Source organism: Tepidibacillus infernus, from assembly GCF_048898065.1.
In the GTDB taxonomy this organism is placed as follows: domain Bacteria; phylum Bacillota; class Bacilli; order Tepidibacillales; family Tepidibacillaceae; genus Tepidibacillus_B; species Tepidibacillus_B infernus.
Window position 1 is genome coordinate 164,484 of the sequence record NZ_JBLWFI010000002.1, and the last position, 52,305, is coordinate 216,788.

A 52,305-nucleotide genomic window follows, 5' to 3' on the forward strand; every position below is an offset into this window, starting at 1 on the left:
GGTTTGACGAACGATCTAGCACATAAATAAAAGCATGATTCCTGTCACTCCAGTATTTAAATGTATATATTTACCAAATGGACAGAATCACCTTTTCTTTAGGTTTTGTCCTTTTGGCTCTAATTCACGAAAATATATTTACTGAAAATTCCGACTATATTTATGCAACGCTAGTGACAGGAAATATTAAATATAATGCTGAAGATCGTTCAGCAAACCAATGTCTAGTCATCATGGATAAGGATGGCACCATTCGAAAATATGAGAATAACCCAGTGATTAAAGGTATTCCTGAAGGATATACGGGTCATGTTAGAGATCCAAAAGTCTTTAAAAAGAATGAACGTTATTATATGTTATTAGGTGCTCAACGAAAGGATCTGACTGGTACGATTATTGTCTTTGAATCAGTTAATGCCCTTGATTGGACATTTAAGGGAGAGCTAGATGTTCAATTAGAGATGCAAGAATTTGGCTACATGTGGGAATGCCCTGATTATTTTGAACTCAATGGAAAAGATATTTTAGTCTTTTCTCCACAAGGGATCAAACCACAAGGGAATGATTACAAAAACGTCTATAATGTGGTCTATACAGTAGGAGAATTGGATATCGATCATCTTACCTATAAAGTGGCACATCTTCAGAAATTAGAAAAGGGCTTTGATTTCTATGCACCGCAAAGCTTTTTGGATGAAAATCAGAAGAGATTACTTATCGCTTGGGCAGGCTCGGGAGAGATTTCTTATCCTACTGATGAAGAATCATGGGCACATTGCTTAACGATTCCAAGAGAATTGGTACTAAAAGGGAATAAGCTCTATCAGAAACCTGCGGAACAACTGAAGACATTACGAACCACTTCCATTTCTGGAAAAGGAGTTCTACAAGATCAAACATTAGATATTAAAAACCAAACCGATGTGTATGAACTAGAAATCAATTTCAAAGAGATTGAAGCAAGTCAATTTGGGATTGAATTATGTCATTCGGAAAAAGAAGGACTGATTTTGCAGTTTGATCGAGAAAACGAAGTGGTGAATTTAAACCGTGAGAAGTTCGAATACGCCTTTGGTGGAGAATTCGGATTTGTAAGAAGTGAAGCATTACAAATCGATAAAGAGATGAAGGAACTCTTTGTCGATCGAAGCATCGTTGAAATTTTTATCAATGATGGGGAAGTTGTGTTTACGACAAGAGTTTTTCCGTTAAAGGAATCAAGAGGTATTAAGCTATTTGCTAACCAAAAACTAGCTTATCATTATACAAAATATCAATTATCTAATGGGATCGAAGTATAAGTTTTTGGATTAACCCTGCTATTATAGCGGGGTTTTTATGTTGATAGATAAATATCTTTTTAATTAGAAAATAGTTAATATTAAAATTTATGGTATAATTATCCTAATAATTTTACTTTCATAAATAGTGAATCTAGAAAAATTGGCAATAGTAAGGGGGAGAATTGTAAAGATGAAAAAGGTTCTTGGGTTGGATATAGGGATTTCATCAGTTGGTTGGGGCATTATTGATCAGGATACTGGAGAGATTATTGATGCTGGAGTACGATTATTTGAAGAAGCAACACGAAATGCAAACGAAGAACGTCGTGGATTTCGTGGATCACGCCGTATTAAAAGAAGGAGAGTTCACCGTTTAGAAAGAGCAAAACAATTATTTGAAGAACATCTTTTACCTCTTTCTGGTATTGGAAATATTGATCCATATAAGGCTAGATATCGTGCTATTTACGAATCAGTTTCTAAGGAGGAATTAGTTGCTGCGTTATATCATTTAGTAAAAAAAAGGGGAACCATTCTTGATTCACCGGAGGAAGAAAAAAGTAGTGGAAATGAATATTCTACAAAAGAACAATTAGCAAGAAATAAAAAATTACTAGAGAATAGGTATATTTGTGAGGTACAACTAGAACGATTAGCAGATAAGAATGAAAAAATGAGAAACCATGAAAATCGGTTTCGTACGGAGGATTATGTTAAAGAAGCACGTGCAATCTTAACAAAACAGAAACAGGTATATCCAGAAATAACTGAGGATTTCATAACTCAATTTATAGATCTCGTAGAAAAAAGAAGACAATATTATGAAGGGCCTGGATCAAAAATATCTCCAACACCATATGGACCATATTTCCTTGATAAAGATGGGAATTTAGTTGAAGTCTCTATGATTAACAAAATGCGTGGTAAATGTACATATTTCCCAGATGAATTACGTATTGCAAAAATGTCCTTTACTGCAGATCTTTTTAATCTATTAAGTGGTGATTTAAACAAGTTGCAAATTAACGGGGAATACCTAACTTATGAGGATAAGAAATATCTAGTTGATCATTTTATTAAGGAAGGGAAAAATATCACCTTAACTCAGATTTTAAAATACAAAGGTGTTCCAGAAGATGCAGATGTCATAGGGTATCGTAAAGATATGAAAACGGACAAGCCCACCTTTACTGAATTTAAAGGATACAAAGAATTAAGGAAAATTGTAAAGGATAACAAATTACCAGCGGATATACTAGATGACATAGACTTATTGGATTCGATTGTGGAGATACTTACTGCTGAAAAATCATATCAACGTCGTGAGGAACAGTTGAGGAATATATTACTATCAAAATATAATGAAAAGACTACAACTAGAATCATAGATGCTCTAAAGGAAAGTACAAAATTTATTGGTTACCATGCCCTTTCAAAAAAGGCAATGATATCTATCATGGATGAATTATGGCAGACAAATAAAAATCAGATGCAGTTATTTACTGAGAAAGGATTTGAACAAAAACGCTTAGCCCATCTAAGAAATCAAAGAAAAATAACTTTTGATGATACTGCAATTTTAAGTACTGTTGCAAAACGTGCCCACCGAGAAGCAATAAAAATAGTCAATGAGGTACGTGAAAAATATGGTGAACTAGATGCAATCGTTGTAGAAACCGCCCGTGAAAAAAATAGTGAAGAAAAAAGAAAACAATATGCCGATTTCCAAAGACAAATTGGAAAACATGAAAAAGAGATGGCTAGATTACTAGGAGTAAAGTCATTAGCCGATCTTCACTTGAATAGTAAACAACATTTGGCTTTAAAATTATGGGAATCACAAGATGGAAAGTGTATTTATTCAGGGAAAAGTATTTCTGTTCATGATATCGTTTCTGATTCATCGTTATTTGAAATTGACCATATTCTTCCATTGTCATTATCATTTGATGATAGTCAAGCAAACAAAGTACTATGTTACCGCAGTGAGAATCAGAAGAAAGGGCAAAGAACTCCCTATCAATATTTTGCTTCAGGTAGAGCTTCTCGAACTTTTGATCAGTTTAAGGTAGAAGTATTAAATCTATATAATAGTAAAAAAATCTCAAGCAAGAAAAAGGATTTATTACTTGAATTACGGGATATTGAACATAATGAAGAATTGCAGAAGGAATTCATTAATCGAAATTTGGTGGATACTCAGTATGCGATGCGCAGCTTTTCAATGACTTTACGCACTTTTTTTAAAGAGCATGATATTGATACAAAAATCCTTTCTATACGAGGATCATTTACGGCGGCGCTACGTAGGAGAGCACATCTAAATAAGGATCGTGATGAAAGCTATGCTCATCATGCCATTGATGCTCTTATCGTTGCTGCGATTGGGCGAATGCCTATTTTTGATTTCTTTAAGGAATTTAGCATGAATGAACAGGGGGTAGTTTTCGACAGAGAAACTGGTGAAGTTATGGATGAAGACCAATTTTTCAATCATAAATATATCACCTTTTTACGATCATTAAATAATTTTGAATCAAAGATCAAATATTCTCACAAGGTAGATCGTAAAGCGAATCGATCGATGTCGAATCAAACCATTTACGGAACTCGCGAAAAAGATGGAGAAGTCTATTACCTTGGGAAGACTTCGAATATTTATAATTTGGACAAAAACGGTGTAACACCATTGTTAAAACGCATTGAAAAAAATCCTGATAGTTTTCTTATTGCACAACATAATCCTGAGTTATTTGAGCTGATTCAAAGAATTATCAAGGAATATTCAAATGCAGATAATCCATTTAAGGCTTATTATGAAGAGCATGGATATATTATGAAAGATGGAAAAGTACCTGTAAAGACATTAAGGTATCACGATAAAAAATTGGGCATTCACATGAACATTACCGATAAGTATCCAAATGCTAAGCATGATGTCGTCTTACTTAGTGTGAAATCTTCACGAGTAGATATTTACAAAAATCAGGAAGGAAAATATAAATACTTGGGAGTTCCTTATTATTGGTTTAAACAACAAGGGGACCAGTACATTCTTGATATGGAGAAATATAACGAGGAAAAAATGAAAGATTATAAAAAAATTGATGATAGTTACGAATTTCAATTTAGCTTATATAAGAACGACCGATTCTCCTTCGAGAAGAATGGCGAATACTTTGAAAGGATTTTTAGAGGGGATAATAACCCACGCCAAAATATAATTGAAGTAGATTATGTTTATAAGAAAAAGGAAGATCGAAAAGAGGGATTATTAAGTCCATCAACATTAAATAATATTTGTAAATATAATATAGATGTTTTGGGAAATACTTATAAAATAGAAAAGGAAAAATTCAAAATCTATTTACAAAAATAGTAATATGGGTTAAGATAATGATAGTGATAGAGACGTCTATCACTCTATACCGAAAACTGGGTAGAACCTATCAAAACAAGGGTTCATCCCGAGCTCAGCCCCATATAATGGGGCTTTTTCCTTTTTTTATAGACTTTTTTTTTAGTAAGGAGAGGAAACTGTTGAGTTGGAGGATTGTTTATATATCCGAAGCGGAAGAAATGAAATTGTACTTAGATAATTTAAAAGTTATTAAAGGAGATCAAGAAGTAATGATCCCTCTATCCGATATTCATACAATCATAGTCGATAATAATAGGACTGTTGTAACTGGAAGATTAATGAATAAATTGACAGAGTATCATATTCTAACGGTATTTTGCGACGAATCTCATCAACCTAATGTATTTTCTTTGGGGTTGTATAGTCATTATCGAGTGTATGGAGTCTTATATCAGCAGATGAATTGGGATGAACAGATAAGAGGGGAAATGTGGCAAAAGATAGTAAAGATAAAAATTGATAACCAACGTTCAGTTCTTGAATATTTGGAAAAAGATAGTGAAGTTATTAAAAGGATGAGGCAATTAGCAAAAGAAGTATATTTTGAAGATGAAACAAACCGTGAAGGAATTGCCGCTCGTCTTTATTTTAATGAGTTATTTGGAGAAAACTTTCGGAGAGAAAGAGGGGCAGTTGACACCTATAATGCAGCTTTAAATTATGGATATATTGTTTTAAGGTCTACATTTGCTAGAACAACGGTAGCTTATGGTTTACATCCGGCCTTCGGTATTGGACATCGGAATCAGTTTAACGCCTTCAATCTTGTAGATGACCTTATGGAGGCATTTAGACCGATTATTGATTTATGGGTTGCAATGGCTTTTAAAGATTCAGAATTTTTGGATTTAGAGAAGAAACAACAATTAATTCGTCGCTTAAGTTCTAAAATTAATATCGGGGGACAAAGACAAACCGTTTTAAATGCCATTGATTTATTTATTCAATCGTTTATCAAAGCGATGAATAATAAAGATTTAGATTTATTAGTGTATCCTACAGATGCCATCGCCATATAGAGTAATGAGATTACTTCTATTTTTTGATCTCCCGATGAATACAAAGGAAGAAAGGCGAATCTATACGAAATTCAGAAAGCATCTCATAAATAATGGTTTTACCATGTTACAATTTTCAGTATATGCCAAGATTTTCCCCAATCGGACAAGCCTATTTCAATATATTCCAGGATTGAAAAGAAGTGTTCCTTCAAAGGGCTCTATTCGAATCATGGCTGTCACAGAAAAACAATATGAGAAAATGTTAATTTTGGTAGGAGGCAAAACGATACAGGAAGAAATGATTACAGAGGATCCGATGGTGATAGCGTGAAAAATAAGCTTAAATTTGGTAAAAAAGGGCGCAGCAAACTAAGGTCTTTAAAGACCTAAAAAAAATCAAGCTTTGGTTTTAAGCTACAGAAATGTCAGAAGCCTTTATTATACCTTGGGCAATTAGGAGTTTTATTGCCTGATTAATAGCTTTCTCTTTCTGCTTGTCCTGCATTTCTTGTGGCATATCAATTTTATACAAGTCGCTTGGATTCCACACTTCGCCAGTAACAAACATATTGTATATGGCGGTGAGTATCATCCTTGCAATAGCGATTATGGCTCTTTTTTTGCCTCTCCTTTTAGAAATGCGTTCGTACTTGATTTTGTAGTAAGGAGACTTATCCGATTTCACGGCTGCATGGGCAACTTGTACCAATGCAGGTTTGAGGTATACACCGGCACGTGTAATACGGACAGATTTCTTCTTACCAGCAGATTCATTATTGCCAGGTGTTAGTCCCGCCCAGCAGCACAAACGCTTGGAGTTGGCAAATTGAGACATATCTGTACCAATCTCGGAGATAATGGTGATTGCAGATGCTCTATTAACTCCGGGAATGGTACATAAAAGGTTAATGGCACTTTCATAAGGTTCGACCAACTTATCCAGTTTTTCGTCCAGTTCAGCAATCGAATTGGTTACGAAGTCGAGGTGAGAACGAACCATGATCATACGTTCTTTTTGTTCCTGAGTCATTTGGTATCCTTCAATAGATTCAACCACGTTATCTGCTTTTTTTTTCAAAGATTTATGAAGAAGAGAAGTACAGTATTCCGGGTCAAAGGTATCAGAGGAAATCAGATAGTCCGTGATGGAAGTGGCAGATTTGCCAAACATGTCGGAAACGACAGCATCAAGGGCTACATTACAGACTGTGAAAGCGTTTTGAAAACGGTTCTTTTCACTGCTTCTACAAGAAACAAGTTTAGAACGGTAGCGAGTGTATTCACGAAGAATACGGACTGGTTTATTAGGGATATAGCTTCCTGGTACTAAACCAAGGCGGAAAAGGTCAGCAATCCACTTAGAATCTTTTTTATCATCCTTATTTCCTTTTACAGCCTTCACCCATTTGGGGTTAGCAACAGTCATACGGATGGTATCTTCCAAAAGATTGTAGACAGGAACCCAATATTTCCCGGTCGATTCCATGCACATATCATAGCAGTTGTTATCAATCAGCCACTGCTTGAATTGAAGAATGGAATTGTTAAAAGTAGAAAATCTCTTTTTTGAATAATGAGGGGTAATCCCCTGTGAAGTAATAATTGTGGCGACGAGAAAAGTCTTATGCACATCGACACCGCAACAGATAGGATAAACAACTTTCATGGCACAGCCTCCTTTCATAATTGGAGGAAGAAGACATTGACTGAACCATCACACATTTAACAAAGAGCTAAAACAATGATTAGCGTGCGGTCTTATAGAACCACTTATTTGTGCTTGAAAGATGATTCTTACACTGGTTATTATACTGTTTTGAACTGAGAAGTAATCTACGACTCACCTCGCCGTGCTTTGTAGTATATCTTCTCCTTAAGTTAATCATAGCAAAGTGGTGAAAGCCGCACACCATTTTTCATTACTATTTGTGCCGCCAGCGCTAGCGGCGGAATGGAGGTTATTATGATTATATGGAATATTATAAGTGAAGAATTGGAATGTGAAGTGGAAGTAGGACCAATTACAGTTTTAAAAGGGTCACATGAACTTTGGTTTAAACTGGTTCGACTCATAGATGATTACTTTACAAATAAAAATACAGAAGTTCAGATTTATGAGGATACTCAATTACTTTACAAGAAGGATTGGGAGTGTTTATTTATTCCTTATGATGCTCATCTCCAGTTCGACAAGATCAATTCAAAGTCACCATTAAAAATACTATTAGATGAAATGAGTGAAGAACTGTCCTATTCACCTGTTTATCTTGAATTATTAAGCATATGGGATGAACTACGTGATGAATTAGATTTAGTGAATACGAAAATTGAAAAATATGGCTTAACTTTGAAAATGGAATCGTTTGGTATAGATCATCTAAAAGATTTTCTATTGTTTACCGCAACGAAAAACATAATGACTCCTATTGAGTATAAAACTATGCTATTAAACCTGTTTGCGGACAAACTAAATGATAAGAAAAGATTAATTATCATTGAACTTCCAGAGTTGTATGCAAATAATACTCAATTCACGGAATTTATTAATATAGTTGAACAATTGTCTAAAATGGGCATTCAATTTTTGATTGTAACTCAGAAAAATTTAAGTGGGAATCATAACTATGTGTTTGACGAGAAAATAATTAATGAAGCATTGTTGGAAAACATGAAGAGAAAAGTATTTAGTGAAGTTCCATTCATTTGTGAAAATGACCTTTATGAGGAAGCAAAGGATCATTTATTAAAAGTTGTGGATAACTTTGTTTTTCAGAATAGAAAACTGGGGTTATCAACAATTCAAAATGAGGCAATTATCGTTCTTCTATATGTCATGATAAACCATTTAAATATTAGGATTCCCCTTGATATGAGTGGGATTTCGCCAAATTTACAGGCGTTTGTAAAATCTTATTAGCTTCAAAAAATTCACTATGATATAATCAAATCGAAGGTTTTGGTACTCTCTCAGTTTTCGGTATAGAGAAACACTCGGCGTTTTTCGGGTCGTCGGCAGGTAGTTTTGGTACTCTCTCAGTTTTCGGTATAGAGAAACAATCTATCAGTTATAGTAAGGACCCCTTTAGTTTTGGTACTCTCTCAGTTTTCGGTATAGAGAAACTCGTTGTGTTAAGTGATGGAGAAGATAAATTGTTTTGGTACTCTCTCAGTTTTCGGTATAGAGAAACTTTTACCTCCTTTAATTGTGATTCTCGATTGTTTTGGTACTCTCTCAGTTTTCGGTATAGAGAAACGGCACGCCGAACAACCGATACAACGTGATCGTTTTGGTACTCTCTCAGTTTTCGGTATAGAGAAACTATAGAGATGATCCAAAAATTAGCTTATGTGTTTTGGTACTCTCTCAGTTTTCGGTATAGAGAAACTTTGGGCTATGAGTGAGCGGGGTGGGTTGCGTTTTGGTACTCTCTCAGTTTTCGGTATAGAGAAACTATGAGGAGCTTCCGCCACCGTTGCGACCGGTTTTGGTACTCTCTCAGTTTTCGGTATAGAGAAACTCAATTTCTTTTTCAACCTCAACGTCCTGGGTTTTGGTACTCTCTCAGTTTTCGGTATAGAGAAACATGATAAGATATACATCGATTACGACAGAGGTTTTGGTACTCTCTCAGTTTTCGGTATAGAGAAACATACTACAGCAGAAAATTAACCGCATGATCGTTTTGGTACTCTCTCAGTTTTCGGTATAGAGAAACCTACTTCTCCGGCAGTTTCGCATTCCATTGTTTTGGTACTCTCTCAGTTTTCGGTATAGAGAAACGGATTGTTCGATAAGGTTGCCCGTAAAGCAGTTTTGGTACTCTCTCAGTTTTCGGTATAGAGAAACCTAATGTTTTGGATAATGCTGAACGTTGCGGTTTTGGTACTCTCTCAGTTTTCGGTATAGAGAAACTACACTAAAAGGCGAGTTGGTTAATCTACAGTTTTGGTACTCTCTCAGTTTTCGGTATAGAGAAACAGTGGAGCAATTAGAACAACGCTATACAACGTTTTGGTACTCTCTCAGTTTTCGGTATAGAGAAACTCAAATATGCGGATGATAGAGTTATTTTAGGTTTTGGTACTCTCTCAGTTTTCGGTATAGAGAAACTTAAAATACTGTCAAGTAAGGAGATGTTGGGTTTTGGTACTCTCTCAGTTTTCGGTATAGAGAAACATCCTCAATATGCAATATTGTCTAGGCCTGGTTTTGGTACTCTCTCAGTTTTCGGTATAGAGAAACCGCGTCACAGTGAACGGATTCAGCCCATAGTTTTGGTACTCTCTCAGTTTTCGGTATGTTGTTAAAATATACGGATGCGTACAAGCTAAACTTAAAAACACATATTGATATTTCCATAAAGAGGGTCACGAGTTCACTATGCATGTCTTGAACTGTTTTCGGGTACAAAAGAAAGGTAAAAATTAACGATCTTTTACACCAGAAGAATAAAAGAAATGCTCAAGAAAGCAATTATTCAAAAAACGAGGAGATAGCTATTGAAATAAGAAATGTTACGGGATATAGAAGGCTTGTACAATGAATTTAAAGTATTAGGATAGAATCATTTCCTATTATGGAGTTGGTGGCAGTCTACATAATGCTTTTGTAAAATTAATAAAGGAGATAGAAATTGGGGATTATATATTAAGAGATATTAAAATGGATTTTGGATTAATTGATACAAAAGGTATGATAAATGGTCTAATAGGTCTGGATATACTAATAGATATGGGTGCTATAATAGATTTAAAAAATTTAACTATACAACTCAGGGAAACCGTACTTGATACAGATAGATTTTACTTAGAAAAGGTTGTCGAACTGTTAGTGGAACAATGCGATTGGGATAAATAATCTGCTGTTTTCATTCTCCGAGCAACTCCCATAGCTAAAAGAATAAACACAAAGGTAGCAATAATAACACCCTTCCAACCAAAGGGTTGCCAAATATAGCCTAAAAGAGTACTACCAATACTTGCCCCTAAATAATAGGATAAGAGATACAAGGCTGAAGCACTTGCTTTAGCTTTTTTTGCGTGATGACTTACCCAACTACTTGAGGCTGCATGAGTAAAGAAAAAGCCAAAAACAAGAACGACAAGACCAATTAAGATCAGAGGTAATTGTGGGAAAAGCATAAGCACAAGCCCAATAAAGATGATCACTAAACCAAGAAAGATCCGAACAGGAATCGTCAGCTTTCCTTCCAATTTTCCTGAATAGGTTGAGCTAAATGTCCCTGCAAGATAAGAGATAAACAAAAATCCAATGACTGTTGTTGAAAGAAAATAAGGAGCCTGACTTAAATAAAATCCAATATAGTTAAAAACACCCATAAAAATAAAATAAATAATACCAGCTATATAATAAGCTTGGCGAAGAATTGGATTTTGCCAATGGGAAATAAGTTCTTTCATTGCCTCATTGATTAAAAAGGGCTTTCGTTGAAAATGATTAGAATCGGGGAGAAATATTAGAAATAATATAAAACTAATGAGACCTATCATACCCATAACTAGATAAGAATATCTCCATCCCCAAAGGTCAGCGATAAACCCACTGATTATTCTTCCGCCCATTCCTCCAATCGTATTGCCACTGATATAAATACCAATTACTGCACTAATACTTAGATGGTCAAATTCCTCGCCAATATAAGCATAAGCAATGGCAGGTAAACTGGCCAAAAAGATTCCCTGCACCGCACGTAGGAATAATAACATGAAAAAGTTAGGTGCGAAGAAAATAAGAATGGATAAAATAGAAGATGCTATTAATCCGAAAGACATGATATTTTTACGCCCCATAGCATCAGAAATCGGTCCAAATACTAAAAGGAAAACACTTAGTGTTAAAATTGTAAGCGAAATAGATAAGCTAGCTGTTGCAGGTGACACACCGAATTCTCTAGAAAATAAAGGGAGAAGTGGTTGTGACATATGAAGATTTGAAAAAATAAGAAAGGCACCTATACTTAATGCAAAAGTTGCCTTCCAGAAACCAGGGGCTCCCATCTGTAAATACTGCTGTCTATCCATGATCCGTTCAACTCCTTATAGTATTATTATAGAAGGAATCAAGTAAAAGATAAACAAAACATTTGAATATTATAATAAACTAAATTAACCCCTGCTAATGTTAATATCGTTCATTGTTCTCTACTCCTATTACCATCCTTGTTATTTCCTCTTGTTTTTCATTTTTAATAATTCCCTTAAATAGAAGAGTAAAGGCGGAATTGAAAACTTCATGAAAGGGGATCTTGTGCGTATTAAGGAATTGTGGATGGATGATCTGTTCGATAATGGCAAATAGCATTTTCGAAATCACTTTGGTGTTGATCTCTTCCCGAATATATTCTTCCTTTTCGTTCTCTAATAAGTTTGCAATTTGATTTAGAAGATCATGCCGAAAGCCATCAATCGTCTGCCAAACCTCCGGATAAAGGGATGGCAACTCTTCAATGATTGAAGGACTAATGGGAAAGAAAGGAGTTTCTTCTTCGTTTAAAGAGTAGTTGGTTTGTGGCCTTATCATTTTCTTAAACTGTTGGAAAATTCGAAGCAAAATGACCATCGGTGGCACTTTTTCCCGAAGTCCTTTTTCAAATATTCCAAAAAAGACCTGACGATTAGACATAAAAATTTGTAAAAGTAAATCTTCTTTGTTTCTAAAATACTTATAGAAGGTTTTTTTTGAAATTTTTAATTCCTGACAGATTTGTTCAATGGCCGTATTTTTTATTCCTTGTTGAATAAAAAATTCCCATGCTTTGATTTTAATCTTTTTTGAATAATCCAAATCATACCCCCCTATCTCTTATCTATTTTATTCGATTTTCTTACGGAATTTAAGGATTGCAACAGTACAAATGAAAATGGCAAAAATAGATAGAATAAGCGTTTCTTTCCAAAGATATTCCAATCCAATCCCCTTTAAAAAAATACCACGAAGGATCTCTAGAAAATAAGTTAAAGGGATCACACCGCCAATCCATTGGATCACTACAGGCATTGTTTCTCGAGGGAAAATAAAACCAGATAGCAATACACTAGGTAAAATAAATGCAAAAGAAATTTGCATAGCTTGTAATTGGGTTTTGGAAATGGTTGAGATTAGCATACCAATCGCTAAGGTTGTGGTCAAAAATAGTAAGCTTAATCCGATCAAAAGTAGAACACTTCCTTTGACAGGAACACCGAACCAATAGACCCCTGTTGCTAAGACGATGCTAAAGGAGAAAATCCCAATCCCTACATAGGGAAGTAGCTTGCCGATAATTAGCTCTAAAGGACGAATTGGCGTTACGACCAATTGTTCCATGGTCCCTCGTTCCTTTTCTCTGACTAGAGAAAAAGCGGTTAGAATGGCTATGACATTTTGCATGATCAGGCCAATTAAGGCAGGGATGTTAAAAATCAGGCTTTCCATATTGGGATTATATAAAACTCTTGGAAGTAATTCGATTGGTTGATTGATCCTTAAACCACCCTGTTTTTCCAAAAAGCTTTGTTGAATTACAAGGTCTTTATACTGTATAACCAGTTGAGCATTACTTAAAGCGGTTCTTGCTGCATTAGGCTCTGAACCATCAATCAACATCTGAACCTTTGCTGTTTGTTTTTGGTCAAGGGAATGACTGTAATCAGGTGGTATTACTAAACCGGCTCTAATCTTTCCTTGATCCATTAGATCTTGTAATTCTTTATAGCTATTCACATTCCAATTGATATCGTAATAGGTCGTATTGACAAGTTCTTGAATCAGCTGTCTACTTTGCTGACTTTTATCTTGATCCCATACAGCAGTGGAGATATGATCTACATCTGTGTTGACTGCATAACCAAATAATAAGAGCATGAAGAGCGGCATCATGATAGCAATAACTAAGCTTGGTGGATCCCTTCGGATTTGTAACATTTCTTTTTTTATAATTGCCATAAATCTAGAAAAGCTAAATCGTTTAAGATTCATTTGTTGCATGGTTCACCACTCCATTCTGCTGAGCCTTGTTGACAAGTTGAATAAATAAATCGTCTAAGCTTTCTAAGCCAGCTTGTTTCTTTAATTCACTGGGTTTGCCATGAACCAATAAATGGCCAAAATAGATAAATCCGATATAATCACAAGTTTCTGCCTCATCCATGTAATGGGTACTAACAAGAATCGTAATTCCTTGGTTGGCCAATTGGTGAATGACATCCCAGAAGATTCTTCTTGATACGGGGTCAACACCAGCAGTGGGTTCATCGAGAATCAGAACATCAGGTTGATGTAGCATTGCACAAGCGAGGGCTAATCGTTGTTTCCAGCCACCAGATAATGAACCAGCTAATTGTTTTTCTCTCCCTGTCAAACCAGCCATTTCGATTAATTCAGTCTTTCTTTTTTTTGCCGTTTCTCCATAGATTCCATAAATACCAGCATAAAAATCAAGGTTTTCAATGACTGTTAATTCTTCATAAAGACTAAATTTTTGTGACATATATCCAATCCGATGCTTAATCCGTTCCGTGTCCTTAATGATATCATAGCCAAGAACCGTTCCATGTCCAGATGTTGGGGTAATTAGTCCGCATAGCATTCGAATAGTTGTTGATTTTCCAGAGCCGTTTGGACCAAGAAAGCCATAGATCGAACCTTTAGGAATTTCCATACTGACTTGATTGACAGCAGTTAAGGAACCAAACTTTTTGGTAAGTTGGGTACAAGAAATGGCAATTTCCATTATAGATCCTCCTCTGACTGGAAGGTAATATCTGCAGGCATTCCTGGTTTTAATTGATCAAACCCATTGGTCGTTTCAATCGTTACAGCGAAAACCATTTTCGTCCGTTCATCAGGTGTTTGCACATTTTTAGGAGTGAATTCAGCTTTATCTGAGATATGGACGATTTTTCCTTCATAGGATTGGTCAGGAAATGCATCAACCTTGATTGCAACCTTTTGCCCAATTTTGACTTGATTGAGATTGGTTTCAGGTACATAGACCTTAATATTTAATTTTTTTGGATTTAAAAGGGTAAATATTTGCGAGTTAGGCTTTAGGATTTCTCCTTGAGAAACATTTTTTCTTAAAACGATTCCATCAATTGGAGAATTAATCGTGGCCTTTTCCAGTTGAATGAGAACTTGTTCTTTTTTGGCGATAGCTTGCTGCCAAAGTTGGTATAAACGCGAAACCGTGTAAGATGATGCTCCTTCTTGTTGTAAGCTTAACTTAGCTTCAGCAATTTTCTTCTTAGCTTCAACAGCTTGAAGCTGAACCTGTAAAGCTTCTTTATCCTTTTGCTCAGCTAAATATTGAGCTTTGATTGAAATAAGTTGATCATTTAAGGTATTAACCTTCGCTTCCGCCTGATTGACGATCTCCTGTTGGGCTTTAAGCTGGTCTTCAGATATCGCTCCTTGTTGAAAAAGGGAGGTTTTTTTTTGTAATTGTTCTTTTTGATAGGCAAGTGTTTTTTGGGCAGCAGCTAAGGAATGGGAGGTTTGTTGGATCTGGGATTCATTTATTTTTAAGAGATCGTCTGCTTTTTTGGTTTGGATCTTGAGCTGTTCCATTTCTGAATCGATCTGTTCTAAGTTGGCAAGAGTTTGTTTAATTTCTTGGTCCCTTGCACCTGCTTTTGCTTCATCCAAAGAGGCCTTTGCTGCCGCGACTCCTGCTTCTGCCTCCTTTAATTGTGCTTTTAAAATGCGATCATCAATTGTAGCTAAAGTTTGATCTTTTTTAACACTTGTTCCCTCATCAACTGATAATGTCTTGATCTGCCCACCTAGTTCTGCTAATACAGGAATTTCTTCGCCTTCAATAGTACCTGAGTAGATATTTTGATTAGTGGAGCAACCTACTAATAATAACAATGAAACAAATAGAAAGCTTAGGAATATCCGAACATTCTTTTTTCCCATGGTTCTTCCTCCTCGAATTGTAACATTTGACGTACATTTTTCTTTCTATCTTTAATTTACGCAATGGAAACGAATATGTCAATAATCGTTTCCAAGAAAATAATAGAAAAGAAGCACGTTATTGAGAAGGAGGATTCTGTTATAAGATATTTAAGGTTATATATAGCGGGAAATAACTCGTTATGAATAATGTTATGTTTTTTTATCTTCTTTTAATTTCCAAAAAAAGCACTGCTTTTTAGGCAGTGCTTAGAGAAATTATTTACCCAAGAATGCATTTAGCATCCACAGATGTTTTTCTAGACTTTTGGTTATACCAATTAACATGTCTGCAGTAGCATCATCCTTTAGATTGTCTGCGATTTCGATCGCTTGCTTTACTTCTTGAATGATTGTACTAAAATCATTAGCGATATTTTGCACCATTTGCTGCGCAGTTTCATTACCCGATGCTTCAGTAATAGAACTCTGTTGTAAAAAATCCTTCATCATTGCAAGCGGTTTTTCCTTTAATGTCAACAACCGCTCCGCAAGTTCATCAATGTAAGTTGCCACTTCAGTGTAGAATTCCTCGAACTTGGTATGTAATTCGTAAAAGTGATCACCTTTTACGAACCAATGATAATGGTGCAGTTTCACATATAAAACACTAAAATTGGCAATTTGCTTGTTTAAGCTGTCAGTTAAAGTGACAGGAGTAGCTGTCGTTTGAGACATTGATTTTACCAACCTTTCTAGAAAAAATGAGTTGTACATTAATAACATTCCCAAACCCGGATACTTTTATGTTTTACTTCCCCAACTTGGATTTTTCTTTTAATCACATACGATTAAGACGGTTGACTAATTTACCAAATAACTTCACTAGCAGCCATTGTTTCTCTTTTGATCTTTCTTATCGAATCGAGTTATGGTTTTTTATCCTATTTTTACGGCAGTCTTTTTTTAAAGATTAAGAAAGTATAACTTTCTTCCATTTGTCATTTAGGGGTTTGTATATTCCATAAGCTGCGACATAGCGTGACTAGCAGCTTTAGCTGTGTAGCACGACTTGTACACTTTGTGTGCCTTCAGAAGTGCCCTTCTCTCCGTAATCTTTATTCATAGAAGGGCACGGATGACGGAGCGCGATGGAATATACAAACCTTTTCTTATAGAGAAAAAAGAAGATCTCTGATATAATCCTTACAAAAATATACGAGGAGAGGAGTAAGGACATGCTAAAACTAATTAAAAATGGTAAAGTTTATGCACCAGATTATCTTGAACAGAAGGATATCTTACTTATTGGTGATAAGATTGGTTATATTGCAGAACAGATAGATGAACCTAAGAATTTTGTAGATATTGAAGTGATTGATGCAAGTGGTAAATTAGTTGTTCCAGGTTTTATTGATTCCCATGTACATATTCTTGGTGGAGGTGGTGAAGGAGGGTTTAAAACAAGAACCCCTGAAATTCAACTCACAGATTTGACAAGAGGGGGCGTAACCACTGTTGTTGGTTGTTTAGGGACCGATGGTACTACTCGAAGCATGGCAGGATTATTAGCCAAAGCAAGGGGATTAGAAGAAGAAGGGATCACCACTTTTATCTATACAGGAAACTATGCAGTTCCTGTTCGAACGATAACAGGGAATATTCAGGATGATATCATCATGATTGATAAAGTGATTGGAGTTGGAGAAATCGCCATTTCTGATCATCGGTCTGCCCAACCTACTGTTCAAGAGATTACAAGAATTGCTGCAGAGGCAAGAGTAGGGGGAATCTTGTCAGGAAAAGCAGGGATCGTTAATATCCACGTTGGTAGTGGTTCTAGAAAAGTGGATTTTCTTCTGGATATTGCAGAAAATACGGAGATTCCAATTAAACAATTTGTGCCCACTCATATGAATAGAAATCAGGAATTATTTGAGCAAGCCATCTACTATGCGAAAAAGGGAGGAATTGTGGATTTTACCACAAGCTCAGTCAAAAAAGGCACTGATCATGGCGAGGTCAAATCTAGCAAAGCGTTAAAAAAAATGCTAGACGAAAACATTGCCATCAATCAAATTACTTTTACCTCAGACGGGCAGGGAAGCCTCCCAGAGTTTGATGGAAATGGGAATTATCTAGGACTGGGAGTAGGAAAGGTCATTTCCTTATATCAAGAAGTGAGGGATGCAGTTTTAGATGAAGGAGTCGCAATAGAAACTGCTATTCGAGTCATTACTTCTAACCCTGCAGATCTTTTAAAATTAAACGGAAAGGGTTATATTAAAGCACAATATGATGCTGATCTAGTATTGCTCAATCAAGATGATTTACAAATCGATACAGTCATCGCAAAAGGCCAAACCATGATCTTACATGGAGATATTTTAGTAAAAGGTACATTTGAAAAATAAAGATTTTAAGGATCCCTGCAAAAGTAATCGGAATAAGCTTCGAAGAAAGTTCGTCACTTTTGTGGGTAAGTTTTTTAAAAACGTATATATGGAGCTTGCCTACAGACACTTGGAATACTACGTTTTAATGCTCCGATCGTTTTGATTCCTCTCTCTTCTAATTGCTCCAAAAAGAACTGGAATAATAGTGCTGTCATTTTTGCATCTCCTAGGGCAGAATGACGATCAATGATTGGGATCTGATACTTTTCTAAGATGACATCAAAGTGATGAGAAGTCCAATCAGGATGTAGGTGATAGGATAGCATCATCGTGTCAATAATCGGATGTAGAAGGCGAGTATTTGCTCCTCTTTTTAATGCAACATCTAGAAAATGCAGATCGAAGTCAGCACAATGGGCGACTAAATACGTATTTTCAGCAAATCGTAAAAAATCAAGAGCAGCTTCGAGAATCTTAGGTTTGTCTTGTAACTCATGATTGTAAATCCCTGTTAACTCTTCAATTTCCTTTGGTACTTCACGTTCTGGGTTTACAAGACAATGAAAGAATTCCTTGATCTCGCCTTCTTTTAGTTTAACAGCGCCAATGGAGATGATTTTATCACCCGCGTAAGGAAAGAAACCAGTGGTTTCTGTATCAAATACGACAAACTCAATCGTTTTTAATTCATCATCAAGGTCGATAATTCGTTTTGTACTTGAGGCTAATCTTCTGATTTCAGCAATGAGATCCTTATCATAGACTTTAGTATCAAACATTTCGCTTGTTTTTCTTCTTCTTTGTAAAAAGCCCACCCTATCATCTCCTTTACAGAAACTAGTTCAAATAAGGGTTAATATCCTCTTAAGTGGGATCCTGGCATCGCACAATGACGGGTCGCTTTGATTTGTAACCAGCGGGCTGTCATCAACGCCTTTTTTAACCTTAAACGTTCCCTTTTTGAAAGTGAATTAGGTTGAATATAATGACTCACTTCCTCACCATTCTTCATCTGTTCTATATTTCTTTTAATCCGAAAAAGCATGATATCATCTAAGGCTTGAGCTATTTCTGCATGTTCATCATTGGTAAATATATCCATTTCATAAAGCTTATCTAGGCGTTCCCATGAATTTAATTCACTAATTTTAAATTTGAGTGCTAATAATCGTAAACTATTAACAATATGAATTAATCCACCATATTTTAGGTCAATGAGACCATGATGTTCACTCTTTTTTGTTTGAAAACGACCAAAGCGATTGATCGCCAATTCAATCGCTGTTTCATCCTCAGCCAAAAAATGTAGAAAAATCGCAGGAATGATGTTTTCCGTGAATAAATATTCCCTTATGGAATCAGCTAGGTGCTTATCTCCGTATATAGGGCGAAAATCAATAAAGATCGTAAAGCGACGGATTAAGTCAGGTGTATTTTTATTTATCCATAGTTGAATCGAATGTTTCCATCCAGATAAGCTGTTTCTCCATTCCTGGTTTGAAGCCATCACACCACCTGTACATTTAGGGAATCCACATTGATATAATCCCTCAACTACTTTTTCGGCTAGTTTTGTAAAATAAGTATCTACTTTAGCTTGGTCTTGTTTAGGCACATCTGCATAAATCAACGCATTATCCTGATCGGTTTGCAGAGTTTGTTCCTTCCTTCCTTCACTCCCTAAACTAAGCCAACAATAAGCGACAGGAGGATAGCCATATCCTTCTTTGTTCATTTCGAATTCAGCGTTCTGGATTAGCTTTTGTGTCATTCGGTCATTGAATTCTGAAACAATCGCACATAGCTCTTTTGCTGTGACATGTTCTTCTAACATATTTTGGATCATGGTGTCCACTTTTTTCTTTACATTGACTATTTCTCTAATGCTATTGGCTTGGTCAAGTTCTTTGATTAGGCTAAAGGTATGATCTGATAAAGATTGGATTAAGTTTTTCATTGTGATCATACCAATGGTCATACCATTGTTAATAATTGGAATATGTTTAATATTATGCTTAATCATTAAATGTAACGCATCAAAATAGAGGGATTGGGGTTCAATACTGATGAGTGGGGATGTCATGATTTTTTCAGCTGTCAGCAGTATTTTGTCACTAGATGGATCTTTCCGTTCATTTGTAAAAGCTTTAATTAAATCCTTTTCAGTGATGATGCCAATAGGCTCATTTAGTTGATTGACGACAATGACTGAGCCGATTTGGTTTTTTAAAATTTTTTCTGATACTTCAATGATCGTTTCATTTAAGTGGCTTGTAATGATAGGAAAGGTCATGAGTTCAACCACTTTTTTCCGATAAGGATTTTTCGAAAGCTTTGGTTGCCCAGAGGTTTCTTTTCCGATTTGAAGATAAAGCTCTCTTAATCGTAAAGTAATCAGCTTTGCGACTTCCTCAGTAAAAGGAGGATGCTCTGCCATCATTTTATCAAAAAAAGAAATAGGGATGAGTAGAAAGCGCGTATGATTCACAGCCCTGATCGTATAGGTAAAACCATCCCCTGACATGGCATGAATCAGTCCGATTACATCGCCTCTTCTATATATTTTTAGAGTGATTTCTTCCTTTGCATCATTTAACAATATATTTTTGGCAATTCCTTCAACCAAAACAAAAATATGCTGAATGTCCTTCTCATTTTGCTGTACAACAACTTGATCATCTGAATAGGTTTTTAGCAATGAGATTTCAATGAGTTCTTTCAATTTTTCTATAGGTAGCAAGTGGAAGGGAGGGGTTTTACTTAGCAGTGGAAATAAATCAAGTTCCATCTTATCAACCTCCAAATCCCATTAGATCAAGTTCATCCTAAAGTAAATCTTTGAACGATTTTTTCTAATGTAGATTTTGCTTTTTTTGTTTTAAGAAGATTTTCTTGTTTCATCATAAGGCCTCCGGAAATAGTTACTTTTATGGATTATATATATGTTTTAATTCGTCATAAATGAAATAAATTCCTTTAATATAACGAAAAATTTACTTATTTCCTTTTACATAATCCACATTAAACAAGAATAGCCGCATTAACAAAATAAGAGAAGGGATAAGAAGAGTGAGTCCGGCTATAAATCCAATAACCAAGTAAGTTCCCATCGTTTGGTTAACGATCCCATCATAAATCGTTAGATATGGGTACAACAGATAGGGAAGATGGGAAGCACCATAACCGAAAAAGGCAAAAGCGAATTGTAGCATCACCATTAAAAAGGCGATTCCAAACCTTTCTTTGCGGTATAACAAGTAGATAGCAGTTAAAAAAGCAAGTAAACCCAAGAGAAATGCCCAAGCATACCCATATAGCTGGTTAAAATGCCATGCACTTTCTCTTTGTAAGAAAAAGATCATCACAAAGCTGCTAATCATCATTGGTACACTAGAAAAAAGGGCTATTTTCCTTAATACTTCTCTAGCCTCTAGATCTTCTGCCTTGTTTGCGTAGTAGGAAAGAAAGGCTGAACTGATAAACAATACACTAAAGACAGCTAATAAAGCAACAGACCAAGTTAAGGGGCTAGACAATAATGCAGACATATTTAAGGAAATCGTATCCCCTAATTCTGTGATAAAACCACCTTCAGAAATCACAAGCACAGTGGAAAGAGACGCAGGAATCAATAATCCTGTTACCCCATAACTGAATAGAAATAATTGATTGTCCCTTGCGCCATAATTGGCAAAGGCGTAAAAGGATCCGCGAATAGCTAACAAGATTGTGGCAATACTAGCTGGAATAAGTAAAACTGTGCCATAGAAATAGGCAGTGTCAGGGAAAAAACCGACTAATCCTACAAAGAAAAAGACTAAAAAAACATTCGTTACTTCCCAGACAGGTGATAAATAACGGTTAATCACCCCATTGATCAGATGGTCTTTTTTACGCAACTTTCCGTAATAAGAGAAAAAGCCAGCGCCAAAATCAATTGAACCTATGATCATATATCCATATAAAAAGATCCAAAGAACCGTAATTCCAAGTAACTCTAAAGACATCTTCATTCCTCCCTTATTACTGCATAGTTTAAACTTTCTTCCCCTTGTTATTTAGTGTTTCTTACATTATTTTTAATTCAAAGAAATACACGGACGATGGAGCGCATTGGAATATACAAACATTTTTACAGGATAATTCCTCGTTTTTCTAATTCAATCTCAGGTGTGTTCTTTTTGAATAGACGTGTAAGGATATATACAGTAAGGGTACCAAGGATGACATATAGCAAAGCAAAAACAATTAATAATGTTCCAACATTAGTAGCTGTGGTTACTCCTTCAGCTGTTTTCATATACCCTCGTAAAATCCATGGTTGGCGACCAACCTCCGCAAAGATCCATCCTACTTCAATTGCAACAATCGATAAGGGTCCACCTAGTATAATGAGTGCCATCAGCCATTTCTTCCACATAAGCTGAGGTTTCCATTTCCAAAAGAAAAGGAATAGACCAGAAACAAGGGTCAAATAGACTCCTATCATCACCATTAGGTCAAAAAGATAGTGGACATAAAGTGGTGGCCATAAATCTCTGGGGAACTCATTTAATCCAACAACCTCGGCATTTGGATTACCATGAGCCAGAATACTAAGAGCCATCGGTAACTTAATTGCATTTTTAATTTGCAGATCATCGGTTAAAAACCCACCGACTATAAGCTCTGCCTGTTTTCTGGTTTCAAAATGCCACTCAGCCGCAGCTAATTTTTCCGGTTGGTAATCAGCAAGGAATTTACCTGATAGATCACCTATTAAAGCAGTAGCAATTGCAAAGATAAAGCTGACAATCAAGGTTAATTTCAGCGCTTTTTTATAATATTCATGGTTCCGCCCTTTCAAAAGATAGTAAGCGGTAATCGCTGCTAAAACAAAGGCAGAAGTTAAGTAGGCAGAAGATAGGACATGTGCAACCTTTGTTGGTGTGGCAGGGTTAAACATCGCTTTTAATGGTTCAATATCAGTAATCACACCATTTTGCATTGTAAATCCTTCTGGTGTATTCATAAACGCATTGACCATCGTAATAAATGTTGCTGATAAAGATGAACCAAGGACAACTGGAATAATCAATAGCCAATGATAAATCGGCTTTTTAAAGCGATCCCAGGTATAGAGGTAAATCCCCAGAAAAATCGCTTCTAAGAAAAATGCAAATGTTTCAAGAAATAATGGTAAACTAATCACTTGACCAGCGATTTTCATAAAACTTGGCCACAATAAGGATAATTGCATTCCTATAATCGTACCAGTGACGACGCCAACGGCAACAGTAATCACAAATCCTCTTGCCCAACGACGAGCAAGTAATATATAGTGGACATCATTTCGTTTGATTCCAAGCCATTCAGAAAGCATAATCATAATAGGGACACCAACACCAATGGTGGCGTAAATAATATGAAACCCTAGAGTGAGTCCAGTTAAGATTCGACTCAACATGAGCGTATCCATCATAAAACCATCCTTTACTAACATTCTAATTTTAGATATATTATACTCTATTTTCGCTATTTTAATGTTGTTAAAAGTATAATGAAATATAAGCTATCTAGATAAAATAAAAATATAAAAAAGGAGAAAAATGGATGAAAAGGAAATTCAAAATAACGATTGAATATGACGGAAGTAGATATAAGGGGTGGCAAAGGCTTGCAAACACAGAGAACACGCTCCAACAAAAAATTGAAACGTTACTTTCTCGGATTACGGGTGAAACGATAGAAATACACGGTTCTGGGCGGACTGATGCAGGGGTTCACGCATATGGTCAAGTCGCTCATTTTGAAACCCATGCAGATCTAAATTTAGACAAATTTCTTTTTACTTGTAATGAAATGCTGCCACAAGATATTGTATTTAAAGATATTGAAGAAGTACCGATGGATTTCCACGCTAGGTTCAGTGCTAAAGGCAAAAAATATGTATATCGAGTTTGGAATAGTCCAATCCCTTCTGCTATTGAGAGAAAATACACCTTTCATGTTGCTGATTCATTAAATATTGAAGCGATCAAAAAGGCGGCAAGTTTTCTAATAGGTGAACATGATTTTCAATCGTTTACGGCTATGAAATCAAAAAAGAAGTTAACCGTTAGAAGAATTTATTCCATAGAGATAACGAAAAAGGAAGAATTGATTGAATTTTACTATCATGGAGAAGGATTTCTATATAAGATGGTTCGAATTATGACGGGGACATTAATTGAAGTGGGTTTAGGAAAAAGACAACCAGAGGAGGTACTTGAGATTCTAGAACAAAAGAAAAGAATTTATGCGGGAGAAACAGTACCAAGTCAGGGATTATTTTTGCTTCATGTTGAGTATTGAAAAAATAAAAAGGAGTGATGATTGGTCACTCCTTAAAATACAACCCTTTTTTTAGAATTACTGACTTAGTTGTGATTTTACTTGTTGTATATCAGCCGCAGAAGCTGGCTGTGCTGGTTGATAATACCCTTTTTGTTGAGCTAGATTAGCAAGTTGATATTGGAATTGCTCATCGCCATTACGAATTTGTTGTAGCGTTTGCCGCAAGTTGGCGTTAGAGGTCTCAGCAATGACATGAGCGTAATTACCTAGGCTACCTTTTAATTGGTTCAATACATCATTTACGATTTCTTTTTCTTGCATATTTTTTCACCCTTTCTATTGTAAGAATGACATGAGTTTTTGTTTTGTATTTTGAGCAGATTGGGCAGATTGTTGTAGCATTTGTTTTACTTGAGGGTCAGTTGCTTGATTCGCATAATCTTGTAGTTTTTTTGCTCCAAGATCATGGGCACTAATTAGCTCTCTTAAGCTTTGTAATTCCATTTGTGTTAGTTGCTCCTGCATGTGAATAGCTCCTTTCATTTTAAGTACAATTGTAATGTTCCCAAAAGAGTGTTTTTTTTATGCATATAAAATTCGTTGATTTCCACATTTTTTCATTTAGTGTTAGAATAAAGTAAGTACCTATTTATATTGCCGCTTTTCTAAATATTTCAAAAACAAGGGGGAATTCAAATGAGTTCATTTTTTATTGAGAAGATTTCATTTCAAGATCCTAAAGAAGTTGAAACAAAACTAGAAACTTTGTTAAAAAAGGAAATCCATTCTACCCGCGATTTAGAAAACTGGTTACGTGAGGAAAGCCAATTATTTGATGAGATTGATGAAATTTTGACTGGCCACTATATTGAATTTCAAGGGCATAATGATGATGAAGAAATTAGACAGCGATTTGAACATGACCAAAACGTGATTACACCTATCATTAAAAAGTATGAAGCATTGCTAGACAAACGCTTTTATGATAATCCATATCGGGAACAGTTAGATACAGAGAAGTATAGTGAACTGATTAAGCGAAGAGTCAATTCTATCGAAATTTTCCGTGAAGAAAACATTCCTTTAGAGGTACAGGAACAAAATTTAAGTACAGAATATTACAAAGTGACAGGTAACATGACAGTAGAGTGGGAAGGAGAAGCAAAAACCCTTCAGCAAATGTCAATTTATTTAAAGGATCCTGATCGTTCAATACGAGAAAAGGCGTGGAAATTAGTCCAAGCTAGAAGATTAGAGGATAAGGACAAGTTAGATGAGATCATGGATCAATTAGTGAAAATACGCCACCAAATTGCTTTAAATGCTGGCTTTGAGAATTATCGCGATTACATGTTCAAGAAATACGAAAGATTCTCCTATACGCCTGAGGATACATATCAATTTCACGAAGCTGTACAAAAATATGTCGTACCTTTAAAAGATGAGATTGAAAAAGAACATCAAAAAGAGCTTGGATTAAAAGATTATCGGCCATGGGATTTAACAGCAGTCAAAGAAGGTGATCAGCCATTAAAGCCATTCACAACGACCGACGAATTAGTTGATGGTGTGACACGCATCTTTAGACGCACAGATTCTAATTTTGCTAAGATGTTAGAAGATATGAACGATCATCATACATTGGATTTAGACAGCCGGAAAGCAAAATCACCTGGTGGTTTTTGTGCTCCATTATCTGTTTCTAATCGTTCCTTTATTTTTATGAATGCATCAGGAACACATGATGATATGACAACCCTTGTTCATGAAGGTGGTCATTCAGTCCACAACTTATTTAAATCCCAATTAGATTTAAGAATCTATAAAAGTACGCCAATGGAATCGGCGGAATTTGCCAGTATGGGCATGGAATTGCTTTCGATGGATAAATGGGATGAATTCTACAAGAATGACGAAGATCTTAAAAAAGCAAAAAGAGAACAACTAGAAGGAATCATTAAATTTCTACCATGGGCAATGACAATCGATAAGTTTCAACACTGGATCTATTTAAACCCTGAGCATTCCGCAGAAGAAAGAAATGATCAGTTTAAAGAGATCGCTTTATCCTTAAGTCAACATTATGAGGATTGGTCAGGCTATGAAGAAGAGTTAAGACATCGTTGGAAAGCACAACTACACATCTACGAGGTTCCTTTCTATTATATCGAATATGCAATTGCCCAATTGGGTGCGGTACAAATATGGAAACAATATAAAGAGAACCCTGAGCAGGCTTTAGCAAATTATAAAAAGGCACTATCTTTAGGTAGCTCAAGGCCTTTGCCAGAGATCTATGAAGCAGCTGGCATCAAGTTTGATTTTTCAGAAGCAATGATTAAAGAATTAATGGAATTTGTGAGAGAAGAGTTAAACCAATTAGGAACTCATAACTAAAAAAGTTTATTCTGGAAATGACCTAGCTCTATATCGGAAAGGATATAGAGCTTATTGGATATAATACAACATGATAACAGGACGGGAGGTGAAATCATTTGTTTGATCCAACGATCTATGAAAATATTAAAGTGGTTCTTGAAGGGGAAATATATGACCTTGATTTAGGGCAAAAAATTATCGTGATTGATCGAAATGATTTGATCGATTTAGCTAGAATGTCTAGAACTTTTCAAATACAGTTTAAAATTGTGGGTTCAGAACAAGAAAAAAGTGCTAAAATACAACTTAAAGCCAATACGGAAGATTTGTCTAAGGAAATTTTAGAATGGGAAGATGAGTCAAAACCAGGCTGTGAAATAAAAATTGAATTTTCAATCCCTATCTCCAATCCTAAAGTGGATTGTGAAAAGATAGAGATGACCATCAATCAAATCTGGGAAGGTAGACCAGAGATCACACAAACCATCACTTACGATTTTAAAAAAGAAGATAAACCTTTATATTATGACCATATCCAGTTGAATTTTGGTCGAAAAATTGATGAAGATAACATTGAAGATATCCATGAATTAGTGAACTATACCTATATGACACTACAAGAGCTATAAGAACTAGTAAATACAAGAGAACAATGGGAAGGAGATCAGGAAAATGACAATCACACTAAGAGGGCATCATTTACTATGTATTCATGGGTTTCAAGGCATGGGTTATAGTGAATCCTTTGTCGAGAAAATGAAAGAAGTTACTCACCTCATCCGAGATGATTCTACGAACCCTCTCTTACCCATTAAGGTGATACAAGAACTTGACGATGTTTGCTCCACTTGCCCTCATCATGGAGGAACCATATGCTTGGCAGATAAAAATTCTGATGCACATGTAAAGGAAATTGATCAAAAAGTGATAGCAAAACTAGGATTGATTCCTAATCAAATCTATACAAAGCAAGAACTTCTTATGAAAACACAGAAAATGATTGAACCAGCAGATTTAAGTCAAATCTGTAAAGGTTGCTCATGGTTAGAATATGGGGTATGCCAAGAAGGAATCCAACGGTTAAATACAAAAAAATTACCCCTTTTTTCCTAAATCTATTAGATTTGGGACTAATGGCGCAGTTTATAATAATGTTCAATTTGTGATAATTATATTATATACTGAAAAAAATATCAGTTTTTGTCGAAGGGGTTAAATAATGGGATTCCTGATCAATTATTTATTTATTTCATTACCAGAATTTTATGGTATGCTTCTGTTAGGAACTGTTCTTTTTGGGTTTTCCTTTTCAAAGATAAAATATAAAATTCTATTCATGGCGATCATCTCTGCCTTTATTTCTGATTTGATGTGGCAATTAGAATCTTTTGCAGATTTTAGAATCATCATCACAATCATTATTAATACTATACTTTATAAGTTATTCATACATAAGAATTGGAAATTTGCTTTTGGTATGACCCTTACCAGCATTCTTTCTATTTTAATTTCTGAAATAATTGTATTAGTTGTGATTACGCAATTTATTTCCTACCAACAAATCCTAGGAAGCTTTTGGCTCAAATTACTAGTTACATTTACTTATATGTTGCCTTTAATCATTAGTAGTTATTTTATCGAAAAAAAACATTGGTCTGTAACAAAAGGATTCAAAAAACTATTTATTAACAAAAATATTGCTTATTGGATCTCTAGTTTAACCCTAATTCTTCTTCAATTGTTTTTTATCATTTATCTAAACTATTCGTTTTATATGAATAGCCAATTTTTACTAAAAAAAATAATTCTAAATATTCATGGATTACCTCTTTTTAGTTTAGGGCTTGTTATTGTGAATATTTTACTTATTGTTTCTGTCATTCAATTGAAAAACATTTATATGCAAAAAGAGATCATTCAAACTGAGAGTGACTATAATCAACACTTAGAAAACGTATTAAAGAAGTTGCGAATGGAACGTCATGATTTTATCAATGAGATTCAAACGATTCATGGCATGATTCAAGCGAAAATGTATGATCATTTACAAGAATATGTTCATGATCTTGTTCAGCATGTTCGTGCGTCCAATCGGCGTATTAAAATTAAAAATATCCCAGTGAGCGCTTTATTACATACAAAGATTGAATTGATGGAAGAAAAAAAAGTAGAGTATAGAGAAATAGTAGAAACGGATGATACATTTCCTTCCATCAAAGGCTATGATTTAGTAAAAATAATCAGTAATATACTAGATAATGCATTAAGAGCTGTAACTGAAAGTCATACAAGAAATCCTTTTATTGAAATATATTGGGGCAAAAAGGATTCGACAGCAATCATTCAGATTTCAAATAATGGGCCAAAAATTGAAAAAAAAATAGTTGATTTATTATTCGAAGAAGGATATACTACTAAAAAAGAAAAGGAAAATAGTGGATTTGGTCTTAGTATTGTTAAATCTATCGTACAAAAATATAAAGGAACAATTAGAGTTGAATCTAGCAAAAATTTGACGACTTTTATTATAGAATTGCCTCTTTAAAAGGGGGAGAAACTATAATGGTTACAAAAATATCTTATTGGTTAGCCAAAAAATTAGCTGAGAAGGCTGAGAGAGACGATGTAGATTACATTCGGTATGGGATCGAAGTGACATTGACTGGTTTGGTAAAAGTTATTGTTCTATTTTCGATCTCTCTCCTTTTTGGTGTTTTTAAGGAAATGGTTACGATTTCATTATTCTTTGCATTATTGCGAATCATTTCTGGCGGCGTTCATATGTCAACCTATTTGCGTTGTTTAACCACTTCGATGCTTCTCTTCTTTATTCCAGCCTACGTATTGCAGCAGATTGCAATTGAAATATCCCCATTCTATTTGCTATTACCAATATATATTTTTTCAGTGATCGTTACCTTCATCTACGTCCCAGTTTCTGCAGCAAATCGTCCGATCCCAAGAGAAAAGCATCATTTTTTTAAATGGGCAAGCTTTGTATTTTTATCCATTTGGTTCATAGGGAATATTTTAATCGATATATTTTACACCTCATTTCATGTGATCTCATTCTTTTCGGCTATTGGAATTTTTCTACAATCAATTACTTTAACTCCTTTTGGAATTCAACTTTTCCACAACATAGATGATTTCTTTATAAGAAGAAAAATTGTGGGAGGTGAAAATCAATGAAAAAGGTATTTAAAGCTCTTGCTTCATTGTTTTCTTTACTTGCTTTAATGGAAGTCTCAACAGCTAGTGTAATCTTGGTTTACCAACCAGAATTACCTAAGAAAAATTAAATCCGCCACAGCATAGATAAAACCAACTAAAAAAGATGGGACATAAACCCATCTTTTTTCTTTATTGGAAGAGAAAGTTTTACTTACATTCTTTTCCTTGTCATTTGGGGTTTGTATATTCCATAAGCTGCGACATAGCGTGACTAGCAGCTTTAGCTGTGTAGCACGACTTGTACACTTTGTGTGCCTTCAGAAGTGCCCTTCTCTCCGTAATCTTTATTCATAGAAGGGCACGGATGATGGAGCGCGATGGAATATACAAACTTATTTTATAGATATAAACTTGATTTTCATGTAAAATAAAAGGAAGAATATTTACCTATGGGGGTATCTAGATGTCTACACCAATCTATAATAAGAAAAAACAATTGAAATATATTAAAGGAAGATTGCAACTTCTTTCTTATATGGTAGATCAATTTAATCCTGAGGATGTAGAACTAAAGGATTTTGAATCAATTGAAGCAGAATTAAAGAAATTGATCGTTAAAACAAAAATATTTCACTATCGAAATGAACATCAGGTACAAAACGAAAAGGAGTAACCCTTTTTGGAGTTACTCCTTCGGTATTTTGTTACTGGCTTTATTTTTTTGAAATTCTATTACTTTGATTATACAGATGCTTTTTTAAAGCTCTTAACATACCAATTCCTTAAGTAAGGAATAACCCAGCGGTCTAAACCTATTTTACCTGCATTGAATCCAGCAACAATGACAAAGATACTTACAAGTACCATTTGTGGGTTATGGCTAACAGTGCCACTAAACAAGAAAGCAAAGTTCATCATCATACCAAAGAAAACAGCGGCGGTTGTAAGACATCCAAGTATAAGTCCTAATCCTACCAAAAATTCACCTAATGGAATCATAAAGTTAAAAAATCCTACATTAGGGAGTGCAAAGTTTTCAACAAAGCCTCCCCACCACTGGGATACTGATGGGTGTTCACCACCCATTTTTTTTAATGCTCCTTGTAGGAATCCCTCTGCACTAAATGGTTCTGAACCCGTAAGTTTTTCCCAACCAGCTGTCATCCAATTCCAACCTAAGTAAAGTCTTAAAAGCAGTAGTCCGTAGGCAGCATAAATATTTTCTCGCAAAAAACGTACCATCAAAACTCCTCCTTTTGCTTTATTATTAAAGAAGATAAAGTAAGATGTTCATCTTACATATGAAGGAAAAGTAATTGGATTGTGTTTTCCTTCCGATATATATATAAGAAGTACTTTTCGTTTTTAGCACATTTCTAGGTTTTCTTTCATAAATTTTTCACATAAAATGTGAACAAGTGATTAAACTTTGTAATCATTTTGAGGTGATTAGATGTATAATCTTTGTCCATAATAAAGAAAGAATAGTTTTTTTATGATGAAGGAGGCTAAAGGATGAATAATCAAACGAAAATTGTTGTTGTTGGAAGCGGAGCAGTTGGATCCACTTTTGCCTATACGGTACTTTTAAGAGGACTTGCGGACGAATTAGTGATCATCGACAAAAATCAGGATAAGGCTGAAGGTGATGCATTAGACCTTAACCATGGCTTACTGTTAGCACAACCAATGAAAATAACTGCAGGTGATTACCCTGACTGCAAAGATGCTGATATTATTGTGATCACCGCTGGAGCAGCACAAAAACCAGGTGAGACAAGATTAGATTTAATGCAGAGAAATGTATCTATATATCACCAAATCTTAACTGAAATCTTAAAATACAATTCGGAAGCGATTTTTCTTATTGCCACAAATCCAGTCGATATTCTTACCTATATCACCATTAAATTAACTCATTTACCAAAGGAAAGAGTTATCGGGTCAGGAACGTTACTAGATAGTGCTCGTTTTCGTTATTTGATATCTGAAAAAATGAATATTGATCCAAGGAGTATTCATGGTATGATAATTGGAGAGCATGGAGATACAGAATTGGCTGCTTGGAGTTTATTAAATATAGCAGGAATGACGCAAGAGCAAGTAAAAGAACAATCCAGGTATTATTTATCCTCAGCAGAAAAAGAAGAGATTTATTTACAAACCAAAAACGCTGCCTATCAAATTATTGAGAAAAAAGGTTCAACCTATTATGCCATCGCTCTATCTTTGGCAAGAATTTGTGAAGCAATTTTACATGATCAAATGTCAATACTACCTGTTTCTGCCTATTTGGATAATTATAAAGGGATTAGTGATGTTTGTTTGGGAATTCCAAGTATTATAGGAAAAAATGGAATTGAAGAGGTTCTTGATCTTCCTCTTACAAAGGAAGAAGAAGAAAAACTTCAACATTCAGCGAATCAATTAGGGAACTTTATTCACCAAATACAATTGCCTAAGATTTAGTATGATATACAACCCTTAAATAAAGGGGATTACGGGAAAAGGAGAATATCGATGTCAATTAATCTTTTTACAGATAGTAGCTGTGATTTACCAGAACAAATCATTAAAAAATACAATATCCATGTCATTCCATTACATATCTCCTTTCAAAATGATCACTTTCTTGATCGTGTTAATTTGAGTGTTAATGAATTTTATCAAAAAATGAAGGGACAAGAAGAGTTACCTAAAACGGCTGCACCTTCTCCCCAGGATTTTCTTGATCAATTTGAAAAAGTAATGAGACCAGGCGATCAAGGAATTGTAATCACATTATCCTCACAATTAAGTAGTACTTATCAAAGTGCTAAGATGGCTGTTGACACCTATAAGGAAGAATATCCTCATGTAGAGATGATCGCTCTTGATGCAAAAAATGCATCGATTGGATTAGGTGTAATTCTCATGCAAGCTGCTGAACTAATAAAAGAAAGTTTTCACTTTGAAGAGCTTATTACTAAAATCAAACATGTGATTGACCATTCACATATCCTGATTTTCTTAGATACGTTGGAAAATGTGATCAAAGGCGGTCGTTTGGATCGAGTCAGAGGCAAAATAGCCTCGGTATTATCCGTCAAATTAATTATGAAAAATAGTTTTGAAGGTTCAATTGACGTGATTGAAAAAGTTAGAGGATCTAAAAATACAGTGAAACGTTTGATTGATTTAATTGAAGAGTATGGGGTTAATTTAGAACAAAAGATCTTAGGAATCGCTCATTCCAATTGCGAAGAAAAGGCACTACAAATAAAAGAGATGGTTGAGAAGCGGTATAAAACTGCCCAAATTATTTTAACTGAAATTGGTCCATCTATTGGTACTTATGCTGGTGAAGGCGGTATACTAGTTGCTTTTTAAAGGTGGGTTTATCTATTATTAAACGGTCGTAACTTGGTTACGATCTTTTTTTCATTACAAATTGATTCTTAAGTTTGGTTATCTTATAGTTCTTATTAAAACCGTAAAGAATATGAAAGATATGGTTATTTAGAATGGGGTGGTTTTATGAAAAAGTTTCGAATCGATGTAGGTGCTGGAATCGATTTAGTTGGAGATGTTCATGGATGCTATGAAGAATTAATAGAAGGAATGAAAAAGTTAGGTTATCATAAGAATAAAAAGGGAATATATTTCCATCCTAAAAATAGAAAGCTGTTATTCCTAGGAGATATGATGAGTCGGGGCTCTTACTCCTTAAAGGTGATGCGCCTTGTGATGGATATGGTGAATGAAACACAAGCTTATGCTATTGATGGCAACCATAATTGGAAGGTTGCTCGTTATTTAATGGGGCGAAATGTAAAAATGGTCCATGGCGATGAGAAGTTTGTCTCTGAACTAGAACAATTTGAAAAAGAAGAGGGGAAAGAAAAATTAGATAAATTAAAAGAAGAGATGAAGCAGTTCCTACTTGCATGCCCATCCCATTATATCCTTACGAAGGAAGGGAAGGATGTAGCAGTAGCAGTGCATGCTGGAATTCGCGATCAAGATATTGGGAAAGATTCAGAACAAGTACGCTCCTTCACTCGTTATGGGGATACAGCCGGTATAGATGAAAAAGGGAGACCGATCAGAAAGGATTGGACAGTAAACCACCACAACGATCTTTTGATTATTTATGGACATGATCCTAGACCTGAACCGATTATTATTTGTCATACCATCAATATTGATCAGGGGTGTGTTTTTGGAGGGCGGTTAACTTTTCTTCGTTATCCTGAAATGGAAATCATTCAGGTTGATGCAAAAGAGGATTATGCTGGGGATAAGGAACATCATATTACAAAACATTTTCGAGGGTAAAGAAATCTTTAAGGAGGAATGACTCATGGTTGATGAAAGTAAAAAAAGTCTACCAAAAAGAAGTGAGATTGACAAGAAGTATCAATGGAATCTTGAAACGATCTATACGACTGATGAAAAATGGGAAGAAGATTTTAAAAGGGTAAAAGAGCTTGCTGAACAATTAAAAGGATTTGAAGGTAAACTAAAATCCTCTGCAAAAAACTTGCTTGAAGGATTAAAGCTACAAGATCAGCTTTCTGAAACACTTGGCAAAGTGTTTGTCTACGCAAGGTTAAGAAAAGATGAAGACAATACTAATGCGAAGTATCAAGCTTTAGCAGACCGAGCAAGTAGTTTAAGTATTCAAGTAAGTAGTATAACCTCTTATATTGTACCTGAAATCCTTTCTATTCCAACAGAAAAGCTAGAATCTTTCATAAAAGAGGAAAAAGGACTTGCTTTATATAGACATTATTTAGATGAAATAGTTCGAACAAAACCACATATTTTATCTCCCGAATTAGAACAGTTGCTGGCACAAACAGGAGAAATCGCACAAGCGCCAGACCATATATTTGGCATGCTAAATAATGCTGATATTAAGTTTCCAACGATTAGAGATGAACAAGGAGAAGAAGTAGAGCTAACGAAAGGCCGTTATATTCAATTTATGGAGAGTACGGATCGTCGTGTTCGCAAAGATGCTTTTGAAGCAATGTATCAAACCTATGGAAGTTTGAAAAACACCTTTGCAGCTATCTTAAATTCTGATGTAAAGAAAAATATTTTCTATGCAAAGGCAAGACATTATGCTTCGGCGCTAGAGGCTTCATTAGATGATGATAATGTGACACCAGAAGTATATAACAATTTAATTGAAACGATAAAGAAAAATATCAATCTCATGCACCGATACGTAAGTTTACGTAAAAAAATGCTTGATCTTGATGAGTTACATATGTATGACCTATATACCCCTATCGTAAAAGATGTAAAGATCAAAGTTCCTTATGAAGAAGCAAAAGAAACGGTAAAAAAAGGGCTAAAACCATTAGGGCAAGAATATTTAGACCAATTAGCAAAGGGTTTTGAATCCAGATGGATCGATGTATATGAAAACCAAGGGAAAACGAGTGGGGCATACTCATGGGGATCGTATGGAACACATCCATATATTTTGTTGAATTATCAAGATAATGTAAATGATCTTTTCACTTTAGCACATGAGTTAGGTCATTCGATGCATTCTTTTTATTCCAATTCAAACCAACCATACATTTATTCCCATTATAAGATCTTTGTTGCTGAAGTCGCTTCTACATTAAATGAAACCTTACTAATGCATTATCTATTGGAAAACATAACTGATAAAAAAGAAAAATTGTATTATTTAAATCACTATTTAGAGCAATTCAGAGCAACGGTTTATCGTCAGACTATGTTTGCAGAATTTGAAAAAATGATTCATGAAAAAGTTGAAGCTGGCGAGGCTCTAACCCCTGATCTTTTAAATGAAATGTACCATCAATTAAATGTTGAATATTATGGACCTGAAATGGTCATTGATGAATTGATCGATTTAGAATGGGCAAGGATTCCTCATTTTTACATGAATTTTTATGTTTACAAATACGCAACAGGTTTTTCGGCAGCTACCAGCTTGGCAAAGCAAATTTTAGAAGAAGGAGCACCTGCTGTTGAACGCTATCTAACTTTCTTAAAATCTGGTGGGTCTGATTATCCTGTTGAACTTTTAAAAAAGGCAGGCGTGGATATGAACACACCTAAGCCCATTCAACAGGCTCTGGATGTATTTAAAGATCTATTAGATCAAATGGAACAATTGTTAGCTGAGTAAAAGGACTTAAAAAGGTGGGAATTATATATTCGATACAAATTCCCACCTTTTTTATATTCCATAAGTAACCAACATTTCCATCAAAATATATCTATATGAAAAATCCCCTTTTCAGTACATTTAATTTGTCATGATGATTGACTATAGTATCGCTTTATGATAAAAAATTATTATTTTGAAAGGGAAAACCATCAAGATGAATTTTTCATTTAAGAAGAAATAATTTTTCCAATTTATATCTGATTCCACTGCAAAAACCCCTATAAAAACCTTATTTTCAGAAGGAAGTTATTTCTTGGTGCGAATTATTAAGTATAAGTTAGATATTTGTAGAATAGCAGAGATAAATTTAATCTTTGTGGTTTCAGCAAATGTTTAGAGAAAATAAACATTTACAACAAAACCTATTTAACAATCTTTATACCATGAACTCAAGGCTTGCTGAAAAACTTAAAAATTCTTGGGGGGCAGAATTTACCCTTCACACGCTTGAAGAGGGAGAATTTTTTCGGAAATACGTTAAACGGGATCAAGGGATACCTGTCGCTATTTAACAAAGAAAAAGATTAAAAAGGGTAAATGATATTCATTGTAAGCCTAAATATTACTTATTAGAAAAATATATATAGAAGTATTGAAGAATATAATTCCTCAATTTACCACTTATAGGGTGGTTAGATGTTAATTTCTCTGTTTTCAGCAGTGGAATCATATATAGATTTTTAAAATAAATAGAAAGGTATGGGTAAGATATATGAAAAAATTCAAGTTTTTAGCACTTGCATTAGTTTTTGTTTTTTTATTAGTATTTTTATATCAGAATTATATTTATTATAAAATTCCCTACAACCCAATAACTAAGTATTCATCAGAAAACCTTAGTAGTTTTCATATTACAAAAAATCTTCCCAATGGCGAAGAAGTATCTGCAAAAACCAATGATTTAGATACTTCTAATTTAATTTTAAGATACTTTCGTGATTTAAAATTAATGCCTCTAAAAGATAAATCAGCTTTGGATGTAATCTCTAAACAAGGAAACGAAACGTACTTTACAGTGATGTTAGAATTTAATCAATCAGAAAGGTTGTTCATAAAAGATCTATTTTTAGAAAACTTAAGAGTTCTTTATATCAGTTCTGATTTCTCTGGTTTTCATGAAGGATATTATCGAATAATAGGCTCTAAATTTGATTATAACTATATTTATGATTTAATAAGTAATTCAGAAAAATAAAAAACAACTTGATTAAACGAGGCCACTGAAAAACTTTTTCTTTTAGAAGTTTCAATTGTTCTTTTACATTCGGATACTGGGTAAGAGTGCCTTCCTTTCACTCATTCCATAAAAATGTTTGATCTCAACATGCTGTTTAAGCCATTTAAAAAATAGTTCAATTGCCCAGCGTGATCGGTAAATTTCACTGATTTCTTCGGCGCTGTCAACATACCCGCGGTCAAACACATACATGGCTTCCTTGTCATCTACAAGGACTTCAAGTTGATTTCTGTCATGTTCTTTTGCTGTTGTCATCACTGCTTTTTTAGGATAGACAGTGTCCTTGTCCATGAACACAAGTCGTAAATGCAGTTTTACACCCGCTTTTGTTTTACGAAATTTTGCCCATTTGTAATGGGTTAAGTTAAGCGGTAGTGTACTTGAATCAATGATGTTTAATGGCATGTTCTTTCTATTTTTAAATTGGATTTGTTGAATTTGATAAACAAGGTCCATGAATAGAGTTGAAAGAATTTCTGGATTGATTTCATTGTTTTTTCGTGATAATTGAGAGGCACTTATCGATTCAAATCCAAGTGTTTTTTGCAGATCTTCATTAAGTAGTGCATCACTCATGGCTTGTAAACTCTCGGTTTCATGCAGCTGAGCAAAAAGCAGAAGTTTAATAAAAGCCTCTGTTGTAAGTTTCTTGATGTAGTAATCTTGTTTACCATTTTCAACATGTTCAAAAATTTTTTGGTTTATTGTAAGTTTAAATAGATCGGTTTCTTTAAGGTTTAGCGAAGAGAGAATCAAATTGTAATCTAGCTTTTGGTTTAATTTTGCTTTTTCGACTAACGCAGCAATTCGTTCAATTGCCTCACGCCCCGTATAAACTTTTGTTTGGTCTTTGACATAGACAGTTTGGATTTGACGATTGGCGTTTAATACAAAGGAAGCTTGGTAATTTTCTCTTGTTAATGAAAATGAATTTAATTTATCTAAACCTTCTAGATCAGGGATTACGGTATTAGACAAAACAGTAATCATCACGACCTCTTTATCTTCATTGATCACAAGTGAATGATTGGTCTTTGCTTTTAGTCATCGTGAATGGAGCCATGGTAACGATTAAGGTAAAAATCAACACGATGGAAAGCAATGGTTTTGTGAATCTCATCTACTTTATCCTCCTCCTTCTGCGGTAAAGAAATCCTTCCGCTAGCGATTTGAAGTTTTATATATTCCACCATACCTATTCATGGTATCATTTTCCATTATGGGGATACCCTTGATTTTATTTCCTTTTTTCGATACATTGTTCTATGTATAAAATAAACATATACTGGAGGTCGAACAAAATGGTTAAGCCATTGCAATTTGATTATAAAAAGGTGCTTGGTTTCGTGCATGAGCATGAAATCACTCAAATGAAGGACCTTGTAAAAACGGCCCATGAGATGTTACATAAAAAAACTGGAGCAGGCAATGATTATGTAGGTTGGGTTGATTTGCCTGTTCAATATGATAAAGATGAATTTGCAAGGATTAAGCAAGCTGCAAAAAGGATTCAGGAAAACTCCGATGCTCTTGTTGTCATTGGGATTGGCGGTTCTTATTTAGGGGCAAGAGCAGCGATTGAAATGCTCACTCACTCTTTTTACAATCAATTACCAAAGGAACAACGTAAAACACCAGAAATCTATTTTCTTGGGCATCAAATTAGTTCCACCTATTTGAAACACCTGCTTCAGGTATTAGAAGGAAAAGATATTTCAGTGAACGTTATTTCTAAGTCTGGAACAACAACTGAACCGGCCATTGCTTTTCGAGTAATGAAGGAAGTTTTAGAAAATAAGTATGGTAAAGAAGAGGCTAAAAATCGAATTTATGCTACAACGGATGTTTCCAAGGGCGCATTGCGTAAACTGGCTGAAGAAGAAGGATATGAAACCTTTGTTATTCCAGATGATGTAGGGGGAAGATACTCTGTATTGACAGCTGTTGGATTGCTTCCTATTGCTACAGCAGGAATCGATATTGATCAAATGATGGCAGGGGCAAAACACGCCTATGAGTTATATCAAAATGATAATGTGTTAGAAAATGAAGCTTACCAATATGCAGTCGTTCGCAATGCACTATACCGTAAAGGAAAAACAATTGAAATCATGGTCAACTACGAACCAAGCCTTCATTATTTCTCCGAATGGTGGAAACAATTATTTGGTGAAAGCGAAGGGAAAGATCATAAGGGAATCTACCCTGCTTCTGTGGACTTTACGACAGACCTTCACTCCATGGGTCAATACATCCAAGAGGGTAGAAGAGATCTAATGGAAACCGTTCTAATAGTAGAGAAAGCAAAAGAAGAAGTTGTGATTAAGAAAACAGAAGATAATTTAGACGGTCTTAATTTTCTTGCAGGAAAAACCATGGATTTCGTTAATAAAAAGGCCTTCGAAGGAACATTACTTGCTCATACAGATGGTCAGGTACCTAACTTGATTGTAAAATTAGACCAATTAAATGAATTTACTTTTGGTCATCTGGTTTACTTTTTTGAAAAAGCTTGTGGAATGAGTGGTTATTTACAAGGAGTAAATCCATTTGATCAACCTGGAGTAGAAGCCTATAAGAAGAACATGTTTGCTTTATTAGGTAAACCAGGTTATGAAGCTGAAAAAGCAAAACTTGAGGAAAGATTAAAATAAGATTCTAATTTTAAAAATATTTAAAAATAATGAATTAACATCTTGACGTCACCATAAAATCGTGATAAATTCTAACATAAATATTGAAGAAGAAAAAATAACGATGAAAGAGAATTTTAATGATAGAGGAGCAAAGAGAGCCAGTGGTAGGTGGAAACTGGAGGAATCTACATTAAAATAGCGCTCTGGAGTTGTCAAATCGAAAATTGAGTAGGTTTGACCGGTTAAAGCCGTTATCAGAGTAGATAGTGTTTACACTACCTATAGAGATCATTATTGTGAAATAATGATAAATTAGGGTGGTACCACGAAAGATAACCTTTCGTCCCTATACTGATTAAAATCAGTGTGGGGGTGAGAGGTTTTTTATTTTATGTTCTAGCTTTAATCCTGCACAGATGAGCTGGATTAAAGCGAATCATATAAAAGCAATAAAAGAAAAGAAAGTAGAAAGGGAGTGGAGAAAATGTTTACTGAATACCAACATTTAAGGATTCCAGGCCCAACACCAATTTCCCCAGAGGTGCAAAGGGCGATGGAACGAACGATTTTAGGCCATCGGAGTGGCGAATTTTCGAAAATCTTTGGCGAGGTTTTAATCAAAGCAAAAAGATTGTTCCAAACCAACCAAGACGTTTTGATTGTGGCAGCAAGTGGAACAGGGACTTTAGAGATGGCAGTGGCCAATCTTGTTGAACCGGGTGATCAAGTCCTTGTTATTGTTACAGGAGTTTTTGGAGGGCGGTTTGCAAAGATTGCAAAAGCTTTTCAAGCTGAAGTGCTTACCTGTGAATTTGAATATGGAAAAGCGGCAGACCCTGAACAGATCCGCGAAATGCTTGTTCAGAATCCTAAGATTAAAGCAGTATTTGCCACCCATTGTGAAACCTCTACCGGAGTTGTTAATCCGATAAAAGAAATTGCGGAGATTGTTAATGAAACGAATGCAGTCTTTGTTGTCGATAGTGTCTCAGCTCTTGTCGGAATGGATTTAAAAATGGATGAATGGGGTGTGGATATCGCAGTAACGGCTTCTCATAAGGCTTTAGGCTTACCACCAGGTTTAGCATTAATTGCAGTCAGTCAAAAGGCATGGCAAGTGATTGAAGAAACTCATAGCACGCGCTTTTATTTTGATTTAAAAGCTTACAAAGAGAATGCAATCAAAAATACGACTCCATTTACAGGACCTGTCTCATTAGTATTTGGATTATCTACCTCTATTGATTTAATTGAACAAGAAGGACTAGAAAATAGCTTTGCAAGGCACAAACTGCTTCGTGATATGGTTAGAAAAGCAGCTATAGCTTTAGGGTTGTCATTGTTAGTGGAAAATGATCAAGATGCCTCTTGTACGGTGACAGCGATTAAGGGGGATGAACGATTTGATCCTGAACAATTAAGAAAAGTCCTACGTGAGGATTATAAGATTGTTGCTGCAGGGGGACAGCAACATTTAAAAGGAAAAATCTTTCGGATTGGCCATATGGGATATACTCATCCGATGGATATTTTAACGACCATTGCTGGGCTAGAATTGGCATTAAAACAAATTGGGTACCCTGTAGAACTAGGTAAAGGAATAAAAGCGGCAGAGGAGGAATGGCTATATGCACAAAATATTGGTAAGTGACCCTATTTCTGAAGTAGGCTTAACAAAATTACGAGAAGCGGCAGATATCCAAATTGATGTGAAAACGGACTTAAGTCAAACAGAATTATTGGAGATTATTGGGGATTATCAAGGATTATTTGTTAGAAGCCAAACAAAAGTAACTGCAGAGGTGCTTGCCGCAGCAAAACAGTTAAAAGTGATTGGACGGGCAGGAGTTGGAGTTGATAATATTGATGTGAAAGCTGCTACAGAACGGGGAATTGTGGTAATCAATGCACCAGATGGTAATACCATATCAGCTGCCGAGCACTCTTTTGCGATGTTAATCGCCATGGCAAGATGGATTCCCCAAGCCCACCAAGACCTAAAACAAGGGGAATGGAATCGAAAAAAATATGTAGGTGTGGAGTTAAATCGTAAAGTATTAGGGATTGTAGGAATGGGAAGGATCGGAACAGAGGTTGCCAAAAGAGCAAAAGCCTTTAATATGAATGTGATTTGCTATGACCCATATTTAACCTCCGAAAGAGCAGAACAATTAGGGATTGCTTTAGGTACGTTAGAAGAAGTAATCAAGCAAGCCGATTTTATCACTGTTCATACTCCACTAACTAAAGAAACCAAATATCTAATCGATACTCCCCAATTTTTTATGATGAAGAAGGGGGTCAGAATCATCAACTGCGCAAGAGGTGGGATTATCCGTGAAGAAGCTTTGCTTGATGCGTTAGACAAAGGGATTGTGGCTGGGGCAGCTTTAGATGTCTATGAACAAGAACCACCGATGGAAAGTCCACTAAGACAGCATCCAAAGGTAGTCACCACTCCACATCTTGGGGCATCAACAGAAGAGGCACAATTAAATGTTGCCATCGATGTGGCCGAAGAGGTTTATCATTTTTTGAAAAATGAACCATTCAGAAATGCTGTCAATATGCCTTCATTGCCGTTAGACATGCTAAACCATGTGCGTCCTTATCTTCAACTCGCTGAGCGAATGGGACGATTGGTTGCAAATGTGATCTTAGGAGCAATTGAGAAAATAGAGATTACCTATTCGGGAGATATCATCGATAAAGAGATTGATATTATAACTAGAACAGTATTAAAAGGAATTTTATCGGTGCACCTTGGGAGCGTTGGTGAAGTGAATGATGTGAACGCCCCCATATTGGCAAAATCTCGAGGAATTGCCGTAGTGGAAAGTCGATCAAATAAATCACATGGCTTTACCAATCTTGTCACCGTTAATGTAAAGACAAATCATGAAGAAAAGCATTTAGCAGGTACAGTACTTAATGGTTATGGCGCAAGAATTGTGAATTATAATGGCTTTACTGTCGATTTAAGCCCTGAAGGAAATATTCTTGTGATGGAACATATCGATCAACCTGGAATCATAGGAAGGATCGGTACCGCATTAGGAAATGCTCGAGTAAATATAGCTACCATGCAAGTAGGGCGTAATCAAGTAGGTGGAAAGGCGATTGCCTTTTTAGGAATTGATCACCCTGTTGAGAATGAACTAATAGATAAAATCAAATTCGTTCAAGGCGTACAAAACCTTTTTCAAGTAGATTTATAATCAAATTTCCACTAATTATTTAGGGGTTTGTATATTCCATTAGCAAAGACACGGCACGCTGGAATATACAAACCTTTTTTTATAAAAAGAACTATTGCCATCCTTTTACCAATTGTCTATATTTAAAATCATAAGCAGTTTCTTTTCATGTTTCGGTAATTTTTTGAAAAGATAAAATGGTATAAATCTTTTATTTGAATTATAATATTTCATAGAAAGAAGGGTATAAGGTAAGATATCAGACTTTTTAAACATTTTATTTAACCATTGGAGGGGGAAAAATGAGGAGAAACTTTAGTAAGATTAGTTTTTTTCTAACACTTGCTTTATTGTTTAGCTTAGTTACACCTTTTCAATTCATAAATGCAGCAGAAACAACAAAAACTATTACGATTTTAGGCACTAGTGATATTCATAACGCGATTTATCCATGGGATTATAAATCTGGTGTAGCTGATGATGATGCTGGACTTGCAAAAGTCTATACAATTGTAAAGGAAGTAAGAAAAGAAAACCCCAATACAATACTGATTGATAATGGGGATACCATTCAAGGTACTGAGCTTTCTGATGTATATAAAAATGATACTTCTGTTACATATCCAATCATTGCCGTAATGAATGAAATGAAATATGATGCATGGACATTAGGAAACCATGAGTTCAACTATGGTTTAGATGTATTAAACAGAATCATTGGTGAAGCGAAGTTTCCAGTATTAAGTGCAAATATCTATAAAAAAGCAGATAATTCCAACTTTGCAAAACCATATATTGTGAAAGAAATTGATGGGGTCAAAGTTGGGATTCTAGGGATGACCACTCCTAACATTCCTAGATGGGATGGGGAAAAAGTTAAGGATTTACAATTTAACAGTTTAATTGATGAAGGGAAAAAGTGGGTTAAGGTTCTAAAGGAACAAGAAAAAGTAGACCTTATTATCGCATCGATTCATGCTGGGGTTGATGGTGAGTACTTTGAAGATGGTGGAGATTCTGTAAAAGCAGTTGCAGAGCAAGTTCCAGGTATTGATGCTATTTTAGCTGGTCATGCTCATTCAGATATAGAAGGCCAACTCATCAATAACGTTCTAATTTCTGAACCAAAAAGTACTGGAAATAAAGTTTCTAGATTTGATATTTCTCTTGAAAATGTGAATGGTGAATGGAAAGTAACAAATAAAACTGCTAAAAATATCGATACAAAAAATGTTGAGGCAGCACAAGAAATTCTGGATTTGGCAAAAGATTATCATCAAAAAACTATAGATTATGTAAATACACCAATTGGAGAAGCGACTGGGAATTTCCTTCCGAGTTCTGAAATGCCTGCGATTCCAGTTGCTCAAATTCAAGATACTGCTTTAATGGATCTGATAAACAAGGTTCAACTCTACTATACAGACGCAGATGTTTCTCTAGCTGCTTTATTTACTTCAAAATCTGACCTTAAAAAAGGCCCAATCTCGATTAAAGATGTGGCTAATATCTACAAATACGAAAATACTTTAATTAAAACGGAAATTACGGGTGCACAATTAAAAGCACTCATGGAAAAATCAGCAGCATACTACAATACTTACAAACCAGGTGACGTTACCATTAGTTTTAGCCCAAATATTAGAATGTACAACTATGACATGTTTGCAGGCGTAAATTATCAGATCGATATTTCTAAAGAACCTGGTAAGAGAATTCAAAACCTAACATTTAAGGGTAAACCAGTTACAGATGAGATGAAATTAACGCTTGCATTAAATGATTACCGCTACAATGGTATGAAATCCCTTGGGTTAATTACGGGCGATAAATTAATAGATACAACTACCCAAGGTGAAGAAGGGCAAATTAGAAACCTTATTGCTAAATATATCAAAGAAAAGAAAACTATTGCTCCAGAGGTAGATAATAACTGGAAAATCGTTGGAGCAGATCTTAACCATTGGGCTAAGAAAGATGCCTATGATTTATTAAATAAAAAGGTAATTGATATTCCAGTTTCAGAGGACGGAAGAACACCAAATGTTGCTTCTGTTAATTTAGAAGAAAAGGTGACTCGCGGAGAATTTATTAAAGCAATAGTTAAAGCGAAAGGTCTTGAATTACCCAACGTAACGACAACGAAATTTACCGATGTCGATGCAAAGTTAGCACCATATGTTCAAGCCGCCTTTGACGCAAAAATTACAAAAGGTGTAGCAGCTGACCGATTTGGGGTAAATGATGTTATCACTAGAGAGCAAGCTATTTCTTTAGTGATGAATAGCTTACATCTTTCTATAAAACAAGACTTAAATGCCTTTAGCCAATATAAGGATCTAAAAGAAGTAAGTGACTGGGCAAAAGGAAATATCGCTGCAGCATTAAAAGTCGGCCTCATTCAAGGAACCACATCTTCTACCATTAGTCCAAAAATGGAATTTACCCGTGGACATATGGTTGCGATTATTAACCATTCTCTTAATGTAAACTTAAAACAAATTGATATTTTCTCTACCAATGACTTTCATGGTAATTTGGAAGGTGGATATGAAGCAGGGATAGCAAAATTAGCAGCAGTGTATGAGGAATACAAAAAACAAAATCCCCAGGGAACGTTGATTCTAGATGCTGGTGATCGTTATCAAGGTACTCCGTTATCCAATATCTTCTTTGGGGAACCTGTAGCAAAAGCCTTTGAAATGATCGGATATAAAGCAGTTACACTCGGCAATCATGAATTTGACTGGGGAATTGAAAAAGTATTGGCTACAAGAAAAGAGGCTAATGTAACTTTCCCACTATTAGCAGCAAATATTTATGATAAAGCCACTAATAAACCTGTAGAATGGGCCAAACCCTATACAATCATTGAACAAAATGGAGTAAAAATTGGAATTATTGGTTTGGCTACCCCTGAAACATTAGAAACAGCAAAATTAGAATTTATTAAAAACTTTGATTTTAAAGATCCCATTACGGTAGCCAATCAACTTGTTCCAGAGGTTAGAAAAGATGGGGCAGAGCTTGTCGTTCTATTAACACATGTTCCAGGTTCACAAGATCCTGACACGAAAGAAATCTCTGGCGCATTAGCAGATCTTGCAAATGGTGTAAAAGATGTTGATGCGATTATTGGTGGTCATAGTCATGAAGCAGTACAAGGGATTATCAATGGGATTCCAGTCGTTGAAGCATCCAAAAATGGTAGAATGATGGGGCACATTACTATCGTATTTGACCAAAAAAATCAAAAAGTGATCGATCGTTCTGCAGCTTTAGTCGAAGTACGTAAGACTGCGCTTGAAGTCACACCAAATAAGGAAATTCAAGCGATTGTAGATAAATATAATGAAGATGTAAAATCAATTTTTGATGTCGTAATTGGTAAGACAACAGTTGATTTGAAACCAGATTACAACAATGAATCTAACATTGGAAACTGGATGGCAGATGTGATGAAGGAAAAAGTAGATGCTCAGATCGCTTTCCAAAATGCTGGTGGAATTCGAACTGAACTACCTGCTGGAGATATTACTGTTGGAAACATCTTTACTATGATGCCTTTTGACAATACGATTGTAAAAGCCGAAATGACAGGTGCACAAATCAAGGCAGTCCTCGAGCAAAGTGTAACTTTGTATAAAGGAATGATGCAGATCTCTGGCTTAAAGGTGAAATATGATTCAACGAAGCCTGAGTATCAAAGAGTAACAGAGATTACTTTAGAAGATGGAACCCCTGTAGAAATGGATAAGACGTACACTGTTGCGACAAATGATTTCTTATCAGGTGGTCAAGATGGATTTAAAACATTAGCCGAAGTCACATGGACAAATACCTATGAGTTAGTTCGTGATGCATTGATTGAAAAAATCAAAAATGCTAAAGTGATTGCTCCTACTGTTGAGGATAGAATGATAGATATCAGCAAACAAGTCAGCATGATAAACTATGAATTATTAGCGGCATAATTATTAAAAGATCAAAGGCTACCTTCCTATAGCGGATCGGTAGCCTCCTTTTTATACTAAATGAACTATTTTTCGTTTACGTTTTTCAAATGTACTAATTTGATCGATACCGTATTCTTTTAAATACTTTATTCCTATATCATAATCAGCACCAACATGTTCAGGCCGGTGAGCGTCAGAATTGATGATCATAGGAATATTATATTTTGCTAACTTTTCCATTAAAGCTGGAGCAGGGTATAGTTCTTGGACAGGTTTTCTTAAACCGGCAGTACTCATTTCTACTGTAATTCCACTTTGGGCAATCTTCTCTACAACCCGATCATAAAGGGAATAAAGGGTCTCATGTTCATCTTCACTGGGTCTATAACCAAACACTTTAATCACATCAACGTGACCAAGAATGTCAAATTGCTTTGTATCCAAAAGCAGTTCTACCCTACTAAAATACTCCTGATATGCCTCTAAAATTGCTCTTTGATTCCACTGTTCCCTCATTTCGATTAGGTCAAATCCCCAATCGTCAAGCCAATGAACTGACCCTATGACATAGTCCCAGGGATAGGGAGCTAAAAATTGTTCGATTTCTTTCTCCTTTCCGGGGAAATAATCCAATTCAATTCCTAATTTCACTGGAAGCCCCCGTTTTTTTGCTTCTAAAATAAGCGAAACATATTCATCTACATCTTCAGTTTGCCGTTCTTCAATCCATGGATTAAATAAAATAGCCTTAGATTGTTTGAAGCGATAACCATGTTCTGAAAATCCTAAATCGGTAACTCCTCGTTCATTTGCTATTTCAAGATACTTCATGAGCCAATTTATGGTATAAGGCCCTGTTTCTAAATGGACATGATAATCAGTAATCATATCATACATCCTCCTTCCGACTCTTTTTCAATCTATTGTACCATATTCCTTAACATTAGTTTGTTTCCTTCACATATAATGAAATAAGTTTATAATAAGTTTATAATGAGCTTTATAAGGAGGAGAAACATGGTTCCTTTTAAAAATACATGGCCCTACGAAATAATTGGGGAAGATCTCTATTTTCATTTATGCCCTTTTTGTGCTAAAGAAAATGTATTATTGCCTTTAAAAATAAAAGATTTAAAGAAAATACAATCGGGTATAAAAAAATTATTAGTCTTACCCTGTTGTCATCATTCGCTTACGATTCTTGAAGTAGATACTGACTATCTTTTAACTGACAAAGAATTAAGGTAAATTGGTATAGAAAAATGATTTCCCCCAAATACTAAATAAGACTGAATTTTGTTGAGGGGAAAGAATATATGAAAAAAATAATTATGATTCTGATCGATGCTTTAATGCCAGAAGCATTAGAAAATGCAATCAAAACGCAAAAAACACCTGCTCTTAAATTTTTAATGGAGCACGGTACTTATATCTCTGAATGTGTAACCGCATTTCCAACGATGACGGCATCAGTAGACAGTACATTAATGACAGGGGTTTATCCTGATCAACATAAGGTTCCAGGATTGATTTGGTATCATCCTGAGGAAAAACGTATTGTCAATTATGTGAATGGTGCAAGAACTGTTTTAAAGTATGGATTGATCAAAACAGCAAAAGATGTATTGGTTCATTTAAATGAAAGCCATTTAAATAAAAAAACTAAGACAATTTATGAAGAATTAGCGGATCATAGTAAAACGTCAGGAGCGATTAACTTTATCATCCATCGTGGAAAAAGTGAACATCATTTAAAGCCACCATTTTTAATAAATCTTTTTACACTCTTTTCCTTTAACAATAGGAAAATAAGTGGCCCCAATATTCTAAGCTTAGGCGCCATCCACAAACCAGCTTTCTTTGGCAGAACTATGGTTTGGAATTGGAATCAATCGGTCTTTCAACAATTTGGAATCAACGATGATTTTGCTGCAGAAGCAACAAAATTGGTGATCCAAAGCGGAAATCAACCAGACTTTTTAATGGTCTATTTTCCTGACCACGATCATTTCTTGCATAAACATATTCACCAGCCGCTAGCCAGTTTAGAGAAAGTAGACCAAAAACTAACCAAAATATTAAATGTCTTTGGATCCTGGGATCAAGCCCTTCAACAAACCACGTTCATTATTATTGGCGATCATGGACAAACGGCAATTGGTAAAGAGCAGCACCATAACATTGATCTAGATCAATTATTAAAACCATTTAAAGTTACACCTGTAGGGAAAAAAATTAGCGAAACAGATGAAGTGGTTTTTGCGAATAATGAACGAATGGTTTATGTTTATCCGTTAAAAAAAGATAAACGAGAACAGGTAATTAAAACGTTGCTATCCGATGATCGGATTGATTTTGTTGCTTGGAAGGAAAAGGATCAAATTCATGTTAAGAACCATCAAGGGAAAGAGCTTCATTTTACAAAACAAGGAAAAAAAATAGATCCTTATGGGGTGGGATGGAATGTAGATGGTGATCTGAGTCTTTTAGATATAAAGATAGAGAATGGAGCCATCTATTTCAATCAATATCCAGATGCATTATCACGATTATACGGTGCCTTGTTTTCACAAGATATTTTTTCTATTGTTGCTACTGCAAAACCTTCCTTCGAATTTATTTCAAAAACCTTCCCTGTCCATTTAGGTGGAGGAAGTCATGGTTCATTACATCGAACAGACTCAATTGTACCTTTATTAGTTTCTGGTGCAACGAAAAATCCAAAGCCCAATACCCGAATCGTCGATCTAAAAGATTATGTTCTAGATCTTTTAAATGTGACCTCTACGACAACAGGATAGTGATCAGAAAAGGTTACATCTAATACTTCGTAATTGATCAGTTCTAATTCTTTAGAGATAAAAATATAATCGATCCGTTTTTTGGTGAGCATCATGGTTGATTGGTGCTCTTTTTTTGATTGTTTACCAGTATCAATCAGTAGAGAAGAATCTAGTTCTGGAGAAATGGTGTTAAAGTCGCCTAAGAAAATAAAAGGCTGGGATAAAGAACGAATGTATTGTTCAATTTCTTTAAATTGAACGCTTCTTTCTTTCTCATTTAAGCCTAAGTGGGTGTTTAAAAGATGTACCTCTTTACGATCAACCTTAATAACCGTATCAAGGAAACCTCGTTGTTCTTTCTGACTGGTTAAAAGAATTTGTTTTCGATCGAGAATAGGAAAACGGCTTAATGTAGCGATACCATAGTGACCTTTGCCAATAGATAAGTGTGGGCCAAAATGAACATTCATTTTTAATTGATGTTCCAATGCAGTCACTTGCGATCCCCTTTTATTATTCTCATTCACTTCTTGTAGTCCGATCACATCAGGTTGTTCCTTTTGAAAAAAACGAATCATTTTTCGAAAGGAAGGAATCATCCAAGTATTCTTACCACTATGAATGTTATATGACATGATTTTCATTAGACCTACCCTTTCTATTAAGAGTTCTCTTCAAATAATGTAACCAATTCGCTAATTGTGATACGATTAACTTATTCCGATTACTTTTGTGGGACCCAATAATATATTGAGATGTATATTATAACGAGCACTGTCATCTCTGCCTTTCTATTGTAATATACATTCATTTTATCTAGAAAAAATAGGAGGAATAAAAGTTATGAGGCTACGAAAAAGACCTTGGGTTAAAGATGAAATATTCCAATATACCAGCTATTCTGTTAAGGATCCTACTCAACTTAAAGGAAAATGGCAAGAATGGTTTGGTAATCAGAATCCTATACATATAGAATTAGGAACAGGTAGAGGACAATTTATCACAACATTGGCCAAACGAAATCCTCTGATCAATTATATTGCCATTGAACAAAAACAGGAAGTACTTGTACAAGCAGTACGTAAAGCCGTTCATTTTGAATTAAACAATATCAAGTTTATTTTGGGTAATGTAAATAACCTTCTGAATTTTTTTGGTGAACAGGAAATTTCCAGGATCTATTTAAACTTTATTGATCCATGGCCAAAAAAACGACATGCAAAAAGAAGATTAACACATCACCTTTTTTTAAAGATGTATAAACAAATCCTTGTTGATAGTGCAGAGATTCATTTTAAAACAGATAATGAGCTACTTTTTGAGTTTTCATTAAATGAACTAAGTGGCCATCATTTTCAATTAAAAAATATCAGCCTAAATTTATATCGGGATGAAGAAGAGATTGAAAACCATGTTCAAACTGAATATGAAGAAAAATTCATCAATCAAGGGAAACCAATTTATCGTTTAGAAGCAAAATGGTTAGGAACAAATCAAAAAAACTGGAGGAATTAGTGAGCGAATATTGAAAATGATAAATATGGTAAAAATGATAGGAGTGACCGATTTGAACCCATTCGTGACAGAAAGAGAATACATAATCCATTATTATGAAATCGATTACCAACAAAGAGCCTTACCAACTACTTTGATCAATTATTTTCAAGATATTGCTCTTTTTCAAAGTGAACAAGTTGGGATTGGCTTAGATTTTTTACAGAAAAATCATTTGGCTTGGTCATTATACCAATGGGATATTTCAATAAAGAATTATCCAGTCTTTGGGCAAAAACTAAAAGTCTCAACAAATGCCTGTTATTTTGAAAAATTTAATGCCTATCGGGAATTTAAAGTGACTGATGAACATGGCGAATTAATGGTTTATGCCTTTTCTCGGTGGGTGCTATTAGATACTGAAAAAATGCGGTTAACCAAGATTCCGAAAATGATCTATCAAGCTTATGGTTTAGACCCTGATCAAATAAAAGATTCTGAGATGAGTAAATTGGATGAGCCAAGAGAAATTGAATATATGAAGGATTTTACTGTTTGTTATAGTGATATTGATACGAATAAGCATGTGAATAACGCCAAGTATGTAGAATGGGCTATAGAAACAATACCATTAGAAACTGTATTAAATTACAGTTTGAATAATATCAAGGCAATGTATAAGAAAGAAACTAAATATGGAACTAAGGTTCAAGTGAGAACAGAGATCGTAACCGAAAGTGATCAATTGAGAGGGTTGCATCAGATTGTTGATGAACAAGATACGACATTATGTTTGTTAGAAACCACTTGGAAGGCTATGGATTGATGAATTTCAAAATTGCCAAATGGATTTTGCATCTCTTAACTAAACCAGTTAGAAATATTAGATGTTCTTTTAAATGAGTTATATTATTAAAATATTTTAAAAATATATTG

44 protein-coding genes, 1 pseudogene, 1 CRISPR repeat array and 1 other annotated feature are annotated in these 52,305 nt (G+C 35.0%); of the genes and pseudogenes, 28 read left to right on the forward strand and 17 right to left on the reverse strand.

Translation table 11 applies throughout. The features are described from left to right. The first annotated feature begins 113 nt into the window (after positions 1-113). From TEPIDINF_RS13205 to cas2, 4 genes are all read left to right on the forward strand, one after another. Complete coding sequence (locus TEPIDINF_RS13205) at positions 114-1,301, forward strand: glycoside hydrolase family 32 protein (RefSeq protein WP_421692282.1); 1,188 nt, start codon at positions 114-116, stop codon at positions 1,299-1,301. Between the two features lie 172 nt (positions 1,302-1,473). After that, positions 1,474-4,662: a type II CRISPR RNA-guided endonuclease Cas9 gene (gene cas9 / locus TEPIDINF_RS13210; RefSeq protein ID WP_421692283.1), complete on the forward strand. Its 3,189-nt coding sequence runs from the start codon at positions 1,474-1,476 to the stop codon at positions 4,660-4,662. Between the two features lie 161 nt (positions 4,663-4,823). Further along, the gene (gene cas1, locus TEPIDINF_RS13215) at positions 4,824-5,723 is read left to right on the forward strand and encodes a type II CRISPR-associated endonuclease Cas1 (RefSeq protein WP_421692284.1); all 900 of its coding nucleotides are present in this window, start codon (positions 4,824-4,826) and stop codon (positions 5,721-5,723) included. Positions 5,724-5,727: 4 nt separating this feature from the next. Then, entirely contained in the window at positions 5,728-6,036 is a 309-nt protein-coding gene (cas2, locus tag TEPIDINF_RS13220) for a CRISPR-associated endonuclease Cas2 (protein WP_421692329.1), read from the forward strand. Positions 6,037-6,114: 78 nt separating this feature from the next. Here the strand turns inward: cas2 and TEPIDINF_RS13225 are convergent, their stop codons facing one another. Further along, entirely contained in the window at positions 6,115-7,371 is a 1,257-nt protein-coding gene (locus TEPIDINF_RS13225) for an IS110 family RNA-guided transposase (protein WP_415802040.1), read from the reverse strand. Positions 7,372-7,668: 297 nt separating this feature from the next. Here TEPIDINF_RS13225 and TEPIDINF_RS13230 point away from each other — a divergent pair, with 297 nt between their 5' ends. Further along, positions 7,669-8,622 (forward strand): hypothetical protein, encoded by a 954-nt coding sequence (locus TEPIDINF_RS13230; RefSeq protein ID WP_421692285.1) that lies wholly within the window; start codon positions 7,669-7,671, stop codon positions 8,620-8,622. A gap of 36 nt (positions 8,623-8,658) precedes the next feature. Beyond that, positions 8,659-10,013: a CRISPR direct-repeat array (repeat unit 36 nt; unit sequence GTTTTGGTACTCTCTCAGTTTTCGGTATAGAGAAAC). A gap of 495 nt (positions 10,014-10,508) precedes the next feature. Here TEPIDINF_RS13230 and TEPIDINF_RS13235 read toward each other — a convergent pair. The 6 genes from TEPIDINF_RS13235 to TEPIDINF_RS13260 form a co-directional block, all read right to left on the reverse strand. Next, a complete protein-coding gene (locus TEPIDINF_RS13235; protein ID WP_421692286.1) occupies positions 10,509-11,747 on the reverse strand; it encodes an MFS transporter in 1,239 nt (412 codons plus the stop codon). Positions 11,748-11,847: 100 nt separating this feature from the next. After that, positions 11,848-12,510 carry a TetR/AcrR family transcriptional regulator gene (locus TEPIDINF_RS13240; protein WP_421692287.1) on the reverse strand — a complete coding sequence of 221 codons (663 nt, stop codon included), beginning with the start codon at positions 12,508-12,510 and terminating at the stop codon, positions 11,848-11,850. 27 nt (positions 12,511-12,537) lie between these two features. Further along, the gene (locus TEPIDINF_RS13245; RefSeq protein ID WP_421692288.1) at positions 12,538-13,692 is read right to left on the reverse strand and encodes an ABC transporter permease; all 1,155 of its coding nucleotides are present in this window, start codon (positions 13,690-13,692) and stop codon (positions 12,538-12,540) included. Beyond that, on the reverse strand, positions 13,673-14,437 hold the full coding sequence (locus TEPIDINF_RS13250) for an ABC transporter ATP-binding protein (protein ID WP_068722441.1): 765 nt from the start codon (positions 14,435-14,437) through the stop codon (positions 13,673-13,675). Before TEPIDINF_RS13250 ends, TEPIDINF_RS13245 begins: the two co-directional genes overlap by 20 nt. Beyond that, positions 14,437-15,624, reverse strand: coding sequence for an HlyD family secretion protein (locus TEPIDINF_RS13255; RefSeq protein WP_421692289.1), 1,188 nt, complete (start codon positions 15,622-15,624; stop codon positions 14,437-14,439). The genes TEPIDINF_RS13250 and TEPIDINF_RS13255 overlap by 1 nt, the downstream gene beginning before the upstream one ends. Before the next feature lie 258 nt (positions 15,625-15,882). Continuing rightward, a complete protein-coding gene (locus TEPIDINF_RS13260; RefSeq protein ID WP_068722443.1) occupies positions 15,883-16,341 on the reverse strand; it encodes a Dps family protein in 459 nt (152 codons plus the stop codon). Between the two features lie 500 nt (positions 16,342-16,841). Here TEPIDINF_RS13260 and iadA point away from each other — a divergent pair, with 500 nt between their 5' ends. Next, positions 16,842-18,017 (forward strand): beta-aspartyl-peptidase, encoded by a 1,176-nt coding sequence (gene iadA, locus TEPIDINF_RS13265; RefSeq protein ID WP_421692290.1) that lies wholly within the window; start codon positions 16,842-16,844, stop codon positions 18,015-18,017. 74 nt (positions 18,018-18,091) lie between these two features. On the opposite strand, the gene TEPIDINF_RS13270 is transcribed toward iadA, so the two are convergent. The 4 genes from TEPIDINF_RS13270 to TEPIDINF_RS13285 all read right to left on the reverse strand — a co-directional run bounded on the left by TEPIDINF_RS13270 (position 18,092) and on the right by TEPIDINF_RS13285 (position 23,457). Continuing rightward, positions 18,092-18,814, reverse strand: a complete 723-nt coding sequence (locus tag TEPIDINF_RS13270) for a 3'-5' exonuclease (protein WP_068722447.1) — start codon at positions 18,812-18,814, stop codon at positions 18,092-18,094. A 38-nt stretch (positions 18,815-18,852) separates the two neighbouring features. Then, positions 18,853-20,787 carry a DUF294 nucleotidyltransferase-like domain-containing protein gene (locus TEPIDINF_RS13275; protein WP_068722449.1) on the reverse strand — a complete coding sequence of 645 codons (1,935 nt, stop codon included), beginning with the start codon at positions 20,785-20,787 and terminating at the stop codon, positions 18,853-18,855. 205 nt (positions 20,788-20,992) lie between these two features. Further along, positions 20,993-22,006: a cytochrome d ubiquinol oxidase subunit II gene (locus tag TEPIDINF_RS13280; protein WP_421692291.1), complete on the reverse strand. Its 1,014-nt coding sequence runs from the start codon at positions 22,004-22,006 to the stop codon at positions 20,993-20,995. A 125-nt stretch (positions 22,007-22,131) separates the two neighbouring features. Then, positions 22,132-23,457, reverse strand: coding sequence for a cytochrome ubiquinol oxidase subunit I (locus TEPIDINF_RS13285; RefSeq protein ID WP_421692330.1), 1,326 nt, complete (start codon positions 23,455-23,457; stop codon positions 22,132-22,134). Positions 23,458-23,591: 134 nt separating this feature from the next. Here TEPIDINF_RS13285 and truA point away from each other — a divergent pair, with 134 nt between their 5' ends. After that, positions 23,592-24,332 (forward strand): tRNA pseudouridine(38-40) synthase TruA, encoded by a 741-nt coding sequence (truA, locus tag TEPIDINF_RS13290; protein ID WP_421692292.1) that lies wholly within the window; start codon positions 23,592-23,594, stop codon positions 24,330-24,332. Positions 24,333-24,389: 57 nt separating this feature from the next. On the opposite strand, the gene TEPIDINF_RS13295 is transcribed toward truA, so the two are convergent. Both TEPIDINF_RS13295 and TEPIDINF_RS13300 read right to left on the reverse strand, forming a co-directional pair. Then, the gene (locus TEPIDINF_RS13295; protein WP_421692293.1) at positions 24,390-24,635 is read right to left on the reverse strand and encodes a spore coat protein; all 246 of its coding nucleotides are present in this window, start codon (positions 24,633-24,635) and stop codon (positions 24,390-24,392) included. 15 nt (positions 24,636-24,650) lie between these two features. Then, positions 24,651-24,839 carry a hypothetical protein gene (locus tag TEPIDINF_RS13300; RefSeq protein ID WP_068722460.1) on the reverse strand — a complete coding sequence of 63 codons (189 nt, stop codon included), beginning with the start codon at positions 24,837-24,839 and terminating at the stop codon, positions 24,651-24,653. A 171-nt stretch (positions 24,840-25,010) separates the two neighbouring features. Here TEPIDINF_RS13300 and TEPIDINF_RS13305 point away from each other — a divergent pair, with 171 nt between their 5' ends. From TEPIDINF_RS13305 to TEPIDINF_RS13335, 7 genes are all read left to right on the forward strand, one after another. Beyond that, positions 25,011-26,711, forward strand: coding sequence for a M3 family oligoendopeptidase (locus TEPIDINF_RS13305; protein ID WP_069801124.1), 1,701 nt, complete (start codon positions 25,011-25,013; stop codon positions 26,709-26,711). A 98-nt stretch (positions 26,712-26,809) separates the two neighbouring features. Beyond that, entirely contained in the window at positions 26,810-27,322 is a 513-nt protein-coding gene (locus TEPIDINF_RS13310) for a hypothetical protein (protein ID WP_069801123.1), read from the forward strand. 43 nt (positions 27,323-27,365) lie between these two features. Then, a complete protein-coding gene (locus TEPIDINF_RS13315) occupies positions 27,366-27,806 on the forward strand; it encodes a DUF1284 domain-containing protein (protein ID WP_068722464.1) in 441 nt (146 codons plus the stop codon). Between the two features lie 106 nt (positions 27,807-27,912). Further along, positions 27,913-29,238, forward strand: a complete 1,326-nt coding sequence (locus tag TEPIDINF_RS13320; protein WP_069801122.1) for a sensor histidine kinase — start codon at positions 27,913-27,915, stop codon at positions 29,236-29,238. A 17-nt stretch (positions 29,239-29,255) separates the two neighbouring features. Then, positions 29,256-29,885, forward strand: a complete 630-nt coding sequence (locus TEPIDINF_RS13325) for an accessory gene regulator ArgB-like protein (RefSeq protein ID WP_421692294.1) — start codon at positions 29,256-29,258, stop codon at positions 29,883-29,885. Then, complete coding sequence (locus TEPIDINF_RS13330; RefSeq protein ID WP_082732290.1) at positions 29,882-29,995, forward strand: AgrD family cyclic lactone autoinducer peptide; 114 nt, start codon at positions 29,882-29,884, stop codon at positions 29,993-29,995. Before TEPIDINF_RS13325 ends, TEPIDINF_RS13330 begins: the two co-directional genes overlap by 4 nt. A gap of 335 nt (positions 29,996-30,330) precedes the next feature. Then, entirely contained in the window at positions 30,331-30,540 is a 210-nt protein-coding gene (locus TEPIDINF_RS13335) for an SE1561 family protein (protein WP_068722470.1), read from the forward strand. A gap of 68 nt (positions 30,541-30,608) precedes the next feature. On the opposite strand, the gene TEPIDINF_RS13340 is transcribed toward TEPIDINF_RS13335, so the two are convergent. Next, the gene (locus TEPIDINF_RS13340; protein ID WP_068722471.1) at positions 30,609-31,112 is read right to left on the reverse strand and encodes a DoxX family membrane protein; all 504 of its coding nucleotides are present in this window, start codon (positions 31,110-31,112) and stop codon (positions 30,609-30,611) included. A 270-nt stretch (positions 31,113-31,382) separates the two neighbouring features. On the opposite strand from TEPIDINF_RS13340, the gene TEPIDINF_RS13345 reads away from it, so the two are divergent. The 6 genes from TEPIDINF_RS13345 to TEPIDINF_RS13370 all read left to right on the forward strand — a co-directional run bounded on the left by TEPIDINF_RS13345 (position 31,383) and on the right by TEPIDINF_RS13370 (position 37,261). Further along, positions 31,383-32,336 (forward strand): L-lactate dehydrogenase, encoded by a 954-nt coding sequence (locus TEPIDINF_RS13345; RefSeq protein WP_068722472.1) that lies wholly within the window; start codon positions 31,383-31,385, stop codon positions 32,334-32,336. A gap of 51 nt (positions 32,337-32,387) precedes the next feature. Further along, positions 32,388-33,236 (forward strand): DegV family protein, encoded by an 849-nt coding sequence (locus TEPIDINF_RS13350; RefSeq protein WP_068722473.1) that lies wholly within the window; start codon positions 32,388-32,390, stop codon positions 33,234-33,236. A gap of 147 nt (positions 33,237-33,383) precedes the next feature. Further along, positions 33,384-34,184: a bis(5'-nucleosyl)-tetraphosphatase PrpE gene (gene prpE / locus TEPIDINF_RS13355; protein WP_421692295.1), complete on the forward strand. Its 801-nt coding sequence runs from the start codon at positions 33,384-33,386 to the stop codon at positions 34,182-34,184. 25 nt (positions 34,185-34,209) lie between these two features. Beyond that, entirely contained in the window at positions 34,210-36,024 is a 1,815-nt protein-coding gene (pepF, locus tag TEPIDINF_RS13360) for an oligoendopeptidase F (protein ID WP_421692296.1), read from the forward strand. 371 nt (positions 36,025-36,395) lie between these two features. Next, positions 36,396-36,578, forward strand: a complete 183-nt coding sequence (locus tag TEPIDINF_RS13365) for a hypothetical protein (protein ID WP_421692297.1) — start codon at positions 36,396-36,398, stop codon at positions 36,576-36,578. A gap of 200 nt (positions 36,579-36,778) precedes the next feature. Continuing rightward, the gene (locus tag TEPIDINF_RS13370) at positions 36,779-37,261 is read left to right on the forward strand and encodes a hypothetical protein (protein ID WP_421692298.1); all 483 of its coding nucleotides are present in this window, start codon (positions 36,779-36,781) and stop codon (positions 37,259-37,261) included. A 96-nt stretch (positions 37,262-37,357) separates the two neighbouring features. Here TEPIDINF_RS13370 and TEPIDINF_RS13375 read toward each other — a convergent pair. Beyond that, positions 37,358-38,056 (reverse strand): annotated as a pseudogene (locus TEPIDINF_RS13375) (transposase); the annotation flags it as partial. Between the two features lie 548 nt (positions 38,057-38,604). Here TEPIDINF_RS13375 and TEPIDINF_RS13380 point away from each other — a divergent pair. The 4 genes from TEPIDINF_RS13380 to TEPIDINF_RS13395 all read left to right on the forward strand — a co-directional run bounded on the left by TEPIDINF_RS13380 (position 38,605) and on the right by TEPIDINF_RS13395 (position 47,110). Next, complete coding sequence (locus TEPIDINF_RS13380; protein WP_069801118.1) at positions 38,605-39,957, forward strand: glucose-6-phosphate isomerase; 1,353 nt, start codon at positions 38,605-38,607, stop codon at positions 39,955-39,957. A 94-nt stretch (positions 39,958-40,051) separates the two neighbouring features. Further along, positions 40,052-40,290, forward strand: a binding site (T-box leader). 133 nt (positions 40,291-40,423) lie between these two features. Beyond that, positions 40,424-41,590: a pyridoxal-phosphate-dependent aminotransferase family protein gene (locus tag TEPIDINF_RS13385; RefSeq protein WP_069801117.1), complete on the forward strand. Its 1,167-nt coding sequence runs from the start codon at positions 40,424-40,426 to the stop codon at positions 41,588-41,590. Further along, a complete protein-coding gene (serA, locus tag TEPIDINF_RS13390; protein WP_069801116.1) occupies positions 41,568-43,157 on the forward strand; it encodes a phosphoglycerate dehydrogenase in 1,590 nt (529 codons plus the stop codon). The genes TEPIDINF_RS13385 and serA overlap by 23 nt, the downstream gene beginning before the upstream one ends. A 281-nt stretch (positions 43,158-43,438) precedes the next feature. Further along, a complete protein-coding gene (locus tag TEPIDINF_RS13395; RefSeq protein WP_421692299.1) occupies positions 43,439-47,110 on the forward strand; it encodes a 5'-nucleotidase C-terminal domain-containing protein in 3,672 nt (1,223 codons plus the stop codon). Positions 47,111-47,161: 51 nt separating this feature from the next. On the opposite strand, the gene TEPIDINF_RS13400 is transcribed toward TEPIDINF_RS13395, so the two are convergent. Next, positions 47,162-47,980, reverse strand: a complete 819-nt coding sequence (locus TEPIDINF_RS13400; protein ID WP_421692300.1) for a histidinol-phosphatase — start codon at positions 47,978-47,980, stop codon at positions 47,162-47,164. A 129-nt stretch (positions 47,981-48,109) separates the two neighbouring features. Here TEPIDINF_RS13400 and TEPIDINF_RS13405 point away from each other — a divergent pair, with 129 nt between their 5' ends. Beyond that, the gene (locus TEPIDINF_RS13405; protein ID WP_069801113.1) at positions 48,110-48,340 is read left to right on the forward strand and encodes a hypothetical protein; all 231 of its coding nucleotides are present in this window, start codon (positions 48,110-48,112) and stop codon (positions 48,338-48,340) included. A 68-nt stretch (positions 48,341-48,408) separates the two neighbouring features. After that, positions 48,409-49,893, forward strand: coding sequence for an alkaline phosphatase family protein (locus TEPIDINF_RS13410; protein ID WP_421692301.1), 1,485 nt, complete (start codon positions 48,409-48,411; stop codon positions 49,891-49,893). Here TEPIDINF_RS13410 and TEPIDINF_RS13415 read toward each other — a convergent pair. After that, on the reverse strand, positions 49,848-50,519 hold the full coding sequence (locus TEPIDINF_RS13415; protein ID WP_421692302.1) for an endonuclease/exonuclease/phosphatase family protein: 672 nt from the start codon (positions 50,517-50,519) through the stop codon (positions 49,848-49,850). The genes TEPIDINF_RS13410 and TEPIDINF_RS13415 overlap by 46 nt on opposite strands. A 199-nt stretch (positions 50,520-50,718) precedes the next feature. Here TEPIDINF_RS13415 and trmB point away from each other — a divergent pair, with 199 nt between their 5' ends. Beyond that, the gene (gene trmB / locus TEPIDINF_RS13420; protein ID WP_068722488.1) at positions 50,719-51,390 is read left to right on the forward strand and encodes a tRNA (guanosine(46)-N7)-methyltransferase TrmB; all 672 of its coding nucleotides are present in this window, start codon (positions 50,719-50,721) and stop codon (positions 51,388-51,390) included. 52 nt (positions 51,391-51,442) lie between these two features. Further along, on the forward strand, positions 51,443-52,195 hold the full coding sequence (locus tag TEPIDINF_RS13425) for an acyl-[acyl-carrier-protein] thioesterase (RefSeq protein ID WP_421692303.1): 753 nt from the start codon (positions 51,443-51,445) through the stop codon (positions 52,193-52,195). The last annotated feature ends 110 nt before the right edge of the window (positions 52,196-52,305 follow it).

Excerpts from the sequence above, each read along its gene's own strand:
- cas9 (WP_421692283.1), top strand. The coding sequence starts at position 1,474 with ATGAAAAAGGTTCTTGGGTTGGATATAGGGATTTCATCAGTTGGTTGG.
- cas2 (WP_421692329.1), top strand. The coding sequence starts at position 5,728 with ATGAGATTACTTCTATTTTTTGATCTCCCGATGAATACAAAGGAAGAA.
- TEPIDINF_RS13225 (WP_415802040.1), bottom strand. The coding sequence starts at position 7,371 with ATGAAAGTTGTTTATCCTATCTGTTGCGGTGTCGATGTGCATAAGACT.
- TEPIDINF_RS13230 (WP_421692285.1), top strand. The coding sequence starts at position 7,669 with ATGATTATATGGAATATTATAAGTGAAGAATTGGAATGTGAAGTGGAA.
- TEPIDINF_RS13235 (WP_421692286.1), bottom strand. The coding sequence starts at position 11,747 with ATGGATAGACAGCAGTATTTACAGATGGGAGCCCCTGGTTTCTGGAAG.
- TEPIDINF_RS13245 (WP_421692288.1), bottom strand. The coding sequence starts at position 13,692 with ATGCAACAAATGAATCTTAAACGATTTAGCTTTTCTAGATTTATGGCA.
- TEPIDINF_RS13250 (WP_068722441.1), bottom strand. The coding sequence starts at position 14,437 with ATGGAAATTGCCATTTCTTGTACCCAACTTACCAAAAAGTTTGGTTCC.
- TEPIDINF_RS13255 (WP_421692289.1), bottom strand. The coding sequence starts at position 15,624 with ATGGGAAAAAAGAATGTTCGGATATTCCTAAGCTTTCTATTTGTTTCA.
- TEPIDINF_RS13260 (WP_068722443.1), bottom strand. The coding sequence starts at position 16,341 with ATGTCTCAAACGACAGCTACTCCTGTCACTTTAACTGACAGCTTAAAC.
- iadA (WP_421692290.1), top strand. The coding sequence starts at position 16,842 with ATGCTAAAACTAATTAAAAATGGTAAAGTTTATGCACCAGATTATCTT.
- TEPIDINF_RS13275 (WP_068722449.1), bottom strand. The coding sequence starts at position 20,787 with ATGGAACTTGATTTATTTCCACTGCTAAGTAAAACCCCTCCCTTCCAC.
- TEPIDINF_RS13280 (WP_421692291.1), bottom strand. The coding sequence starts at position 22,006 with ATGTCTTTAGAGTTACTTGGAATTACGGTTCTTTGGATCTTTTTATAT.
- TEPIDINF_RS13285 (WP_421692330.1), bottom strand. The coding sequence starts at position 23,457 with ATGGATACGCTCATGTTGAGTCGAATCTTAACTGGACTCACTCTAGGG.
- truA (WP_421692292.1), top strand. The coding sequence starts at position 23,592 with ATGAAAAGGAAATTCAAAATAACGATTGAATATGACGGAAGTAGATAT.
- TEPIDINF_RS13295 (WP_421692293.1), bottom strand. The coding sequence starts at position 24,635 with ATGCAAGAAAAAGAAATCGTAAATGATGTATTGAACCAATTAAAAGGT.
- TEPIDINF_RS13300 (WP_068722460.1), bottom strand. The coding sequence starts at position 24,839 with ATGCAGGAGCAACTAACACAAATGGAATTACAAAGCTTAAGAGAGCTA.
- TEPIDINF_RS13305 (WP_069801124.1), top strand. The coding sequence starts at position 25,011 with ATGAGTTCATTTTTTATTGAGAAGATTTCATTTCAAGATCCTAAAGAA.
- TEPIDINF_RS13315 (WP_068722464.1), top strand. The coding sequence starts at position 27,366 with ATGACAATCACACTAAGAGGGCATCATTTACTATGTATTCATGGGTTT.
- TEPIDINF_RS13320 (WP_069801122.1), top strand. The coding sequence starts at position 27,913 with ATGGGATTCCTGATCAATTATTTATTTATTTCATTACCAGAATTTTAT.
- TEPIDINF_RS13325 (WP_421692294.1), top strand. The coding sequence starts at position 29,256 with ATGGTTACAAAAATATCTTATTGGTTAGCCAAAAAATTAGCTGAGAAG.
- TEPIDINF_RS13330 (WP_082732290.1), top strand. The coding sequence starts at position 29,882 with ATGAAAAAGGTATTTAAAGCTCTTGCTTCATTGTTTTCTTTACTTGCT.
- TEPIDINF_RS13335 (WP_068722470.1), top strand. The coding sequence starts at position 30,331 with ATGTCTACACCAATCTATAATAAGAAAAAACAATTGAAATATATTAAA.
- TEPIDINF_RS13345 (WP_068722472.1), top strand. The coding sequence starts at position 31,383 with ATGAATAATCAAACGAAAATTGTTGTTGTTGGAAGCGGAGCAGTTGGA.
- TEPIDINF_RS13350 (WP_068722473.1), top strand. The coding sequence starts at position 32,388 with ATGTCAATTAATCTTTTTACAGATAGTAGCTGTGATTTACCAGAACAA.
- prpE (WP_421692295.1), top strand. The coding sequence starts at position 33,384 with ATGAAAAAGTTTCGAATCGATGTAGGTGCTGGAATCGATTTAGTTGGA.
- pepF (WP_421692296.1), top strand. The coding sequence starts at position 34,210 with ATGGTTGATGAAAGTAAAAAAAGTCTACCAAAAAGAAGTGAGATTGAC.
- TEPIDINF_RS13365 (WP_421692297.1), top strand. The coding sequence starts at position 36,396 with ATGTTTAGAGAAAATAAACATTTACAACAAAACCTATTTAACAATCTT.
- TEPIDINF_RS13370 (WP_421692298.1), top strand. The coding sequence starts at position 36,779 with ATGAAAAAATTCAAGTTTTTAGCACTTGCATTAGTTTTTGTTTTTTTA.
- TEPIDINF_RS13380 (WP_069801118.1), top strand. The coding sequence starts at position 38,605 with ATGGTTAAGCCATTGCAATTTGATTATAAAAAGGTGCTTGGTTTCGTG.
- TEPIDINF_RS13385 (WP_069801117.1), top strand. The coding sequence starts at position 40,424 with ATGTTTACTGAATACCAACATTTAAGGATTCCAGGCCCAACACCAATT.
- serA (WP_069801116.1), top strand. The coding sequence starts at position 41,568 with ATGCACAAAATATTGGTAAGTGACCCTATTTCTGAAGTAGGCTTAACA.
- TEPIDINF_RS13395 (WP_421692299.1), top strand. The coding sequence starts at position 43,439 with ATGAGGAGAAACTTTAGTAAGATTAGTTTTTTTCTAACACTTGCTTTA.
- TEPIDINF_RS13400 (WP_421692300.1), bottom strand. The coding sequence starts at position 47,980 with ATGATTACTGATTATCATGTCCATTTAGAAACAGGGCCTTATACCATA.
- TEPIDINF_RS13405 (WP_069801113.1), top strand. The coding sequence starts at position 48,110 with ATGGTTCCTTTTAAAAATACATGGCCCTACGAAATAATTGGGGAAGAT.
- TEPIDINF_RS13410 (WP_421692301.1), top strand. The coding sequence starts at position 48,409 with ATGAAAAAAATAATTATGATTCTGATCGATGCTTTAATGCCAGAAGCA.
- TEPIDINF_RS13415 (WP_421692302.1), bottom strand. The coding sequence starts at position 50,519 with ATGAAAATCATGTCATATAACATTCATAGTGGTAAGAATACTTGGATG.
- trmB (WP_068722488.1), top strand. The coding sequence starts at position 50,719 with ATGAGGCTACGAAAAAGACCTTGGGTTAAAGATGAAATATTCCAATAT.